Raw genomic sequence first — 56,628 nt, 5'->3', positions numbered from 1 at the left:
GTCCTCGGCGTGGTCCTCCTCCAGCTCGAGGCACGCCCGGAGGCCGACGTGGCGGGGCAGCTCGTCGCTGCGCTGGTCGTCGGGCTCGGGGTGGGTCTCGTCGGTGCCTACGTCCGGTTCAACCAGAGCAGGCAGGCCGAGCTGACGCCCTACCGCGACGCGATCGGCCTGTTGCAGCAGCTGCTCGACCTGACGGACGTGCTCGACGCGGGCCTCGACCCGCAGTCGATCGGCGCCCGTCTGCTGAGCAACCTCCAGGACGACATCCCGGCCGTCCGTGCGTCACTGTGGTTGCGCGACGACCGGGGCCTCACCCCGGTGCCGACCGGGTCGTTGCTCGAGAGCTCGCAGCACGGCTCCCGGGTCGAGGCAGACCTCCCGGAGGCCCTGGTCGCGGCGCTCGCCCAGGGGAGACCGGTCCTCCGCGGCAGCAGCTTCGCCGTGCCGCTCGCCTCCATCGGGGGGCGGACCATCCTGGTCGAGGGGGAGCTGTCGCCGTCGCTCGCTGTCGGACGCCGGGGGCTGGTGCAACGCCTCGAGACCGCGAGCGGGCGCCTGGTCGGCCTGACGACGCAGCTCGACACGGCCCTCGTCTTCGCCGAGGTGAACGCGGCCGCCACCCGCAACGAGCGGCACCGCCTGGCCCGCGAGATGCACGACGGCGTCGCGCAGGACATCGCGTCGATGGGCTACCTCGTCGACGCGATGGCGGGGGGACCGCTGCCCGACGACCTCCGCCCGCAGGTGGAGCTCCTCCGCGGCACCATCTCGCGGGTCGTCGGCGAGGTGCGGGCCTCCGTCACGGCCCTGCGGATGGACGTCGACGCCAACCAGAGCCTCGGCGAGGCCATCTCCGGCCTCGCCCGCCGGCTCAGCGAGTCGTCGGGGCTGTCCATCCGCTGCACGGTGGACGAGCGCACCGCCCGGCTGCGACCGGACGTCGAGGCCGAGCTGCTCCGCGTCGCCCAGGAGGCGATGACCAACGCGGTCAAGCACGCGGGCGCGAGCGAGATCGACGTCGAGTGCCTGGTCGACGCACCCCGGGCCCGGATCGTCGTGCGCGACAACGGCACGGGGCTGGGACCGGGGCGGGAGGACTCGCACGGGATGGCCATCATGCGGGAACGCGCCCAGCTCGTCGGCGCGTCGCTCTCGGTGGACACCTCCGCCCTGGGCACCGTGGTATACGTCGCACTGGGCGCCCGACGTCCGGGGACCCGCCCCCCAACCGACGGAGGACGACGGTGACCGACGGCCCCACCACGATCCTGCTGGTCGACGACCACGAGCTGATCCGCGCCGGCCTGGCGGCTGCCTTCACCCGCGACCCCACGATGCGTGTGCTCGGACAGGCCGAGGACGTCGCCGGGGCCCTCGCCGCCTACGACGACCTGCGGCCCGATGTCGTCGTGACCGACCTGCACCTGCCGGACGGCACCGGGCTCGACATCGTCCGACGCCTGCGCGCGGGGTCCGAGACCGTCGGGTTGGTGGTCCTCACCATGCACTCCGGCGACGACCAGATCTTCGCCGCCATGGAGGCCGGGGCCTCCGGCTTCGTCGGCAAGGACGCGCCCGCCGCGGAGGTCGTGCGCACCGCGGCACACGCCGCCCGTTCGCCTCGCACGTTCATCTGCGCCGGCCTGGCCCAGGCCATGGTGCGGCGCATGTCGGGCGAGTCGACGCGGCTCTCCGAGCGGGAGCACGAGATCCTCCTCCACCTCGCCGACGGCCTCGGGACCCAGCAGATCGCGCAGCGGCTCCACATCAGCGAGTCAACGACGAAGTCCCACATCGCGCGCATCTACCAGAAGCTGGGCGCCACCAACCGGGCGCAGGCCGTCGTCACCGCCATGCGGGTGGGCCTGCTCTCGAGCGTGCAGCGCCGCGCCGAGTGAGCGCACCGGACGGGTGGGGGTTCTTCGGGTCCCCGTCCCGCCGAGCGTCCTAGTCCGAAAGGACTACACGAGTGCGGACGATCACACGATGCGGGCGCGGGTGGCACTGGCGGAGGATCAGGTCATCGCCCGGGGGAACCCGGACGGACCTCCCCGAGGACCCAGCTCGGCGACTCGTTCGACACCCGAAAGGTGACCACCATGATCCAGTTCCTCGCCATCCTGCTCGGCGCGCAGAAGGCCAAGGCCGACCAGCGCGGCGCCTCGGCCGTGGAGTACGGCCTGCTCGTCGCGGCGCTCGCGGCCATCATCATCGCGGCCGTGTGGCTGTTCTACGAGGACCTCGCCAGCATCTTCTCGGACACCAGCGACAAGCTCGGCACCGACGGCAGCTGATGCTCCGAGACCGCCGCTGACCCAGCGCCGCCGGTCGGCCCCGCTCCCCTCCGGAGCGGGGCCGATCTGCATTTCGGCACCGCAGACGACCCGCGAGACGCCCCGCACTGTGCACCTGGGACAGCCCCCACGCCGTCGGACCCACCCCAACCGCACACTTCGCGTACGGCCCACCCCAGGGCGCCCAGACCCAGGGCCGACCGGCACCGCAGACGACCCGCGAGACGCCCCGCACTGTGCACCTGGGACAGCCCCCACGCCGTCGGACCCACCCCAACCGCACATTTCGCGCGTACAGCCCGCCCCAGGGCGCCCAGACCCAGGCCCGCTACTCCCCCGCAACCTGCTCAGCGGTCGCGACACGCTCGAGCATCGTGGGGTGGCTGCCGAACCAGATCTGCCCCCACGCGTTGGGCGTCGGGTCGGCGACGGACCGCACGGCGAGCTGCCGCTGCAGTCCGATGAACGCCTCGGGGTCGTCGGTCGTCCGCAGCGCGACGACGTCGGCGCGGCGCTCGATCTGCCGGCTGATCCCGTTCTCGACCGGCGACGCCAGGAACGAGCCGACCGCGAAGAGCGCCAGCACCAGCGGCACGACGGCCGGATCGGCCAGGCCGCTGACCCCGGACCGCCTCCGCAGCGGTCCCGCACCGACGAGCACGGCAAGCAGCCCGACCCCGACCAGGGCGCCGGCGGCCCCGAGGGCGGTGCCCACCGCGACGTCGTGGTTCTTCGCGTGGCCGAGCTCGTGCGCGACCACCGAGAGCAGCTCGTCCTGGTCCAGCCCGTCGACCGCCGTGTCGTAGAGCACGACCCGGTGCGTGCTCCCGAAGCCCGACACGTAGGCGTTGAGCGCGGTGGTCCGCCGCGACGCGTCGGCGACGAGCACGTCGTCGACCGGCACGCCCTCCGCGTCGGCGACGGCGAGGATCTCCGTGCGCAGCCGACCGTCGGGCAGGGGCGTGAAGGCGTTGAACAGGGGCTCGACGACGACCGGGTAGACGAACGACCCGAGCACGACCAGCGCTGCGGCGATCCCACCCGCGACCGCCGGCCACCAGGTGCGCCACCGGCGGGCGCACCCGATGACCACGAGCAGCGCGATCGCGGTCCCGACGGCGCCGACGACGAGGTTGAGCAGCAGGTCGGCGAACCAGGCGCCCCAGCCCTGGGTCGACAGCCCCTCGGCGACCCGGCGCCGCCACAGGGCGAGCGCGAACGGGAGGGTGACGAACCGGCCGATGGCGAGCACCGCGAACGCCCCGAGCGGCACCTGCACCCACCACGGGCCGGGCACGCGGCGTACGAGAGCAGCGCCCCGCGCGCCGAGGCCCAGCCAGAGCGCGACCGCCAGCGAGACCGCCAGGGAGCTCCAGCTGACCCACCGCGCGTAGGTCCCGAAGGCCTCGCCCCGAGCGATCTCCTGCGCGGTCAGCACCGACGTGGCCGGCGCGGGGTCGGGCACGCCTCCCGGCACCGGGTGCCACGGGACGAGGACGGCCGCGAGCACCACGAAGACGAGGGCCCCGCCGCCCGCGACCAGGAGCCCGACGCGACGAGACCCCCGCTCCGGGTGCGGAGCGGGGGTCTCGGGGTCCTGCGCGTCGTGCGGCACGACCGGCACGCTAGCGGTCGTGGCTGAGAGGAGCCTCAGCCCGGGCGGACGGCGCCCGAGTAGGGCATCGAGCCGACGGAGGCGATGGCGACACCCGAGCGCGGGTTGGCCGCGTGCACGATCTGGCCGTTGCCGATGTAGATGCCGACGTGGCTGATGGGGCTGTAGTAGAACACCAGGTCGCCGGGCTGCAGCTCGCTGCGCGACACCTTGCGGCCCGAGCTGTACTGCGCCTTGGACGAGTGCGGCAGCGAGACGCCGGCCTGCGCCCACGCCATCGAGGTGAGGCCGGAGCAGTCGAACGCGTCGGGACCGGAGGCGCCGTAGACGTAGCTGTCGCCGACCTGGGCCAGCGCGTACTGCACCGCGGCGCCCGCGCGACCCGAGACGGGGACGTCGGCCGCGATCTCGGCGGCCTGCGCGGTGTCGGCGGTGCCCTCCTCGGCGAAGAGCGTCGCAGCCTCCTCGGCCGCCTCCGCCTCGAGCTCCGCGAGGAGCGCCTCGGCCTCGTCGACCTTCTGGTCGATGGTGGCGCTCTCCTCGGCGGCCTGCTCCTCCACCGCGGCGATCTGCGCGACCCGCTCCTCGGTGGCCGAGCGGCGCACCTCGAGGGCCTGCAGCTCGGTCGAGTAGGTGTCGACGAGACGGCCCTGGATGTTGCTGTAGGTCGACGCCGTCGAGAGCTGCGCGAGGAAGTCAGCCGTGTCGTCGGAGAGCGCGGCCTCGGCCACGGGCGAGATGCTGCTGCCCTGCGACTGCGCGACGACGGAGTCCGCCACCTGGGAGCGCACGGAGTCGAAGCCGTCGCTCTGCGCCGCCTCGTCCTGCTGCAGCAGCTCGAGCTCCGACTGCAGGCGCTCGAGCTCCAGCTCGGCGTCGTTGCGGCGCTCGGCCGCCTGCTCCGACTCGTGGTACAGCTGCTCGATCTGAGCCTTCACGTCGTCGATGTCCGGCTCCGCCGCCGCAGGGGCGCTCGGGAGCAGGGACACACCGATCACTGCGGCCGCGGCCAGTCCAGCACCGATCCGCTTTCGTCCGTCCAGCACGAGCCGGCGTTCTCCTCACACGTGTCGTACGCCTACCGGGTGAGCTGACGGGTTCGGGCACGACATTGCCCTACACGCGCTCCTCGCGGACCGATCGGCCCACGCCTCGCGCGCGATTCACCCCAGGGGGATTGGTTCCCCGGCCCCGGACCACCCGCCCCCGCTGCTGCGACGGCGCGCGCTCCGAACTCGGCGCGACCTCCGCGCGAACCGGTCGGTCCACTTCCACGGAGGCCTCGTCGCAGGGTAGTCGCGCGGCTCCGAGGCGGCAAACCTCCGGTCCGAGTGTCGGAGGAGACGGTCGCCACCCCGCGCGGGACCCGTTCCCCGGGCTCAGGCCGTACCGGCCTCCGGCCCGCGGACCGGCTGCACGAGACGCAGCGGTGGCACGAGACCACCGGCCGCGAGCACGTCGAGCGCCCGCTGCTCCTCGTTGTCGAACCCCTGCTCGGGGGGCGGGCCGAGGAGGGCCGTCACCACGCAGTCGTGGCAGTGCAGCCCCCGCACGAGACAGCTGTCACAGTCGATCGTCGTCATGCCGCCGGACGGTGCCAGCCGGCACCGACAGTTCTGGATCGGCGGCGTCGCCGACCGCCCCGGGACCACCGGGCGGGCCCTTCTCCGGACGCCACGAGACCGCCGCCAGCAGCACGTCGGCCACCGTGTGCACGAGGCGGGCGAGGAGCGCGATCGCGGTCGCGACGGGAAGGCCCGTCGCCGGCGAGAGCACCGCCACGAAGGTGGCCTCGCGTGCCCCGAGACCGGCCGGGGCGACGACGACGAGCACCCCCGCGACGTACCCCAGCGCGAACGCGCCGGCGAGCGCGCCGAGCGAGCTGATCGAGCGGTCCTCGACGAGCAGGAGGAGCGCCAGGGCGTAGGCGCCCCAGGCGAGCGCCATGAGCCCGACCACGGCCAGCGGCTCGCGCCACCCCACCACGAGGGCGGTCCCGGCGGCCCGCCGCAGGACCCGGCGCGTCACCGCAGGCACGAACCCGGCGACGCAGACGAGCGCGCCGAGTCCCCAGAGCCACCGCGGGCCCGGCGCCGGCGCCACGCCCGCCGCGACGAGCACGCCCCCGAGCAGCCCCGCCGTCACCAGGTGGATGCCGGTGAACATGAGGGCCGTCGTCACCGTCACGCGCACCGGGACGGCGTGCCGAGCGGCCAGGCGGGCCTGCACGCCGATGGCCCAGACGGCACCGGGCACGTACTTGCCGAGCTGGCTCACGAAGAACACCGAGCGGGCCTCCCGACGCGGCACGTCGTGACCGAAGGCCGCCAACGTCCGTCGCCACACCACCGACGTGGCGAGCAGGCCGGCGCAGGTGAGGAGCACCGCCGCGCCCAGGGCCAGGGGGTGGACGCGCCGCACGGCCCGGACCACCTCGTCCCACCGCCCGTCGAGGCTCCAGGCCATGCAGCCCACCACGACGGCGAGGAAGACCGCCCGCACGAGCCAGGGCCGCGCCCGGCTCACGGGCTCGGCTCGAGCAGCGCGGTGCGCGTCGGGTAGGGCAGCGTGGGCGTGCGGCCCCGGGTCCACGTCACCCGGGCGCGCCCGCCGAGCCGCGCCTCGACGCGGGCGATGGCGTCGCGGTAGCGGGCGCGGTCGACGTTGTCCACCACGACGAGCCCGCCCGGCGCGACCCGCCCGACGGCCCGCTCGAGGCACGCCTCCCGCGCGCGGCCGTCGACGACGACGAGGTCGAACACGCCGGGCACCCGGTCCACCTCGGCCACGTAGTCCGCGAAGTCGAGGTCCGCGAACCCCGGCTTGGCCGACGCGACGACCTCCCGTGTCAGGCGGGTGCGTGCGTCGCCGGGCGGTACGACGCGGAGCTCGGCGTTCGTCGGCAGCACCGGCCGCATGGACGCGGCCCAGTCGACGTCGTGCTCGATGGAGACGACCTCGGCGCAGCGGGCCGCCAGCCAGACCGTCGAGGCGCCCGAGCCCCACTCGAGCGCCCGCGCTCCCGGGCGGGCCCGCAGGAACGCCTCGACCCGGTCGGCCGCGTCGAACGTCCACCACGGCACGTCGTGGCGCACGAGCTCGTCGAGGTCGTAGATCGACAGCCAGGACCGCACCCACAGGCCCGTGCGCGACCGCGCCGCCCACCGGTCCAGCAGCCGCAGCAGACCGGTCGTCCGCAGCACGCCCCGCAGCGCCCGCAGGAGCCGCACGTAGAGAGCCTTCACGTCATCCGTCCCCTTCTCCACCACGTCCGGATCCAGCCAGGTCGGCGAGCTCCAGGGTCAGCAGGCGCGGGGCGACGTCCGTGGTGCGCTCGAGGGCGACCACGACCCGTCCCCCGCCGTACGCCGCCAGCACGTCCGCGGGCACCGCGGCGGTCAGCCGCGTCCCGGCCGCCCCGCTCCCCCGCACCACGACCTCGGTCCCGTTGACGCTCACCCGCACCGCGTCCGGCGCCACGGGGTCGACGAGCCCGATCCGCAGCTCGGCGCCGGCGGGGTGGGGCGCCGTCAGGGTGAACCCGACCTCACCCCGCTCCCCGGTCAGGCGGATGCCCGCGGCCGTGGCGTGCGCGGTCCACCCGCCGAGCTCCAGGTCGCCGGCGTCGCCGCCCGGTCCGAAGGTGAGGACGCCCCGGTCGTGCTCGGGAAGCACCAGCTCGCACCGCGCGAGGCGACTCATGACGTCGCGCTCGGGCAGCCCGAGGAGCGTGCCGACCCCGGGCAGCGGCCCGGGCCGGTCGACACGGGCCACCTCGACGCAGTTGGTGCCCGGGCGCCGCGGACCGGCCGTGATCGCCCAGAACTCCGTGGGCCCGAGCGGCTCGCCGGCGACGGGATCGGTGCCGCGCACGTCGGCCCAGGCCGACAACGGTCCGATCAGGTCGCGGCCGCAGTCCTCGTCGCCGTCGAGGGAGCGGCGCAACGACCGGCGCTGGTCGTCCAGGGCCGGGGAGCAGGTGACCCACCCCGGCGGCACCGACGGCGCCAGCTCCCGGGCGCTCGTGCGCCAGTAGTCGGTGTCCGCGGCCTCCGCGACGGCGTAGGACGGCAGCGTCGCGAACGTGTAGCCGTAGGGGTGCAGCCGCACCTGGTCGAGCGTCGGTGCGAGGAGGCCGAGCGCCACGACACCCAGCAGGAGGGCGGGAGCGACGCGCCCCGCGGCGGCGCGACGCCGCTCCGCCGCCCGGACGACCGCCGCGATCGCGAGCGTCGCGAGGAGCGCGGTCGCGGGCACCATGAAGAGCAGCTGGCGCAGCCCGTTGTAGAGGTTGGACTCACGCACCACCGCCAGGAGCGGGAGCGTCCACGCCTGCACCCCCACGAGGAGCCAGGCGGTCGTCGCCGTGCCGACGGACGGCACCCGCACCTCCGCGACCACGCGACGCAGCGCGAGCACCGACCCGGCGAGCACCAGCGCGAGGAGCACCAGCGGCACCTCGCCGACCAGCAGCGCCGGCACGTAGAACCACTGTCCCGTGCGCTCGTCGAAGCGCGACGACGACAGCGCGGACTCGCGCAGCGTGGTGAGCGGCGTCGCGAACACCGCCGGGTAGACCGCCAGCAGCACGAACCAGGCCGCCACGGGCACGAGCCCGACGAGCGCCCCCACGGCGCGCCCGGCCGCCGTCCCGGCCCGCAGCCGCCGGTGCAGCAGGGCCGCTGCCACCACGTGGCTGGCGACGAGCGTCGGCCAGATGCCCGGTCGCGTGCCCATCGCCAGCACCCAGCCGGCGAGCACGACGAGGCCAGCCCCCGCGACGTACGCCGCGGTGCGCGGCCCGCCCGGACGTCGGGTCAGCAGCACGACGAGGCCGGTGGTCACCAGCGTGCAGCCCGTCGCGACGGGCACGTCCTTGACGTTGAACATGGTGTGGCCGGTCCACATCGGGACCGCGCCCAGCACCGCGGCCGCCACGACGGCCCAGGCCCACGACCGCAGCAGCACCCGCGCGGTGACCGCGACCGCGAGGGTGCCGACGAGCCCGATGGTCACCACGACGAGGTGGCGCACGGCGTAGGCGTCGCCGGTGGCCACGACCTCGTGCGAACCCTCGAGACCGGCCGCCACGACGGCGGCGTGCATGAGCAGGGCGGTCACCGGGGCGTAGACGTAGGCCTGGTCCTCCCACGCGCCCGGCCGGTCGCCGTCGAGGTCGCCCTCGAGGAGGTACCAGCCGTGCTCGAGGAAGCTCCGCATCCGCCCCACGTGGTAGGTCTCGTCCCACGAGACCCCTGTCGTCCAGGCGCCGTGGACCGCCAGTGCCACCGTCGCGACGAGCACGACCGCGGCGACGGCGAGGAGCGGTCGCGGCACCCGGGGGTGCGTGGGGGAACCGCTCACGCGTCGGTACGCCGCAGCTCGGCCACCAGGCGGCCGGCGTCGTAGGTCGGTCGCACGTCCCGGCCTCCTCGTGCCTGCTGCCGCGCGTGGACGACGAGCTCGGCGAGCAGCCCGAAGAGCAGCAGCTGCAGCCCGACGAGCACGAGCAGGACGCCCGCGAGCAGCAGCGGGCGGTCGCCGATGGTGGCGCCCGTCGCGATCTTCAGCGCCGTCAGGTACGCGAGCACCAGGCTGCCGAGGAGGAAGCAGGCGGACCCGATGCCGCCGAAGAGGTGGGAGGGGCGGTTCTCGTAGGACAGCAGGAAGCGCACCGTCACGAGGTCGGCGAAGCCGCGCCAGAAGCGCGCGAGGCCGTACTTGCTCGCCCCCGACATGCGCGGGTGGTGCTCGACGGGCACCTCGGCCACCCGGTGCCCCAGGTCGTGGGCGATCACGGTGAGGTAGCGGTGCATCTCCCCGTAGAGCATCGGGACGACGTCCGCGGCCACCTCGGCGCGCATCATCTTGAAGCCCGAGTTGAAGTCCTGCCCCGGCGCGCCGGAGAGCAGGGCCGTCGTGCGGTTGTAGACCCGCGAGGTCGTGCGCTTCACCAACCGGTCGCGGCGCGTGAGGCGCGCCCCGGTCACGAGGTCGGCCCCGTCGGCCAGAGCCGCCGCCAGGGCCGGCAGCTCCGCGGGGTCGTCCTGACCGTCGGCGTCCATCATCACGACGACGTCGGCGCCGCCCTCGAGCGCGCGCTCGAAGCCGATCCGCAGCGCGGCGGCCTTGCCCCGGTTGTGGCGGAGCATCTCGAGCTCGACGCACGGGCGCGCGGCGGCGAGGGTCCGCATCACCTCCGCCGTGTCGTCGGTCGAGCCGTCGTTGACGAGCAGCACGCGGGCGTCCGGGTGGAGCGCGAGGGCGTGCTCCACGACCCGCGGCACCAGCACGCGGAGGTTGTCGGCCTCGTCGAGGGCGGGGATGACGACCCAGGGCAGCACGGGGACTCCTCGGTGGCGCTCGGTGGTGCTCGGTGACGCTCGGCGGTGCGGCCGGGTCACGCGACGGCCACTCGGACCGTTGTCGCCGGTCGAGGAGAACGCCAGCCGAACCCGGGCCGACTCCTGCGTGCCGGGTGTCCTGCTAGCGGGTGAGCAGCCCCGCCAGGGCCACCGCGTCCATGACGGTGGCTCCCGCCCGCCGTACGTCGCGGGCGAGCGCCTGGTCGCTCGTCACGACCACGACCATCCGGCCCGTGGGCTCGAGGTTGACGAGGTCGCGGATGACGTCGTCGGCGATGACGTGCTCGGGGCTGAACGCCACGCGCACGCCCCGCGGCGCCGTGATGACCGGGCGGGTCGGCGAGGAGGCGGCATCGAACACCACCGTGGTCTCGGCGCCCGAGCGGGCGACGACGGGGGCGATCCCGTTGACGAGACGCATCCGCTGCACCTCGAGCGACGAGCCGCCCCACGTCTGCTTCGTGACGTTGTAGCCGTCGACGATGAGCCGGGCCCGCGGCATGCCGATCAGCTGCTCCAGCAGCGCCGGGCTGCCGGAGCCGAGCGCACCGGCCGCCGAGGTCGTGCGGGTGCCGGTCGCGACGAGCGAGGACTCGTGGCGCTCCCCCGGTGTCGCCGTCTGCGGGGCGGCGGGCAGGCCGAGCTCGCGCTGGAGGCCCTGCGCCGAGGCGACGAGGGTCTCGAGGAGCAGCCGGGTGCGCATGGTGGCGTCGTCGCGCTCGGCCCGGGCGCCCCCGCGCTGGCTGGCCACCTGGGCCTGCAGCTCCTCGACCTGCCGGCGCAGCCGACGCACCTCGCCCTCGGCCGCGGTCGCGGCGGCGGTGGCCCGTTCCTGGGCCTGACGCTGCTCCTCGAGCGCACGCTCGCGGGCCTCGTCGGCTCCCCGGCCCGCCGCGCGGGCCTCCCCCAGCTTGCGGCGCAGCGCGGTGTTCTCGGCGCGCAGCGCGTCGTGCTGCTCCCGCGCCTCGGCCTGCTGCCGGGCCAGCTCCTCCTCGAACGCCGCGACCCGACGCTCCAGGGCGCGCCGCGCCTCCGCGTCCTCCGCCGCGACCGCCGCGTCGCGCACCTCGTCGAGGCGGGCCAGGGCCGCGGCGTACGCCGTCTCCCACCCCGCGGGACGCGCCAGCCACAGCAGGGCCGCGACATCCACGGGGTCGTGCAGCGGGAGGTCGCGGACGTCGCTCGCCTGCCCGTCGCCCCCGGACGCCGGCTCCAGCAGCTCCGTCGCCAGGGCGTGCAGGTCGGTGCGGGCGAGCACCTGCGTGGCCACCCGGCCGCGGAGGTCGTCGTCGCCCAGGGCCGCAGCGATCTGTCCTCCGCCGAGGCGGGCCCGGCGCTGGGGCGCGAAGGTGGCGACCTTGCGCAGCGGGGCAGGGAGCACCCCGACGTCGGGCAGCACCTGGGCGCTCAGCTGCACCACCCGGGCCCGCAGGGGCTCGGGCAGTGCGGCGGCGTCGGCGCTCGTGGTCGTCACAGTCCACCCAGCCTAGGCCGTCGCGACAGGACTGTCGGTGCCGTTGCCTAGCGTCCCGCGCCATGAGGCACCAGCACACCCGTCCCGCCACACCGCGGCCCGCTCCGGGGCCCGGTCCGGGGCCCGGTCCGCGCCCGTCGGGGCGACCCCGCGGCGCGACCTCCCGCTGGGAGGAGCAGCGCGGATTCGACGAGATGGGGCGCCTGCTGCGCGACGTCACGTTCTGCGTGGTGGACCTCGAGACGACGGGCGGCTCGCCGGCCGCGGGCTCGAAGATCACCGAGGTCGGGGCCGTGAAGGTCCGCGGCGGCGAGATCCTCGGCGAGTTCCAGACGCTGGTGAACCCCCACGAGGAGATCCCGGCGTTCATCACCGTGCTGACCGGCATCACCACGGCGATGGTGGTCGGCGCGCCCACGATCGAGACGGTGCTGCCCTCGTTCCTCGAGTTCGCGCAGGGGTGTGTGCTGGTCGCCCACAACGCGCCCTTCGACGTGGGGTTCCTGCAGCACTTCGCGCGGGAGCAGCAGCGGCCGTGGCCGGCGTTCGAGGTGCTCGACACCGCCCGTCTCGCGCGTCGCGTCGTGACGCGCGACGAGACACCGAACTGCAAGCTCGGCTCGCTCGCTCGGCTCTTCGGGGCCACGACGACCCCCGACCACCGGGCGCTGCACGACGCCCGCGCCACCGTGGACGTGCTGCACGGCCTCATCGCCCGGTTGGGGGGCCTCGGGGTCCACACGCTGGAGGAGCTGCAGGCCTTCAGCTCGAAGGTGACGACGGCGCAGCGCCGCAAGCGGCACCTGGCGGAGGGCCTTCCCCACGCCCCGGGCGTCTACCTGTTCGTCGACGCCGGCGACCGCGTGCTCTACGTGGGCACGTCGAAGGACCTGCGCACGCGGGTGCGGTCCTACTTCACGGCCTCCGAGACCCGGTCGCGGATGGGCGAGATGATCCAGATCGCCGAGCGGGTGCGCACCATCGAGTGCGCGACCCCGCTGGAGGCGCGGGTGCGCGAGCTGCGCCTCATCGCGGAGCACAAGCCGCGCTACAACCGGCGTTCCCGGTTCCCCGAGAAGACCCACTTCGTGAAGCTCACCGACGAGCCGTGGCCGCGGCTCTCCCTCGTCACGCGGGTGCTCGACGACGGGGCGACCTACCTGGGCCCGTTCGGCTCGCGCCGCGGCGCGGAGGCCACCGTGGTCGCGCTCCACGAGACCTACCCGCTGCGCCAGTGCTCCGGGCGCATGGCCCGTTCCCCGAACGGCACGGCCTGCGCCCTCGCCGAGATGGGCCGTTGCCTGTCGCCGTGCGACGGGAGCGTCTCCCCGGAGGACTACGACGCGGTCGTCGGTGCCACCCGCGCCGCCCTCGTCGCCGACCCCGTGGAGGTGGTCGAGCGCCTGGGTGCCCGGATGACGTCGTTCGCGGAGCAGGAGCGGTTCGAGGAGGCCGGCCTCCACCGCGACCGGCTCGTCGCCCTGGTGCGCGCAGCGGCGCGCACCCAGCGGCTGGTCGCGCTCACGCGCCTGCCCGAGCTCGTGGCGGTGCACCGTGGCGACGACGGGCGCTGGGCGGTCCACGTCGTCCGCCACGGACGCCTGGCGGCGGCGGGGGTGATCCCGCCGGGCCACGACGCCCAGGCCTACGTCGCGACCCTGCGCGCCGGCGCCGAGACCGTGCGGCCCGCTCCGGGTCCGGTCCCGGCGGCCAGCGCGGAGGAGACCGAGGCCGTCCTGTCCTGGCTCGAGCAGCCGGGAGTGCGGCTCGTCGACGTCGACGGCGCCTGGACCTGCCCCGTCGGCGGCGCCGCCCGCCACCTCTGGATCGGCGAGGCGCAGCACCAGGCCCGCGCAGCGGCCGCTCCCTTCGACGACCGACGCCCCCTCGGCACCCACCACCGCCCCGCCCGCTGACCCGCGCGCCGTGCTGCCGGACGTCATGCGACCCGGCGCCCCGAGCCTGCGCTGCGCATGACGTCCCGGGCCGGGTCCGCTCGCGGGTGGGCTGGTCCGCTCGCGGATGGGTCAGCGTCGATGGAGCCAGCCTCGCCCGGCCTCGGCCGGGCCACCGGAAGTGTGCGCTTGGTACGGCCCGGGGCGGACCGGCGGCGTACCAACGTCCCCGTTCCGACGCCCGCGCGCCCCGGCGACCAGCCTCCTTCCCCGGGTCGTGGTGCCAGACCTACGGAAAGCAGAGGCCTCACACCACGACCGAGTGGGTGCGGGCGGTACGGCGGCGGCTCCAGCCGACCCCGGACGTCATGCGATCCGGTGCCCGGGGCAGCCGCCGCGCACGACGTCCCGCGCCGTACCCCCGGACGTCATGCGATCCGGCGCCCGGGGGCCACGGTTCGCATGACGTCCGCAACGGGCCGCACCCGGCGACCGTCACCCTCCCCGGGTCGTGGTGCCAGGCCTACGGAAAGCAGTGGCCTCACACCACGACCGGGCGGGGGGCACGGCGGCGGCTCCAGCCAACCGCCGACGTCATGCGATCCGGTGCCCGGGGCAGCCGCGGCGCACGACGTCCGCAGCGGGCCGTGCCCGGCGACCGTCGCGGCCCGCCGCACCACGCCCTAGGCTCTCGACCGTGATCACCGCCATCGTGTTCGTCAACGCCGAGGTCGACCGCATCCCGGAGGTCGCCGAGGAGATCGCCGCGCTCGACGGGGTCAGCGAGGTCTACTCGGTCACCGGCCAGATCGACCTCATCGCCCTCGTGCGGGTGCGCCAGCACGACGACATCGCGTCCGTCGTCGCCGACCGGCTCAACAAGGTCGAGGGCGTGCTGGCGACCGAGACCCACATCGCCTTCCGCACCTACTCGCGGCACGACCTGGAGTCCGCGTTCTCCCTCGGCCTCGACTGACGCCACAGCCTCACCCGAAGTGATGCACCTCACGTCACGCTTCGGTTAAGGGAGCCGGCGGTCGATGCCGGGCTTCGTACGATCGCGCACGTGACCTCCATCGCCGGCGCCTGGCCCGTCCTCGTGGGCGCGCTGGCGGTCGTCGCGCTGGTCGTCGCCTGGTGGGCCACCCGCTCGGCCCGTGCCACCGTCGCGTCTCCCCCCGCGTCGGCACCGGTGCGCGACTTCACGGTGCTCGCGGTCGGCTCCGACGATGCGTACCTCAACCACGTGCTGCGCATCCACGACGTCGACATCCACGAGCACCAGCCCGACTTCGCGTGGTATCCCACCCGCACCGACCTGCAGGCCTACCTGGTGCAGGAGGGCGACCAGACCGTCGGTGTCGTGGTGCTCCGAGCGCGCGGCGACGTCGCCCACGTGGAGCTGGACTGGGTCACGCCGGCCTTCCGCGACTGCGCCGCGGGCGAGTACGTCTGGTTGCGCAGCGACATCCTCCGCAACCGCGGGATCCGCCGGGTGATCACCCCGGCCAACATGAAGAACCCCTACTACCCGCGGCTGGGCTTCCGCCGCCTCGGGGAGTCCTACGCGCTCGACCTGCCGCCGACCCTGCCGGCCCCCGTCGTCCCTCCGCCGCCGAGGCCGCTGCCGGAGCCACCGGCCGCCGAGCCCGCCGCCTGACCCGCGCCCCCGACCCGAGCACCGACCCGAGCACCGACCTCAGGCGGCCGAGGCCTCGACCCACTTGGCCAGCGTGGCCTCGGCAGCTCCCGAGTCGATGGCGTCGGCGGCACGGCGTACGCCGCGGGCGAGCTGCTCCTCGACCGGTAGGCCCGCCGCGGCCGGGTCGTCGAGGCCGTGCACGGCGAGCGCCGCGCCGGCGTTGAGCAGCACCGCGTCCCGCACGGGCCCGTGGTCACCGGCGAGGAGGCGGCGCACGACGGCGGCGTTGTAGGAGACGTCCCCGCCCCGGAGGTCCTCCGTGGTCGCGCGGGCGATCCCGAGGTCTGCCGGGTCGATCCGCTGCTCGCTGACCTCTCCGCCGCTGACCACCCAGACCGCGGACGTCGTGGTGGTCGTCAGCTCGTCGAGGCCGTCGTCGCCGCGGAAGACCCATGCGTCGACGCCGCGCCGGGCGAACACGCCGGCCATGACGGGCGCCATCGCCGGGTCGGCGCAGCCGATCGCCTGCGCAGCCGGCCGCGCCGGGTTGGTGAGGGGGCCGAGGAAGTTGAAGGTCGTGCCGATGCCGAGCTCGCGCCGCGCGACGGCGGCGTGCCGCATCGCGGGGTGGAACGCCGCGGCGAAGCAGAAGGTGATGCCCACCTCCTCGGCCAGCTCGCCGACCCGGCGCGCGGGCAGGTCGAGCCGCACCCCGAGGGCCTCGAGCACGTCGGCGCTGCCGGACTTCGACGACGCGGAGCGGTTGCCGTGCTTGACCACCCGGGCACCGGCCCCGGCGGCGACGATCGCGGACATGGAGGAGATGTTGACCGACATCGAGCGGTCACCCCCCGTGCCGACGACGTCGAGGAGACGGCCGGGGACGGTCAGCGGCGTGCCGGCCGCGATCATCGCCTCCGCCAGGCCGGTGACCTCGTCGATGGACTCGCCCTTGGACCGCAGGGCCACGGCGAACCCGGCGACCTGGACCGGCGTCGCCTCCCCGGCGAGGATCTCGCTCATCGCCCACCCCGCCTGCTCGGGCGCCAGGTCACGGCGCGCGACGAGGGCGGAGAGCACCTCGGGCCACGACGACGCCACCGGCGCGTTCACCGCGCCGACACCACGGAGTCCGCACGCAGCAGCGAGACGACGGTCTCGGCCAGCAGCACGGGGTCGACGGGATGCGGGACCGCGGCCTCGGCCCGGGACCACGTCGCGAGCCACGCGTCCTGCGGCCGGCCGGTGAGGACCAGGACCGGCGGGCAGCCGTACACCTCGTCCTTGAGCTGCTTCGCGATGCCCATCCCGCCGGCGGGCACGGCCTCGCCGTCGAGGATCGCCAGGGCCACTCCCCCGGCGGCCACCTGCTCCCGCACGACCGGCTCGGTCGCCACCTCGACGTACCGCACCTCGGGGAGGTCGGGGTGGGGGCGGCGGCCGAGCGCCAGCACGACCTGTTCGCGCGTGCGCACGTCGTCGCTGTAGACGAGGATCGTCAGCGGCTCCTCGGACGTCGTCGCGGCAGCGGGCCGGTGCTCAGGGATCGCGCTCACCCGCGCGATGCTACCCGTCCCCGAGGGGAGCCTGATTTCTCCGTAAATTCCGCGCCGCTACGCGGTCTACGACACTGCGTCGGACTTTGTGGGGGGCCAGTGGTCACAACCCACCCCTCCTCGGGCCATAATGGCGCTCGTGGCGACAGCAACTGCAGCGATCCCGGCCTCCCGTCTGCGCGGGCAGCACGGCCGCCCCGACATGGTCAGCGTGGGCACGATCATCTGGCTCTCCAGTGAGCTGATGTTCTTCGCGGCGCTGTTCGCGGCCTACTTCACGATCCGTGCGGCGGAGGTGGACCTCTGGGCCACCGACACGCAGCACCTCAACGTCCCGTTCGCGCTCGGGAACACGACGATCCTCGTGCTCTCCTCCGTGACCTGCCAGATGGGCGTCTTCGCCATCGAGCGATCTGCGGCGAAGGGCGGCCCCCGGGTCGCCCGCGTCGGCAAGATCCACCAGGTGGGCCTGTGGGGCATGCGCGAGTGGTTCATCCTCACCTACGTCATGGGCGCCATCTTCATGGCCGGCCAGGCGCTGGAGTACACGGAGCTCGTGCACGCCGGCCTGACGATGCAGAGCTCGGCGTACGGCTCGATGTTCTACCTGACGACGGGCTTCCACGGCCTCCACGTGACGGGTGGTCTGATCGCGTTCCTGCTCGTGCTGGGGCGCACCTACATCGCGAAGCGGTTCACGCACGAGCAGGCGGTCTCCGCCATCGTCGTGTCCTACTACTGGCACTTCGTGGACGTCGTGTGGATCGGTCTGTTCGCGACCATCTACCTCATCATGTGACCCCCGGGTCGCCCCTCTTGCCCCCGACCTACCGCACGAGCAGTTTCGTCCGGACCTGAACAAGGGACATCACGTTGCGTTTCCTCAACCGATCCGCGGGCCGGCTCTCCCGCCACCGCCGCGGCCGCTTCGCCGGCCTCGCGGTCCTCCTGGTCGCCCTGCTGGTGACGGGTGGCGCGTACGCCGCCCTCGCGCCCGCCGGTCAGGCGGAGCAGTCGCAAGACAACGCCGAGCTCGTCGAGCAGGGCCGCGAGCTCTTCCTCGTCGGCTGCTCGACGTGCCACGGCCAGAACGGCGAGGGCGTCCTCGACGTCAACGGCAACCAGCTCGGCCCCTCGCTGCAGGGCGTCGGCGGCGCGGCCGTGGACTTCCAGGTCGGCACCGGCCGCATGCCGATGGTGCAGCCCGGTCAGCAGAACCCGCGCAAGAGCGTCGCCTACAGCGACGACGAGACCGCGGCCCTCGCCGCGTTCGTCCAGTCGCTGGCGCCGGGACCGGACGTGCCGGACGAGTCGGACTACGACCCCAGCTCGATCTACGAGCTGCCCGAGGACGAGCGCGACGCCGCCATCAACCGCGGCCAGCAGATCTTCCTCACCAACTGCACCGCCTGCCACAACTTCAACGGCCGCGGTGGCGCCATGCCGCGCGGCGGCTACGCGCCCACGCTGCGCGGTGTCAGCGACAAGCACATCTACGAGGCCATGCTGACCGGCCCGTCGCAGATGGACGTCTTCTCCGACGGCAACATCCCGCCGGAGAACAAGCGCGAGGTCATCGCGTTCCTCGAGACGCTGCAGGAGCAGCCCCAGCAGGGCGGCTTCAGCCTCGGTGGCCTCGGCCCCGTGGGCGAGGGCCTCTACGTCTGGGTCGTCGGCATCGGCGGCCTCGTCGGATTCGCCGTGTGGATCGCGGCGCACACGACCCGCACCAAGAAGGGCAAGGAAACGGCGTGAGCGACCAGAGCAACCTCCCCGCCTCCGGCGACGGAGCGGGCCACTCGCGGGTCCCGGAGCCCCTCGAGGACCAGGACGTCGCCCCCGGCCTCCCGGCCCACGTGTGGCGTCCGACGGACGTCGACCCCAAGGCCGAGAAGCGCGCCGAGCGCCAGGTCGCCGCGCTCTTCATCTTCTCGATGGTCTGCGCCGTCCTCTTCGTGGTGGCGTACTTCAGCTTCGAGATCGGTCGCGAGATCGACACGTTCCTCGGCTTCGGTGCGTCGAACCTGTTCCTCGGCCTCACGCTCGGCCTCGGCATGCTGGCCATCGGCGTCGGCGTCATCCAGTGGGCCCGCAAGCTCATGAGCGACGTCGAGATCGCCGAGCTCCGCCACCCGGCCGCCTCGAGCGAGGAGGACCGGGAGACGACCCTCAAGGCGCTCACCGCCGGCCTCGACGAGTCCGGCATCGGCCGTCGTCCGCTCATCCGGAACACGCTCCTGGGCGCGCTCGCCTTCGCCGGCGTCCCGCTCGTCGTCGCGCTGCGCGACCTCGGTCCGCGCAACATGAGCGCGAGCCGCCTCGAGAAGACCTTCTGGATGGAGGGCATGTACATCGTCCGCGATGTGCTGGGCACGCGGATCAACCGTGCCGACCTCGAGATCGGCGACCTGCTCAACGGCGAGCCCGAGGGCCTGGTCCCCAACTCCGAGGGTCACCTGCCGGCTCCGATCGGCCCGAACGGCCAGGAGCTCCGTCCCGCCCTCGACCACGAGCAGCTGCTCATCGAGAAGGTCAAGTCCGCCGTCATCGTCCTCCGGATGTCGCCCGGCGACATCGTCCGCAACCCGGACCGCGAGAACTGGGACGTCGACGGGATCGTCTGCTACTCCAAGATCTGCACGCACGTCGGTTGCCCCATCGCGCTGAACGAGCAGCAGACCCACCACCTGCTGTGCCCCTGCCACCAGTCCACCTTCGACCTCGCCGACTCCGGCAAGGTCGTCTTCGGACCGGCCGGGCACTCCCTCCCGCAGATGCACCTCGCTGCTGACGACGAGGGTTACCTCTACGCGATGGGCGACTTCGACGAGCCCGTCGGTCCGAGCTACTGGGAGCGTGGCTGACCATGAGCACGACGTCCAAGGTTGCCGACACCAACGGCGGCACCGCTGCACGCAGCGGCAAGCCGTCCAAGGTGGGCGCGGCCGCCAACTGGGCCGACGAGCGTCTCGGCCTGGCCGGTCTGGCCAAGAAGAACCTGCGCAAGGTCTTCCCCGACCACTGGTCCTTCATGCTGGGTGAGATCGCCCTGTGGAGCTTCGTGGTCCTGCTCGTCACGGGTGTCTTCCTGACGTTCTGGTTCAACCCGAGCATGACCGAGATCGAGTACCAGGGCTCCTACGCCCCGCTGCGCGGCTCGTACATCTCCGAGGCCTTCAACTCCTCGCTGCACATCTCGTTCGACGTGCGCGGTGGTCTGCTGCTCCGCCAGATGCACCACTGGGCGGCGCACCTGTTCATCGGCTCGATGCTCATCCACATGATGCGCGTCTTCCTGACGGGCGCCTACCGCAAGCCCCGCGAGATCAACTGGGTGATCGGCGTCCTGCTGCTGACGCTCGGCACGCTCGAGGGCTTCACGGGCTACTCGCTCCCGGACGACCTGCTGTCCGGCACCGGCGTCCGCGCGGCCGACGGCTTCGTGAAGTCGATCCCCGTGATCGGCACGTACGGCTCGTTCCTGCTCTTCGGCGACGAGTTCCCGGGGCACTCGATCATCCCGCGGCTCTACATCATCCACGTGCTGCTGATCCCGGGCCTGATCCTCGGCCTGATCGCCGCCCACATGCTGCTGCTCGTCTACCACAAGCACACGCAGTGGCCCGGCCCCGGCCGCACGGAGCAGAACGTCGTCGGCTTCCCGATGCTGCCGGTGTACGCCGCGAAGGCGGGGGGCTTCTTCTTCATCGTCTTCGGCGCCACGGCGCTGATGGGCGGTCTGATGACCATCAACCCGATCTGGATGTACGGGCCCTACGACCCGACGAAGGTGACGGCCGGATCCCAGCCCGACTGGTACATGGGCTGGCCCGACGGACTCCTCCGCATCATCCCGGGCTGGACCGAGGTCAGCTTCTGGGGCGTCACGCTGGCGCTGCCGGTGTTCCTCACGGTCATCCTGATGCCGACGCTGATCATCACGTTCCTGATCCTGTACCCGTTCATCGACAACTGGATCTCGGGCGACAAGCGGGAGCACCACCTGCTCCAGCGTCCGCGCGACACCCCTGCCCGCACCGGCCTCATGGCGGCGCTCGTGACGTTCTACGTCCTCGCGCTCTTCGCGGGCGGCAACGACATCATCGCGATCAGGTTGGACCTCTCGATCAACCAGATCACCTACTTCCTGCGTGCCGCGATCTTCCTGGGCCCGATCCTGGCCTTCTGGATCACGAAGCGCTGGTGCATCTCGCTCCAGCGTCACGCGAAGGAGCAGGCGCTGCACGGCTACGAGACGGGCATCATCGAGCGGTCGCCGGACGGCGCCTACTCGGAGCGGCACCTGCCGCTGCCCGACGCCAAGCAGGCGCTGATCGTCGGGCGCGAGCGCGACCAGCTGCTCGAGCTCGAGCCCGCGGTCGACAAGAACGGCGTGGAGCGTCCCCACAACCGCAAGGAGCGGCTGCGCCTGGCCCTCAACCGGTTCTGGTTCGCCGACAACCTGCAGCCCCCCACGGCTGCGGAGATCGAGGCGGCGCACCACCACCACGACGGGCACGACGGCCACGAGCTCGAGGCCGGCGCGCACGACGACGACCGCGACGCCCTGGTCAAGGGCCACTGAGGACGGCCGGCCCCGCTGCCGGCTGCCCCACCCATGGTGACGTCCACCTCCGCACGGGCGCCCGGATCCGACGAGGATCCGGGCGCCCGTCGGCGTTCCCCGGCGGCCTGGCCCGCCGGTCTGCCCTGGTGGGTGCCGCCGCTCGTCCTGGTGCTCCTCACCCGCCTCGCCGACGCCTGGATGCTCCTCAGGATCGGCGCCGACCAGGTCGCCCTCGACGTGGGCCAGGGCTTCTACCTGGTGGAGCCCGTCCCGGCCGCCCCCGGCTACACCGACCTGGTCACCAACTGGGACGGGCAGTGGTACCGCACCATCGCCGAGCAGGGCTACCCCACGGAGCTGCCGCGCTACGACGGCGAGGTGCAGCAGAACCCCTGGGCGTTCTTCCCCGCGCTGCCCGCGCTCGCCCGGCTGCTCATGACCCTCACCGGCGCCTCCTTCGGCCTCGCGGCGTCCACCGTGAGCCTCGTGGCGTCCACCGTGGCCCTCGTGCTCCTGTACCGCCTCCTGGCGCGCCACGGAGGCCGCTACGTGGCGCTGGTGACGACGACGGCGATCAGCGCCGCTCCCGCGGGCGCGATCCTGCAGACCTCGTACACCGAGGGCCTCAGCCTCCTGCTGGTCGTGCTGGTCCTCGACGCGCTCTCCCGGCGGCGGTACGGCGCGGTGGCGGTCTGGGTGCTGCTCCTCGCCCTCACGCGGCCGGTGGTCCTCGCCCTCGTGCCCGTCCTGCTCGTCCACGTCTGGTGGCGGTGGCGCGCCGAGGGTCCCCTCCCCCACCGCGAGCTGCTCCGCCTCGGGGGCCTCGTCGTCCTCACGGGGCTGTCGTTCGGGCTCTGGCCGCTCGTCGCCGCGGTGGTGACGGGAGAGCCGAACGCGTACCTCCTCACGCAGGGAGCGTGGGTGCTGACCGAGGAGCGCAGCTGGCAGACCTGGCTGGGGCAGCTGCTCGGCGTGAACGGGGCGACCCTCGCCGCCGACGTCGCCGTCGTCGTCCTGCTGGTGCTCGCCATCGTGCTCCAGCCCGCAGCGCGCGCGTGGACGCCCGAGCTGCGCGCCTGGGCCGTCTCCTACGGCGCGTTCCTCCTGGTGACGGCGCGCCCCACCCCCAGCATCACCCGCTACGGGCTGCTCCTGCTCGTCGTCTGGTGGCCCTTCCCGACCCTGGGCGCGCGGTGGCACCGGGCCGGCCAGGCCGCCGTGCTCGGCGGTGTGCTGGTCGTCGGGCTGCTCCTCCAGCACGCGTGGCTGGAGTCCTCGTTCCTGCTGACGATGCGCCGTACGGCCTATCCCTGATCGGGTGGCGGGGGCCGGGCCGGCCTAGAGCGCCGAGCCCTCGGCGTACGCCTCCGGGGTGGCGTTCCAGTCGCCCCACCCGTTCTCGAGCGTCATCTGGCGATCCGTGCCGGTGACCTCGACGACGTCACCGCGCCGCGAGTTCTCGAAGACCCAGCGGGCGTCGTCCGTCGCCATGCCCACGCAGCCGTGGCTGACGTTGGCCACGCCCTGGGAGCCCGACGACCACGGCGCGGCGTGGAGGAACTCGCCCGAGGTGGTGACGCGCAGCGCGTACTGGACGTCCGCGATGTTGTAGTAATCCGGGTCTCCGGGCTCGATGCCGGTGGTCGCGGCGTCCATCGTCTTCTCGCGGAACTTCTCCATGATGACCTTGATGCCGGAGCGCGTCTCGAAGCCGGGCTTGCCCGCGCTGATCGGCATCGTGCGCGCGGTCGCGCCGTCGATCTCCGAGGTCATCGTGTGCGTGGTGGCGTCCACGCGGTGGATGACGGAGCGGCCGACGGTGAACGCGACCCTCCGACTCTCCTGGCCGTAGATCCCGCCGCCGGCGGGGAGGCTCTTCACGTCGACGTCCACCGTCACGCTGGTGCCCGGCTGCCAGTACTCCCGGGGGCGCCAGCGCACCTCGTGGTCGTCGAACCAGTGCCAGGAGCCCTCCTGGGCCGGCTCGCTGGTGACGCGCATGTGCTGCTCGTACGTCGCGTGGTCCGTGACCGCCACGTCGAAGCGCACCACGACGGGCATGCCGACCCCCACCTCCTCGTCCGCCAGCGGGGCGATCGAGGGGTAGGTCAGCTCGTCGAGGCCCAGGTCCACGGTCGCGAAGGTCATCTCGGCGGAGGTGTCGCCGCCGTCGCCGGTCGCCTGCACCGTCAGCGTGTACGTCGCACCCGGGTCGAGCAGGCTGCCGGCGGCCCAGCTCACCCCGCCCTCCCGCAGGTCGCCCGCCACCTCCGCACCGTCGGCCGTCACGAGCGAGACCGTCGTGAGCGTGCCGTTCTGCGCCTCGACCTGCACCTGGGTGTCGACCGCCACCGGATCGTCGCCGTCCGGCAGGTTCGTCACGATCGCGACCGGCTCGGCGCCACCGCCGTTCGCGCCACCGCCGCCGGACCCCGTGCCGCCCGCCCCGCCGGTGCCGCCCTCGTCACCGCTGCAGGCCGCGACGGCACCCCCGAGCGCGGCAGCCACGCCGCCCGCACCGACGATGCGCACCAGTCCTCGGCGGGTGAACCGCCAGCGGGCCGGGCCGGTCATCAGGTCATTGGAGGCCATGCGCTGCGTCCTTCCGGGTGCCTCGGTGTGTCTCGCCCGTCCCCCCAGGACGGCGAAAGCGCCCGCCGGACCGAGTCCGACGAGCGCTTCCAGCGTAACCCCGCCACCTGTGCGGGACCTGATCAGTGGGCGTGCACCCCGCGGTAGTACTCGAACACCCAGCCCGAGAGCGTCAGGATGCCGAAGGCGCAACCGATCATGAACAGCCACCAGCCGAAGATGACGCCCAGCACGAGCACGCCGAACACCAGCGAGTTCCACAGCGGCCACCACGAGTACGGCGGGAAGAAGCCGAGCTCGCCCGCACCGTCGACGATCTCACCGTCCTTGCGGTCCTCGGGACGCTCGTCGAGCTTGCGGGCCTGGAAGCCCAGGTACCACGTCACCATCGCGGCGAGCAGCGTGGTCATGACGAGCGCCGAGGTGCCCGTCCAGTCGCCGCCCTCGTCGCTGGCGTCCGTGACGAACCAGTACGCCGGCGTGACCAGCACGAGGAAGACGGTCGTGATCAGGAAGATCCAGACCTCGGAGCGGAGCGCCTTCACTTGTCCTCACCCTTCGTGTCGTCGACGTGGTCGACGTCGGCGCCGCGCGAGCGCAGGTGCTCCTCGCGGCCCTCCATGTCGGGAGCGTCGGCCACCCGGCCGTGGCGCTCGGCCGAGTTCTGTGCCAGCTCCAGGGCGGCGATCTCCGGGTGGTGGAGGTCGAACGCCGGCGACTCCGAGCGGATGCGCGGGATCGAGTGGAAGTTGTGGCGCGGCGGCGGCGAGGACGTGGCCCACTCCAGCGAGCGGCCCCAGCCCCACGGGTCGTCGACCTCGACCTTCGGGCCCTTGGCCGAGACGTACACGTTGTAGAAGAACGGCAGCATCGAGGCCGACAGGATGAAGGCACCCACCGTCGAGATCTGGTTGAGCAGCGTGAAGCCGTCACCCTCGAGGTAGTCCGCATAGCGACGCGGCATGCCCTCGACACCCAGCCAGTGCTGCACGAGGAACGTGGTGTGGAAGCCCACGAAGAGCAGCCAGAAGTGCACCTTGCCGAGACGCTCGTCGAGCATCCGGCCGGTCATCTTCGGCCACCAGAAGTAGAAGCCGGCGAACATCGCGAACACCACGGTGCCGAACACCACGTAGTGGAAGTGCGCCACCACGAAGTAGGAGTCCGAGACGTGGAAGTCGAGCGGCGGGCTGGCCAGCAGGACACCCGTCAGACCACCGAAGAGGAAGGTCGTGAGGAAGCCGATCGACCACAGCATCGGGTTGTCGAACGAGATGGACCCGCCCCACATGGTGCCGATCCAGTTGAAGAACTTCACACCCGTCGGCACCGCGATCAAGAACGTCATGCCGGAGAAGAAGGGCAGGTTCACCGCGCCCGTCACGAACATGTGGTGGGCCCACACGGCGACCGAGAGGATCGCGATGCCCAGCGTGGCGCCGACGAGGCCGACGTAGCCGAAGATCGGCTTGCGGCTGAAGACCGGGAGGATCTCCGTCACGATGCCGAAGAACGGCAGCGCGATGATGTAGACCTCCGGGTGGCCGAAGAACCAGAACAGGTGCTGCCACAGGATCGGGCCGCCGTGGGAGGCGTCGAACACGTGGGTGCCGATCGACCTGTCGGCCTCCAGCATCAGCAGCGCGCCGGCGAGGATCGGGAACGCGATGAGCACGAGCAGGCTCGTGATGAGCGTGTTCCAGACGAACAGCGGCATCCGGAACATCGTCATGCCGGGCGCGCGCATGCAGATGATCGTGGTGATGAAGTTGACCGCACCGAGGATCGTGCCGAGACCGGCCATGTAGAGACCCATGATCCACAGGTCGCCACCGACGCCGGGGCTGCGCACCTCGTTGGAGAGCGGGGTGTAGGCGAACCAGCCGAAGCTCGCCGCGCCCTCACGGGTGAAGAAGCCGCTCGCCGCGATGAGGCCGCCGAACAGGAACAGCCAGTAGCTGAACATGTTGAGCCGCGGGAACGCCACGTCGGGCGCACCGATCTGCAGCGGCATGATCACGTTCGAGAAGCCGAAGAACAGGGGCGTCGCGAACAGCAGCAGCATGATCGTGCCGTGCATCGTGAACATCTGGTTGTAGACCTCGTCGTTCACGACCTGCTGGCCGGGGAACGCGAGCTCGGACCGGATGACGAGCGCCATGATGCCGCCGATGCAGAACCAGGCGAACGACGTGACGAGGTACATCTTGCCGATGAGCTTGTGGTCGGTCGTCGTCAGGAGCTTGACGACCATCTCGCCGAGCGGCTTGCGTCCGGGGACGAGCGTCTCGGACGGCTCCGACGGCTGGCTCGCCGCCGGGGCAGGAACAGTGGCGGTCACTCGGAGCCTCCGTTGTCGTCGTTGTGCAGGCCGCGCGTGGTGCGGGCGTCCTCGCCGCCGACCAGCGGGCCGTTCGCGGAGACGTCACCGTTCTCGGCCAGCCCCTCGACGTACGCGTCGTACTCCTCCGGGGAGACGACCTCGACGTTGAACAGCATGCGGGAGTGGTAGACGCCGCAGAGCTCGGTGCACTTGCCGGCGAACGTGCCCTCCTCGGTGGGCGTCACCTGGAAGTGGTTGAGGCGACCGGGGACGACGTCCATCTTCATGAGGAAGCCGGGGATCCAGAAGCCGTGGATCACGTCGGGCGAGTGCAGGTTGAACCGCACGGTCTCACCGCGCGGGAGCACGAGGGTCGGGATCTGGGAGGCGGTGCCCACGAGGTAGGCGTACTCCGAGCTCTCGACCTCCTCACGGTCACCGCCGCCGACGCCGTCGGTCGGGTAGTTGAAGGTCCACGACCACTGCTGGCCGACGATCTCCAGCGTGAGGTCGGGCTCGGAGTCGTCCAGCACGGTGTTCTGCACCTGCACCGTGTGGAAGAAGAAGACGATCACCATCATGACCGGGGCGATCGTGTAGAAGATCTCCAGCGGCAGGTTGTAGCGCGTCTGCACCGGGACCTCGTCCGCGCTGCGGCGGCGGTAGCGCACGACGACCCAGAAGATCAGGCCCCACACGAGGATGCCGGTGGCCAGGGCGGCGACCCACGACCAGATCCAGAGGTCGGCGATGTAGGGCGCCTCCTCGGTGGCCTGACCGGGCAGGCCGAAGTGCTTGAGCTGGTACTGCGTCTCCTCCGAGCAACCGCTCAGGACGAGGAGGGCAGCGCCCAGGGACGCGGCCAGCGCGACGCGTCGGGGCGCGCTCGCGGCGCTACGCCGAACGGCACCGGCGCCGGACCGGGAGAGTTGCAGACCCACGAACGAGCCTCTCTTTCGAGATGATCACACGACGGACGTGACTTTATCTGAATCCTGCCCTCAGGTCGCGCACAGGGTCGCCTCATCTACTACGCGATGTCGTCGATCCCGCGCCCCGCCTGGGGATACGGTCCTCGAGTGATCCCAGGACCCTCCGCCGCGCCCTCCTCATCGCCGTGGATCGACCTCGACAGCGCGTCGGCGCGCCCCCTCCACCCGGCGGCCCGCGAGGCGCTGCTCCTCGCCCACGAGCACGGGTACGCCGACCCCCGACGACTCCACCACGCGGGCCGCCGCGCACGGCAGCTCCTCGACAACGCGCGGGAGGTCGTCGCCTCCTGCCTCGGGGCGCGACCCGACGAGGTCACCTTCACGGGATCCGGCACGGAGGCGGTGCACCGGGGCCTGCTCGGGCTCGCCCGGGGCCGGCGCCGCGCGGGTGGCGTCGTCGCCCACACAGCCGTCGAGCACTCCGCCGTGCTCCACGCCGCCGACTTCTCGGCGGCCGAGCACGGCACGACGACCCGCGTCGTCGACGTCGACCCGGGCGGCCGCGTGGACCTCGACGCCCTGGCCGCGGCCCTGGAGCCCCGCGACGTGGCCCTGCTCGCCGTGCAGGGCGCCAACCACGAGGTCGGCACCCGACAGCCGCTCGCCGACGTGGCGCGGCTGGCCGCGGCGTACGGCGACGTCCCCCTGCTCGTCGACGCCTGCGCCTCCGTCGGCTGGGAGCCGCTGCCTGCGGAGTGGTCGGTGGCGGCGGCCTCGGCCCACAAGTGGGGCGGCCCGCCCGGCGTGGGCGTGCTGGCCGTCCGGAAGGGTGCGCGCTGGCGCGACCCCTCCCCCGCGGACGACCGCGGCGACCGGCGTGCCCTCGGCTTCGAGGACGTGCCCGGGGCCTTCGCCTCCGCCGCGGCGCTCCAGGCCGTGCTGGCGGAGTCCGAGGAGTCCGGACGCCGGGTGGCCGCCCTCGTCGACCGGCTCCGCACCGAGGTGCCGCGCCTCGTGCCGGACGTCGACGTCGTCGGCGACCCCGTGCACCGGCTCCCGCACCTGCTGACGTTCTCCTGCCTGTACGTCGAGGGCGAGGCCCTCGTGACCGCGCTGGACGGCGCCGGGTTCGGGATCGGCAGCGGCTCGGCCTGCACGGCGAGCACGCACGAGCCGTCCCACGTCCTCGCGGCGATGGGCGCGCTGACCCACGGCAACGTGCGCCTCTCCCTGCACCCGGGGACGCGCGAGGAGGACGTGGACCGCTTCCTCGCCGTGCTGCCCGGGATCGTGGCCCGGCTGCGGGCGGACGTGGGCCTGTGAGCGCCGCACCGTTCGCGGGCTCGCCCGGCGTCGCGGTGGACGAGGAGCTCGACTGCCGGGGACTCCCCTGCCCCGCGCCGGTGCTCGCCCTCGCGAAGGCCGCCCGCGGCCGGGGCGACGGGGCGGCCGGCGCGGTGCTCGCGGTGGTCGCCGAGGACCCGGCGGCGCGGGTCGACGTGCCGGCGTGGTGCCGCATGCGTGGGCACGCCTACCTGGGGGCCGACGCCGCCGACGACGGCGTCGCGCGCCACGTGGTGCGGCTCGGCGGAGCCGTCTGAGGAACCCCGCGGTGCGGGGTCGCCGTCAGTCGCGGAAGGTCTGCAGGTGCGCCGCGACGTCGGCGACGGCGTCCGCGCCGTACGCCGCCTCGAGGCGCTCGAGGAAGGCCGCGCGGCCGAGGACGTACTCCTGGGTGCCGACCTGCTCCACGACGTACACGGCGAGGAGGCAGCCGAGCTGGGCGGCCCGCTCGTGGTCGAGGCCCCAGCTGAGCGCCGCGAGGAAGCCCGCCCGGAAGGCGTCACCGACACCGGTGGGCTCGACCTTGGCGATCTCGGGCACGGCGCGCACGACGACCGGCTCGGCGCCCTTCGTCTCGAGCCGGACACCGTCGGGACCGAGCGTGACCACCCAGGTGCCGACGCGGTCGAGGACCTCCTCGTGGCTCCAGCCGGTCTTCGACTCGATGAGGGCGGCCTCGTACTCGTTGGAGAAGAGGATCGACGCCCCGTCGATGAGGGGGCGGATCAGGTCGCCGTCGCCGAAGGCCAGCTGCTGGGAGGGGTCCGCGACGAACGCGTAGCCGCGCTGGCGGCACTCCTCGGTGTGGCGGACCATCGCGTCCGGGTCGTTCGGGCCGACCAGCACGAAGTCGACGGGGCCGACGCGGTCGACGATGGGCTTCAGCTCGATCTCCCGCGCCTCGCTCATCGCCCCGGCGTAGAAGGTCGCGAACTGGGCCATCGCCGCGTCGTTGGTGCAGACGAAGCGCGCGGTGTGACGCGTCTCGGAGACGTGGACCGAGTCGCAGTCGACCCCGTGGCGCTCGAGCCAGGCGCGGTAGTCGACGAAGTCCTCCCCGACGGCGCCGACGAGGACCGGACGCAGGCCGAGGTTGCCCAGGCCGAACGAGATGTTGGCCGCGCACCCGCCCCGCCGGACCTCGAGGTCGTCGACGAGGAACGAGACCGACAGCTTGTCCAGCTGGTCCACCACGAGCGAGTCCGAGAACTTGCCCGAGAAGGTCATCAGGTGGTCGGTGGCGATGGAGCCGGTGACGAGGAGGGACACGTCGGCCGACCCTACGCGACGTGCGCGAACACTACCGATCGGTACCCCTCGGCCTACCCGGCGGTAGTGCCTACCGTCGACGTCATGAGCACTGCCATCCCCACCGACCGGCTCGCGTACGACGACCTCGCGGCCCCCGCCGACCTGCAGCGCGACTGCCGCGAGACGCGCGACGCGCTCCGCCCCACCGACGCGATCGCGGCCGCCGCCCGCCGGCCCGCGCCCTCGCTCGACTACGCCGACCAGCGCCGCGACCTCAAGCCGCAGATCGAGGTCAGCGAGGCCGCCGCCCGGCTCGCCGCGGCCATCTACCAGGACTGACCACCGCACGAGCCTGGCCCGGGCAGACGAACGGCCCCCGTCCTCCGCGAGGAGGACGGGGGCCGTTCGGCGTCAGCGGCGCGCGGCCGGACGACTCAGTGGAACGAGTCGCCGCAGGCGCAGGAGCCCGTCGCGTTGGGGTTGTCGATCGTGAAGCCCTGCTTCTCGATGGTGTCGACGAAGTCGATCTCGGCGCCGTTCAGGTACGGCACGCTCATCCGGTCCACGACGACCGAGACGCCGTCGAAGTCGGTGACGATGTCGCCGTCGAGCGTGCGCTCGTCGAAGAACAGCTGGTAGCGCAGGCCCGAGCAGCCACCCGGCTGCACGGAGATGCGGAGCGCGAGGTCGTCGCGACCCTCCTGCTCCAGCAGGCTCTTGACCTTGCTCGCGGCCGTCGCGCTCAGGTTGATCTGGTCGGTGCGACGCTCCGTCGCCTGGGTGTCGACCTGCTCGGTCATGTGCGTTCTCCCTACGGGATCTCGACGATCGGTGGTGCTGCGGCGCGGTGGTCTGCGTCGTGCAACGTCCTCAATGGTTGCACACGGGTCCCCTATTCCCGAGGCCCCGGGGGCACTTTATCCGGACCGTGGTCCGCTCGTTCCCGGTCACCGCGACCAGGTGCGCGCGACCCGCTCGGTGGTGCGGACGAGCGCGTCGTACGCCGCGTCCACGGCCGCGGCGCGGCCCACCTCGTCGACGAGGGAGTACGCCGCCTCCACCCCCAGCGCCCGCATCTCGCGGGTGCCGACCAGCACCTCGCCGGCGACCACCACGCACGGGCGCACGGCCGCCGCCGCGACCAGGGCGACGCCGTGCGGCACCGTGCCGGCACGGCTCGCGAAGTCGAAGCGTCCCTCCCCCGTGACCACGAGGTCCGCCCGACGACACCGCTCCGCCAGCCCCACCGCCTCCAGCACCAGGTCGGCACCGGGACGGTGCTCGGCCCCCAGGAGCATCGGGCCGAACCCCAGCCCGCCGGCCGCACCGGTCCCCTCGCGCAGGGAGAGCCGACGATCCGTCGCGTGCGCCCACTGCTCGAGCGCGTGGTCCACCGCCAGCACGCCGTCGTCGTCCAGCCCGAGGTCGGGCCCGAAGGTCTTCGCCGCCCCGAACAAGCCCGTCAGGGTGCAGGCGACGTCGACGGCCAGCGTCACCGCCACGCCCTCCAGCAGGCGCCGCGGACCGGTCAGGTCGACGCTCCGGACGCCGTCGAGCGCGAGCGGACCGGCCTCCAGCGGCACGTCCGCGGTCGCGCCGAGAGCCCCGAGCAACCCGGCAGCGCCGTCGACCACCGCCGCGCCGCCCAGACCGACGACGATCCGCCGCGCGCCGGTGGCGACGGCGTGGCCGATGAGGTCGCCGACGCCGGCGGACGAGGCGGACCGGACGCGCGCGGGATCGCCCACCGCGTGACCGCAGGCCTGGGCCGCCTCGACGTACGCCGCGGGTCCGCCCTCCTCCTCCACCACCAGCACGGCACCGGGCACCGGGGCGCCGAACGGGTCACGGGCCGTCACGCCGAGCAGCGACCCGCCGAGAGCCTGGTGGAGGACGTCGAGGAAGCCGGGGCCGCCGTCGGCGACGGGCGCGAGGTCGATCTCGTCGCCCGGGGAGCGGCGAGCCCAGCCCTCCGCCATCGCGCGGGCCGCCTCCGCCGCGGTCAGGGTGCCGTCGAAGCGGTCGGGGGCCAGGAGCACGCGCACGGGTCCATCCTCGCCCACGCCCGGAGCCACCCCTCTAGGATGGCGGTCGTGACCACCGTCGATCTCCCCCTGCTCCCCCTGGGCCGCGGCTCCGACCTGGCCACCGAGCCGGGCGTCGAGTGCCCCGGCGACCTGCCGCCGGCCTCCGACCCGCACCTGGTCGAGCGCGCCCGTGCGGCCAAGGAGGCCCTGGGCGACCGGGTCTTCGTGCTGGGCCACCACTACCAGCGCGACGAGGTCATCCAGTTCGCGGACGTCACCGGGGACTCGTTCAAGCTGGCGAAGGACGCCGCCGCGCGTCCGGACGCGCCGTACATCGTCTTCTGCGGCGTGCACTTCATGGCCGAGTCGGCGGACATCCTCACGAGCGATGCGCAGCAGGTGATCCTGCCGGACCTCGCGGCCGGTTGCTCGATGGCCGACATGGCGCTGCTCCCCCAGGTCGAGGACGCGTGGGACGCGCTCGTCGACGCGGGGGTGGCCGACGACGTCGTGCCGATCACCTACATGAACTCGTCCGCCGACATCAAGGCCTTCTGCGGCCGCAACGGCGGCGCGGTGTGCACCTCCTCCAACGCGGACGTCGCCCTCGAGTGGGCCTTCGACCAGCGACCCGAGGGCACCGGCAAGGTCCTCTTCCTGCCCGACCAGCACCTCGGTCGCAACACCGCCGTGCTGGAGATGGGGATCGCGCTGGAGGAGTGCGTGGTCTGGAACCCGCACCGGCCCAACGGCGGTCTCACCGTCGAGGAGCTCCGCGACGCCAAGATGATCCTGTGGAAGGGGCACTGCTCCGTCCACGGCCGGTTCTCCGCGGAGTCGGTCGACCAGATCCGGGCCACCGTGCCCGGGGTCAACATCCTCGTGCACCCCGAGTGCCGCCACGAGGTCGTGACCCGCGCCGACCTCGTGGGCTCCACCGAGTTCATCATCCGCACCATCGAGGCGGCCGAGCCCGGCTCCTCCTGGGCGATCGGCACCGAGCTCAACCTCGTGAAGCGGCTGGCCGACGCCCACCCCGACAAGAACATCTCGTTCCTCGACCGCACGGTCTGCTACTGCTCGACGATGAACCGCATCGACCTGCCCCACCTCGTGTGGGCGCTGGAGTCGCTCGTCGCCGGCCAGGTGCCGAACGTCATCGCGGTCGACGCCGAGACGCAGGAGTGGGCGCGGGTCGCGCTGCAGCGGATGCTCGACCTGCCGGGCCGCACGGCCCGCTGACGCTCAGGCGTCGGGCAGCCAGACCCACGCGACGGTCCCGCCGCCCTCGCGCGGCTCGATCCCGATCCGGCCGCCGTGGGCCTGCACGACCCGGCGGCAGGTCGCGAGCCCGATGCCCGAGCCGTCGGCGCCCTCGTCGAGCCGCACCAGTGGCTCGAACACGCGCTCCGCGTCCTCGGCCCCGATCCCGATGCCGCGGTCGGCGACCTCGATGCGCCACCCCTCCCCCGAGCGACGTCCGCTGATCTCGATCTCGGCAGCCTGACCGGGCCGCGTGAACTTGGCCGCGTTGGCGACGAGGTTCTGCAGGACGGCGCGCAGCTGCGTCGCGTCGCCGCACACCGTGGGCAGGTCGCGCAGCGTCACGTCGGCGCCCCCGAGCGCTCCGGCCAGGTCGGCGAGCAGCATCGGGACCTCGGCCGCCAGGTGCACGTCCTCCCGGCGCAGGGTGCCACCCACGCGGGCGAAGGCGAGCAGGTCCTCGATGAGCGTCTGCATGCGGCGCGTGCCCCGCAGGGCGCGCTCGACCGTGCGGACGCCGGTCGGCTCGTCGTCGTCCTCGAGCTCCTCCTGCAGCAGGTACAAGGACATCGCGACCGTCGACAGGGGGTTGCGCAGGTCGTGGCTGACCTGCCCGGCGAACGCGGCCAGGTGCTCGTTGGAGCGGACCAGCTCGTCGCGCATCTCCTCCATCCGCACGAGCGAGTCGTTGAGCGCCCGCGTGCGACGGGAGAGCTCGAGGATGTCGACGATCCGGTCCGCCATCGTGAGGAGCGCGGTCTTCTGGTCGTCGTCCAGCTCACGCGGCTCGGTGTCGAAGATGCAGAGGGTGCCGATCGCGAAGCCGTCCGGGGTCAGCAGCGGCTGGGCGGCGTAGAAGCGGACGTCGCCCAACGGTCCGCGCACGAAGGGGTTGGCGCTGTAGCGCGCGTCCTTGCTGGCGTCGGGCACGACGATCTGCCCGCCGATCGCCAGGGAGATCGCGCACATCGAGTCCTCCCGGCGGCAGACGGCCGCCTCGAACCCGACGGCGGCCACCTGGTGCTGCTCGTGGGAGGTGATGACGTTGACGGTCGCCATCGGGACGCGGGCGACGTACGCCGCCATCTCCACGACCGCCTGGAGCTCCTTCGGCGGAGGGTCGGAGATGATCGCGTAGCTCGCGATCGCGTCGTCCACCCGACGCAGCTGCTCCTCGGTCATGCCCGTTCCTTCCTGCGGCCCCAGCCGCGTCCCGCCGACGGGGCCGGCGTGCTCTACAGACCCGGTGCTCCCCAGAGCGCCAGCCAGCGCTGGAGGCTCTCCTCGACGGGGAGCTCGCCGGCCAGCTGGTCGCGCACGTTGATCTCGAGCAGGTTGTCACGCTGCTGGGGCCCCGCGGGCGCGAACGGGTAGAAGGTGCCCTGCTTGTAGAGGTACACCAGGCCCACGGTGCGCCCGTCGGCGCCGGCGAAGCCGACGACCGAGCACAGGAGGGCGGGACCGAACCCCTGCTCCTCGAGCAGCACGTTGACGGCGTGCAGGTCGGTGCAGAGACCCGCGACGTCCGCGGGGTCCCGTCGGACCACCAGCCAGGTGAACCCGAAGTCATCGACGGTGCGCTCGACCGGCGGCGTGCGGGGGTCGGCCTCGAGCAGGGACTCGATGTCCTGCTGCGTCGCGGCGAAGGCAGCGCCCTCGGCGGCCCGGAAGCAGACCGAGCCGACGCCCGTCGCCCGGATGCCGAGCCCCGTCTCCAGGGTGATTGCTGCGCTCGGCACGCCGAACAGCGCGTCGAGGTTGGCCTGGCGCGGCGCGCGGCGGCCCCGGATGGCGTCCCAGAATCCCATCGTCGACCCGCTCAGGCGCCCGGACCGGGCCGGCTGAGGTCGGCCTGGATGCGCGCCAGCTGCTCGAGACGCTGCTCGAGGGACGGGTGGGTGGAGGTGAGCGTGGACAGCGAGGCGCCGCTGATCGCCGGGGCGATGAAGAACGCGTTCATGGCGCTGGTGGTGCGGAGGTCGCGCTGCGGGATGGAGGCCATCTCCCCCGTGATCTTCTGCAGGGCCGAGGCGAGCTTGGCGGGCTTCATGGTCAGGTAGGCGCCCGCGCGGTCCGCGCACAGCTCCCGGTAGCGCGACAACAGGCGCGTGAGGAAGAAGCTGATCGCGTAGACCACCAGCGAGACGACGAGGGCCACCAGCAACAGGGCTCCGCTGTTCTTGTCGTTGCGACCGCGGCCGCCCCCGGACAGCGCGCCGAACTGCGCACCCCGCGTCACCATGCCGGCGACGATGCCGGCCGACGAGGCGATCGTCATGACCATGACGTCCCGGTGGGCCACGTGGGACAGCTCGTGGGCGAGCACCGCCTCGAGCTCCTCCGCATCGAGGCGGCGCAGGATGCCGGTCGTCACGCAGACGACGGCCCGATCGGGCGAGCGGCCCGTCGCGAACGCGTTGGGGATGTCCATGTCGGCGACGCCGACGCGGGGCTTCGGCATGTCCGCCAGCGCGCAGAGACGGTCGATCATGCCGTGCAGCTCGGGCGCCTCCTGGGGGCTGACCTCACGGGCACGCATGGCCCGCATGGCCATCGTGTCGGAGGTCCACCACTGGAAGAACGCGACGCCCAGGCCCGCGATCCCGACGATCATCGCCAGGCCCGGGCTGCGGACGGCCACCATGAGGGCCACGACGAGGGCGACGAAGAGACCGCCGAGCAGGAACATGACGAGCGTCATCCGGGCGGTCAGCCCGGAGTCGGGGAGGAAGCGCGTGCGCGCCATCGGCGACCCGGCGTCAGCCGGGGATCAGGCCCTCGTCACCCAGCATCTCCCGCACCTCGTCGATCGAGGCGTCCTCCGGGGGCAGGATGAGGTCGGACTCGTCGAGCGACTCCGGGTCGTGCGGCACGCCCTCGGCACGCACGCCCGCCAGCAGGGCGGCGAGCGCGGGACGGAAGGCCGCCTCGTCGCCGGCCTCCACCGCCTTCTCGACGGCGTCGTCGAGCACGTTGAGGGACTCGAAGCACGCGTCGGTGATGTCGAACTGACCCTCACCGAGGATGCGGACGATCATGCCTGCCCGCCCTCCTTCTGCTTCTGCGCCTCGCCCTGGAGGATGTCGCCGCTGCCGGCTCCCCCCTCGATCGCCTGGGGCGAGGACGGGGCCGAGAGACCCTTGAGCGCGGCGAGCTCCGCCTCGACGTCGGCGGTCGAGCTGAGGGCGTCGAGCTCGCGCGCGATGTCGTCGCCACGGTTGAGGGACGAGGCGTCGTCGAGCGCACCCGAGGCGAGCAGCTCGTCGATCGCGCCGGCACGCGCCTGCATCTGCGCCGTCTTGTCCTCGGCGCGCTGGATCGCCATGCCGACGTCGCCCATCTCCTCGCCGATGCCGGACATCGCCTCGTTGATGCGGGTCTGCGCCTCGGCGGCCGTGTAGGTCGCCTTGATGGTCTCCTTGCGCGTGCGGAAGGACTCGACCTTGGCCTGCAGGCGCTGCTGTGCGAGGACGAGCTTCTCCTCCTCGCCCTGGAGCTGCGTGTGCTGCGTCTGGAGGTCGGCGATCTGCTGCCCCAGGCCCGACTTGCGGGTCAGCGCCTCGCGCGCCAGGTCCTCGCGGCCGACCTGGATGGCCTTCTGCGCCTGGTCCTGCAGCTTGTCGGCCTGCTGCTGCAGCTGGTTGATCTGCAGCTCGACCCGCTTGCGGCTCGTGGCGACGTCGGCGACACCGCGACGTACCTTGCTCAGGAGCTCGATCTGGCGCTGGTAGCTGTAGTCGAGCGTCTCGCGAGGATCCTCGGCCCGGTCGAGGGCCTTGTTCGCCTTCGACCTGAAGATCAGGCTCATGCGCTTCATCAGACTCATCGGGGTGCCTCTCCTCGGCGGCTCGCGACCTTCGCGGACAGCAGACCGCGACGACGCGACCGGCCGTCGCAGCGGCTTCCCGCTCCACACTAGGGGCAAACCTCAAGCGGGGGCGACACCGGTGCCGGGGTCCGCAGGGCAGGTCGACCGCTAGGATGCGCACGTGTGGCGCGCCTGCGGGCGGGCCCGTCCCGCCCGATCCACCGGTCCGCCGCGCGGGCCGCTCGTCCCGTGAGGCCCCGTTGTTCCGTCGCAGCTCCACCGCCAGCGAGAAGTCCGCCCCCTCCCCCGCGGAGGAGGTCGCCGCGGGCGACGCACCGCGCCCCGGGGGCAAGGGCCGTCCCACCCCGTCGCGTCGCGAGGCCGAGGCCGCCGCCCGTGCGCGGGCCAAGCCGGCGCGGTCCCGCAAGGAGATGAACGCCCGGGCGCGCGAGGACCGGATGGCCCGGCAGACCAAGGTGCGCGAGGCGATGCGCACCGGTGACGACCGGTTCATGCCGCAGCGTGACCGCGGTCCCCGCAAGCGCTTCGTGCGGGACCTCGTCGACACCCGCTTCGGCTTCACCGAGCTCGTGCTGCCGCTCATGCTGCTCTCGCTCGTGCTCCAGTGGTCGGGCAACCCCAGCCTGGTCAGCACGGGCTACCTGATCTTCACGGCCATGATGCTGCTCATCGTGCTCGACCTGACGTGGCTGCGGATCCGTCTCCGGCGCGAGGCCCGCAAGCGCCTCGAGGACCCCTCCGCCAAGGGCCTGATGTTCTACGCCGTGACGCGCTCGATGCAGATCAAGCCGCTGCGCCTGCCCAAGCCGCAGCGCAAGATCGGCGAGCCGATGGCGGACACCTACCGGTGACCGACCACGGCGTGCGGGTCGCCTGGGCCCGCGACGCCGACGCGCTGGCGGAGCTGCAGCTCACCGCCTGGGCGGAGCGCCTGACGGCCCCCCACGCCCTCCCTGCGGCCACCGACGTCGCCGCGGCGTGGCGCCGCTCCCTGAGCGCCCCGGGCGACGCGCGGCTCCGTGTCCTGGTGGCCCTCGAGGGCCAGCAGCTCGTGGGGTACGCCGTGGTGGGTCCCGATCCCGATCCGGACGCCTCGCCGGCCTCCGACGCCCAGCTGGCGGAGATCGCCGTGGCTCCCGGAGCACGGCGCCGGGGCCACGGCTCCCGCCTGCTCCACGCCTGCGTCGACACGTGGCGCGCCGACGGGTTCGAGCACGCCACCGCCTGGCTGGAGTCCGGCGACGACCCGCGCCGGGCGCTCCTGGCCGCGGCCGGCTGGGCGCCCGACGGAGCCCACCGCGCGCTCGCCGACGAGGACGGCACCGAGGTGACCCAGGTCCGCCTCCACACCGGGCTGGACTGAGCACCCCCGAGGGCTCACCCGGGCGGAGGTGGGGCGCCGGCCGAGCATGGGGCAGAATGTGACCCCCATCACTGGCCACGTCCACCCGAGGAGGATCAGCGTGCTCGGCCCCCTCCCGCGACGGCACCGCACCGTCATCGTCCTCGTCTGCCTGGTCGTCTGCGTGGCCGCCGGTCTCGTCGCGGGCGCCGCGAGCGTCGTACCGGTGCTGCTGCCGACCGGCCTGGCCGCCGGCACCGCGCTCGGGATGCTCGCCGCCGTGGTGCTCGTGCGGGACTCGCGGCACCGCTGACCCGCCCGGCGGGCCGGCTGCTCGGATGGCCTAGCCTCCCGGGGTGCAGGACACCACCGACGACCGTCGCGCCCTCGTGCGCCAGGGGCTGGCGATCGGTGTCGCCACCGGGCTCTACGGCACCTCGTTCGGAGCCGTGGGCGTCGCCTCCGGCCTCACGGTCCTCCAGACGTGCGCCCTCTCCTCCCTGGTCTTCACCGGCGCCTCGCAGTTCGCCTTCGTGGGCGTGCTGGCTGCGGGCGGGTCGCCGTGGTCGGGCGCCGCGACCGGGCTCATGCTCGGGGCCCGCAACACGCTCTACGGCCTCGGTCTCGCCGGCCGGCTGCGGTGGCGCGGCGTCCGCCGCGCGAGCGCAGCCCAGCTCGTCATCGACGAGTCGAGCGCCGTCGCGACCGCCCAGGACGACCCACCGCTGGCCCGCCTGGGATTCCTCGTCACGGGCGGCTCCGTGTTCGTGCTGTGGAACCTCATGACCTTCGTCGGGGCCCTCGCCGGCACCGCGCTGGGGGACCCGCGGACCTACGGCCTGGACGCCGCCGTGGCGGCCGCGTTCCTGGCCCTGCTCTGGCCCCGACTGGCGGACGGCTCCACCGTGGCGGTCGCGGTCGCCGCCGCCGCGCTGGCGCTGGCCCTGGTGCCGTTCACGCCCGCCGGCGTGCCGGTGCTCGCCGCGGCCTCCGTCGCCGTGGTCGCCGCCCTGCTGCCGGCGCGCACCCGCGAGACGACCGGGGCGGCGTCGTGAGCACGACGTGGGCCGCGATCCTCGTGCTCGCGGGGGGCTGCTACGCGCTGAAGCTCGCGGGCCTGTCCCTGCCGTCCGGCGTGCTGGAGCGACCGCTCGTCCGCCGCATCGCCCTGACCCTGCCCGTGGCGCTGCTCGCCGCTCTCGTGGCCGTCCAGGCGGTCGCCGACGGCACGCGTCTCGTGGTCGACGCCCGCCTCGCGGCCCTGGCCGTCGCCGCCGTCGCCCTCGCGCTGCGCGCGGGGTTCCTCGTGGTGGTGGTGCTCGCGGCGGCGACGGCCGCCGGGCTCCGCGCCGCCGGGCTCGCCTGAGGGGTCAGTCCAGCTCGAGCAGGTGCTCCAGGCCGACGGTCAGGCCCGGGTGGTCGGCGATCGCGCGCACGCCGAGCAGCACCCCGGGGGCGAACGACGCACGGTCCATCGAGTCGTGGCGGATGGTCAGGGTCTCCCCCGGTCCCCCCAGCACGACCTCCTGGTGGGCGATCATCCCCCGGATCCGCAGGGCGTGGACGCGTACGCCGTCGACGTCAGCCCCGCGCGCACCCTCCAGCCCCGTGGAGGTCGCGTCCGGCATGGGCGGGCTGCCCGCCGCGCGGCGGGCGGCCGCGACGAGCTCGGCCGTGCGCCGCGCCGTGCCGGAGGGGGCGTCGGCCTTGGTCGGGTGGTGCAGCTCGACGATCTCGACGGAGTCGTAGAAGCGAGCGGCCTCGGCCGCGAAGCGCATCATCAGCACCGCACCGATCGAGAAGTTGGGCGCGATGAGCACGCCGGTGGACGGCGCGTCGGCCAGCCAGCCACCGAGGGTCGCGAGCCGGTCGTCGTCGAAGCCCGTCGTGCCCACCACGGCGTGGATGCCCTGGGCGACGCAGAACTCGAGGTTCCCCATCACCACGTCGGGGTGCGTGAAGTCGACGACGACCTGGGCCCCGCTGGTGCGCAGCACGTCGACGTCGTCACCGGCGTCGACCTCCGCCACGAGGGTCAGGTCGTCCGCCGCGTCCACCGCGGCGCAGATCTCGCGGCCCACCTTGCCCCGTGCGCCGAGCACCCCGACACGGAGGGGGCTGGACGTCGTCGTACCGGCTGCGTTGTCGCTCACGGGGCCCCAACCTAGGGCACGGAGCGGGCCACAGGGCGAGGCGGTCGGTGCAACCCCTCACACGAGGTGGCAGGCTGTACCGCATGAGGCAGCAGACCATCCCTGCACGCATCCGCTGGGGCGTGGACGTCATGGACGTCCAGCCCGGCGACCAGCTGCTGGAGATCGGCTGCGGTCCCGGCGCGGCCGCCGAGCTCGTCTGCTCCCGGCTCGAGTCGGGCAAGCTGTTCGCGATCGACCGGTCGGAGTCCGGTGTCGACCGCACGAAGCGGCGCTGTGCGCAGTACGTCGAGGCGGGGCGCCTCACGGTCCGCCAGATCGACCTCGCGACGCTCCGCGTGCCGGTGAAGCGGCTGCACAAGGCCTTCGCCTTCAACGTGAACCTGTTCTGGGTGCGCCAGGCGACCGACGAGATCGCCCTGCTCCACGAGAAGCTCCTGCCGGGCGGCCGGGCCTACCTGTTCTACGAGGCCACCATGCCCGAGGGCAAGGCGCGCGTCATCGAGGCGGCGACGACCGCGCTGGCCGACGGCGGGTTCCGCGTGTCGGTGCTGCAGAGCCAGCAGCCCGCCGCGTTCGCCGTCATCGGCCAGCGCGTCACGGCCCAGGACTGAGCCCGGGCCCCACCCGTCAGCCCGGCCGGACGATCGCCAGCACCTCGGGACCACGCAGCACCTCCGCCGCCAGGGCGGCGACGTCCTCGGGCGTGACCGCGTCGATGCGGGCGATGACGGCGTCGACGTCGAGCAGGCGGTCGCCGACGATCTCCGCCTTGCCGAGACGGTGCATCCGCGACGCGGTGTCCTCCAGCCCCATGACGAGACCCGCGCGGAGCTGGCCCGCGCCGCGGCGCACCTCGTCGGTGTCGAGGCCCCGCTCCGCGACGACCTCGAGCTCGCGGCGCACGACCTCGAGCGTGGCGTCGACCTTGGAGGGCAGCACGCCGACCCCGACCCCCACGAGGCCCGCGCCGACGTGCTGGGTCGTGAAGGCGTAGACCGAGTAGGCCAGGCCACGCCGCTCCCGCACCTCCTGGAAGAGGCGCGACGACGTGCCGCCGCCGAGACCCGTCGTCAGGATGCCCATCGCGAAGCGGCGCTCGTCGCCGCGGGCCAGGCCGCGGCGGCCGAGCACCACGTTGACCTGCTCGAAGCCACGCTCGGCGACGATCGTGCCCGGGTGCACCTCCTGCACCGCGGGGCGCGCGGGCGCGCCCCACAGGGGCGCCGGCACCGGGTCGGCCACACCGTCGAGGAAGCCCCGACGGTCGAAGGCGGCCGCCACGAGACGCACCACCTCGTCATGGTCGACGTTGCCGGCCGCGGACACGACGATGCCCGGCGCCCGGTAGTGCGCGCGCCAGAACTCCCGCACCTGCTCCGCGGAGAGCGCCGCGATGGAGTCCTCGGTGCCGGCGATGGGACGGCCGTACGGCGTGTCCCCCCACGCCTGCTCGGCGAACAGGTTGTGGACCACGTCGTCGGGGTCGTCGTCGTGCATCGCGATCTCGTCGAGGATCACCTCGCGCTCCGCCTCGACGTCCTCGTCGGTGATCGACGACGACGTGAGCATGTCGCCGAGCACGTCGATCGCCAGCGGCACGTCCGTGTCGAGCACGCGGGCGTGGAAGCAGGTGTACTCCTTCGCCGTGAAGGCGTTCACCTCCGCGCCCACCTCGTCGAGCTGCACCGAGATGTCGAGCGCCGACCGGGTGTCGGTGCCCTTGAAGAGCACGTGCTCGAGGAAGTGCGAGCCGCCGTGGAGCTCCGGCGTCTCGTGGGCCGAGCCCACCCCCATCCAGACGCCGATCGCGGCGGACCGCACGCCGGCGACGTGCTCCGTGACGATCCTCAGCCCGCTGGGGAGCACCGTGCGTCGCACACCCGCGGGCAGCGGCTGCAACGCGACCGGCCGGCCAGCAGAGGACTGCTGACCGGCCGGTACGTGCTCGTGGCGCGAGGTCACTCGGCGGAGTCGCCACCCTCGGCGTCCGCGGCCGGAGCGTCCGCGTCCTCGACGACCGGCACCAGCGACAGCTTGCCGCGGTCGTCGATCTCGCCGATCTCGACCTGGATCTTCTGGCCGACGGAGACGACGTCGTCGACGGACTCGACGCGCTTGCCGTCGTTGAGGGCCCGCAGCTTCGTGATGTGCAGCAGGCCGTCCTTGCCCGGCATCAGGGCGACGAACGCACCGAAGTTCGTCGTCTTCACGACGGTGCCCAGGTAGCGCTCGCCGACCTCGGGCATCGTCGGGTTGGCGATCGCGTTGATCGCGGAACGGGCGGCCTCGGCGGCCGACCCCTCGTTGGCACCGATGTAGATCGTGCCGTCGTCCTCGATCGAGATCTGGGCGCCCGTGTCGTCCTGGATCTGGTTGATGACCTTGCCCTTGGGGCCGATGACCTCGCCGATCTTGTCGACGGGGATCTTCACCGTGATGATCCGCGGCGCGGTCGAGGACATCTCCGCCGGCGCCTCGATGGCACCGGCCATGACGTCGAGGATCGCGATGCGGGCGTCGCGGGCCTGGGTCAGGGCGCCGGCCAGGACCTGCGCCGGGATGCCGTCGAGCTTGGTGTCGAGCTGCAGGGCCGTCACGAACTCGCGCGTGCCGGCGACCTTGAAGTCCATGTCGCCCATGGCGTCCTCGGCACCGAGGATGTCGGTCAGCGCGACGTACTGCGTCTGGCCGTCGACCTCACCGGAGATGAGGCCCATCGCGATGCCCGCGACCGGCGCCTTCAGCGGCACACCGGCGTGGAGCAGGCCGAGCGTCGAGGCGCAGACCGAGCCCATCGAGGTGGAGCCGTTGGAGCCCATGGCCTCGGAGAGCTGGCGGATCGCGTAGGGGAACTCCTCGCGCGACGGCAGCACCGGCAGGAGCGCGCGGCGGGCGAGCGCACCGTGGCCGACCTCGCGGCGCTTGGGCGAGCCGACGCGGCCGGTCTCACCGGTGGAGAACGGCGGGAAGACGTACTTGTGCATGTAGCGGCGGTGCTTCTCCGGCGACAGCGTGTCGAGCTGCTGCTCCATCTTGAGCATGCCGAGGGTGGTGACGCCCAGGATCTGCGTCTCGCCGCGCTCGAAGAGCGAGGAGCCGTGGACGCGCGGGATCACGCCGACCTCGGCGTGCAGCGGGCGGATGTCGGCGAGGCCGCGGCCGTCCATGCGCACCTTGTCGCGCAGCACGCGCTCGCGCATCAGCTGCTTGGTCAGCGAGCGGAAGGCCGCGCCGACCTCCTTCTCGCGACCCTCGAAGTCCGCACCGATCTTCTCGACCAGCTCGGCCTTGACGGCGTCGAGGCGCTCGTCGCGCTCCTGCTTGCCGGCGATGGTCAGCGCGGCGGCGGTCTGCTCGGAGACGGCGCCCTCGACCGCGGCGTACACGTCGTCCTCGTAGTCGAGGAAGATCGGGAAGTCGACAACCGGCTTCGCCGCGGCCTTGGCGAGCTCCGCCTGGGCCTCGACGAGCTGCTTGATGAAGGGCTTGGCCGCGTCGAGACCGCCGGCGACGACCTCCTCGGTCGGCGCCTGCGTGCCGCTGCGCACCAGGTTCCAGCTGCCCTCGGTGGCCTCCGCCTCGACCATCATGATCGCGACGTCGCCGGTGTCGGTGACGCGGCCCGCGACGACCATGTCGAACACGGCGTCCTCGAGCTGGGTGTGCGTCGGGAACGCGACCCACTGACCCTCGATGAGGGCGACGCGCACGCCGCCGACGGGACCCGAGAAGGGCAGGCCCGAGAGCTGCGTCGACATCGACGCGGCGTTGATCGCGAGCACGTCGTAGGGCGCGTCGGGGTTGAGCGCCATGACGGTGATGACGACCTGGACCTCGTTGCGCAGGCCCTTCTTGAAGGTCGGGCGCAGCGGGCGGTCGATGAGCCGGCAGGCGAGGATCGCGTCCTCGCCCGGGCGCCCCTCGGAGCGGAAGAACGAGCCGGGGATCTGGCCCGCGGCGTACATCCGCTCCTCGACGTCGATCGTCAGGGGGAAGAAGTCGAAGTGGTCCTTCGGGTGCTTGCCCGCGGTGGTGGCGGACAGCAGCATCGTGTCGTCGTCGAGGTAGGCCGTCACGGAGCCGGCGGCCTGGCGGGCCAGCAGGCCCGTCTCGAACTTGATGGTGCGCTTGCCGAAGCGGCCGTTGTCGAGGACGGTCTCGACCGCCGAGATGACGGGGCCGGCAGGAGTGGTCTCGGTCAAGGAGATCCCTGTTCTGTGTGCGGAGCGAACCGCGGTGCCCACCCGGCACTCGCCAGGTGGTGGCCGTCCGCGCACGGCGGGGCCGGTAGTTGTGGTTCCCGCGGTACTGCGTGCCGGTCTTCGATCGAGGCCCGCGGAGCATCCGGGCGGCCTCCGCAGGAGGGCGCCGGGGATCCGAGGGCCACTACCGAGGACCGGGCCGGACGGTGCGGGCCGCTCCTGGTGGATGGAACGTCAGTGAATCGGGTTGTTCAGTTGTGGACCGGCTCCGACGATAGCGGGTCGTCCCGCCGTGGCGGAGCAGGCCGGATGCAGCAGGAGCGGCCGCCCGGCTGGGCGACCGCTCCTGGCGCGATCAACGACGGAGGCCGAGGCGCTCGATGATCGAGCGGTAACGGTTGATGTCCGTCTTGCTGAGGTAGTTGAGCAGGCGACGGCGCTGGCCGACGAGCAGCAGCAGACCACGACGGCTGTGGTGGTCGTGCTTGTGCTGCTTCAGGTGCTCCGTCAGGTGCGAGATCCGGTGGCTGAGCAGTGCGACCTGCACCTCGGGCGAGCCCGTGTCACCGGGCGTCGTCGCGTACTCCGCCATGATCTTCTTCTTGGTCTCCGCATCGGTTCCGATCGACATGCGGGCTCCTCTCGCTCGTTGCGCGGCGCGCCGGGGCCTATCCACCCGGGCACTACGATCCGCGGCCGTTCTGACGGCAACCGCAGAAAGGTAGCAGCCCCCGACGAGGCCCCCCAAAACGCCGGGGCAGGCGGGATCAGCCGACGAGGACCGCGCGGGCCGCTGCCCGGGCCGCCGTCGGGTCGACCGCACCGAGCACGGCGTCGGCCGCCTCGCGGCACTGCTCGGCCGTCACCCGCGACAGCTGCGCGCCGACCGCCCGTACGGCGCTGGGCGCCATCGACAGCGACGTGATGCCCATGCCGACGAGGGCGCAGGCGAGCAGCGGGTCCGCCGCCGCCTCGCCGCAGACGCCGACGGGCTTGCCCGCCTGCTGCCCGGCCGCCGCCGTGATGGCGACGAGGTGCAGCACGGCCGGCTGCCACGGGTCGGTGAGGTGGGCGAGGTCGCTGGCGAGCCGGTCCGCGGCCATCGTGTACTGCGTCAGGTCGTTGGTGCCGATCGACAGGAAGTCCACGACCTCGAGCACCCGGTGGGCGAGCACGGCGACGGCCGGGACCTCGACCATCGCGCCGGCCTTGAGGCCGCGGGCGTGGACCTGCTCCGCGAACGCCTCCGCCTCGTCGCGCGTCGCGACCATCGGGGCCATCACCCACGCCTCGACGCCGGTCGAGGCGGCCGCCTCGGCGACGGCGTCCAGCTGGTGCGTCAGGAGGCCCGGGTTGTCGGCCGCGAGACGGAGACCGCGGACCCCGAGCGCCGGGTTCTCCTCCCCCTCGTGCGTTGCGAACGCGATCGGCTTGTCCGAGCCCGCGTCGAGCGTGCGCACGACGACGTGGTGGCCGGCCTCCGCGTACGGCGCGAAGACCGCCGCGTAGAGCTCCGCCTGCTCGGCGGTGGTGGGCTCGGTCGGGCGGTCGAGGAAGGAGAGCTCGGTGCGGAAGAGCCCGACGCCCTCGACGGGCTCGTCGGTCGCCGCGCGGGCGGACGCCGGGTCCGCGATGTTCGCGAGGAGCTTGACGCGCACGCCGTCGCTGGTGGCGGCCGGTCCGGTCCAGGCCGCCGTCTCGGCGCGCAGCTCGGCGTCGTCGCGCACCCGACGCTCGGCGGCGGCAGGGTCGGGCCGCACCTCGAGCACGCCCGCGGTGCCGTCGACGAGCACGTCGACACCGGCGGCGACGTCGAGCACGCCGGCGACGCCGACCACGCAGGGGATCCCCAGCTGGCGGGCGATGATCGCGGTGTGGCTGGTGGCGCCACCGCGCTCCGTCACGAGGCCGACGACGACCGTCGGATCGAGCCCGGCCGTGTCGGAGGGAGCGAGGTCCGCGGCGACGAGCACCACGGGGCTGCCGGGCATGGCCACGCCCGGCTCCGGGACGCCGGCGAGCCGGGCCACGAGGCGGCGCTCGATGTCGCGCAGGTCGGTGACCCGCTCGGCCATGAGCCCGCCCTGCTGCTCGAAGAGGGCGACGAACGTGTCCACGGCGGCCTCGACCGCACCGAGCAGGTCCGCCCCCGCCCGCAGCTGCTTGCGCACCGCGGAGCGCAGACCACGGTCACGGGCGAGGCCTGCACTGGCGGTCAGCACCTGCGCCGCGGCGCCCTCCACGCGCGCCGCCCGTTCGGAGAACCCGTCGGCGACAGCGGCCGCTGCCGCGTCGTACGCCGCGAGAGCGGCCTCCTCCTCGGCCGGTGCGGCGGCCCGGAAACGGGCCACGGCGGCGGGGTCCACCTCGGTCGCGACGCGCAGCACGGGCGCGTGGGCGACGCCCGGGACGACGGGCGTGCCGCGGAGGACGGGGGCGTCGATGGAGTCAGCAGCGGTGAGCACGCTCACAAATTACCCCCCTACCCCCCTTGACAGTCAACACATTCGGGCATAGAACAACACAAACACAGGTTTCGCCCACATGAACCAAGATCGCCAGGAGGTGAACATGTACGCCGAGGAACGTCAGAACGCGATGGCCCAGCGCATCGCGACGGAGGGTCGGCTCTCCGTCGCCGCCCTGGCGAAGGAGTTCGACGTGACCACCGAGACCGTGCGACGCGACCTCACCTCCCTCGAGCGCCAGGACCTCATCCGCCGCGTCCACGGGGGCGCGGTGCCGTCCAGCGCGCTGCACGTGATCGAGGCCGGCGTCCAGGACCGTGCCCGCACCCGGCCCACCGAGAAGGACGCGATCGCGCAGCGCGCGCTGCAGTACCTCCCGGCACCCGGCAGCACCATCCTGCTCGACGCGGGCACCACCACGGCGGCCCTCGCCGCCGTCCTGCCCCCGGCGCACCGGCTGACGGTCGTGACCCACTCGGTCCCCATCGCCGCCCGCCTCGCCGGCCTGGCGCAGGTGGAGCTGCACGTGCTGCCCGGGCGGGTCCGCCCCACCACGCTCGCCGCCGTCGGCACCGAGACCGTGCACGCCCTCGCCCAGCTGCGGGTCGACGTCGCCTTCGTCGGCACCAACGGCGTGTCGACCGACCACGGTCTCTCGACGCCCGACGCCGACGAGGCACACGTCAAGACCGCCATCGTCGGCGCGACCCGTTCGGTCGTCGTGCTCGCCGACGGCAGCAAGATCGGCGAGGAGCACACCCGCCGCTTCGCCGCGATCGAGGACGTCGACACGCTGGTCACCACCGGCGACGCCGACGACGACGAGCTGGAGGCCCTGCGCGCCAGCGGACTGGAGATCGACCTCGCATGATCCTCACCCTCACCCCCAACCCGAGCGTCGACGAGACGATCGCCCTCTCCGAGCACCTCGAGCGCGGCGCCGTCCACCGGGTCGCGACCACGACGTCGCAGTCCGGCGGCAAGGGCGTCAACATCTCCCGCGCCTCGGTGGCGGCCGGCGAGCCGTCGGTCGCCGTGCTCCCCGCCGACGCCGACGACCCGTTCGTGCTCGAGCTCGCCGCGAGCGGCATCGAGCTGCGTGCCGTGCCGACCGGCGGCGCCGTCCGCGTGAACGTCACGATCGCGGAGCCCGACGGCACGACGACCAAGCTCAACAGCCCCGGCACCGAGATCTCCCCCGCCGTGCTCGACCGGCTCGTGCTCGAGATGGAGGAGCTGGCGGCCGCCGCCGACTGGACCGTGCTCGCCGGCTCGCTCCCGCCGGGCGCTCCCGTCGACTGGTACGCCGTGCTCGCGGCCCGGCTCCGGGCCCGCGGCACCCGTGTCGCGGTCGACACGAGCGACGCCCCGCTGAAGGCGTTGGTCGCGGCCCTCCCCGGCTCCGCCCCCCACCTCATGAAGCCCAACGCGGACGAGCTCGCCTCGTTCACCGGGCTCGACGCCGCGACGCTCGAGGCGGAGCCGGAGGCAGCGGCCGGAGCCGCGCGCCACCTGCTCGACCGCGGCGTCGACACCGTGCTCGCCACCCTCGGCGGCAACGGCGCGGTGCTCCTCGAACGGGACGTCGACGGCACCGTCGGCGCCTGGCACGCGTCCCCACCGCCGACCACCGTGGTCAGCACCGTGGGCGCGGGCGACTCCAGCCTCTTCGGCTACCTGCTCGGCCACCGACGTTCCCTGCCCCCGCAGGAGCGCCTGGCTCTCGCCGTCGCGTACGGCAGCGCCGCCGCCGGTCTCCCCGGCACGACCATTCCCCACCCCGACCAGGTCCGCCCGGACCTCGTCATCACCCGCACCGTCCAGTTCACCCGAGGTGACGCATGACCCACGACACCAGCCCCGCGCTGATCACGCCCGACCTGGTCCGGCTCGACGCCGACCTCGGGACGGACAAGGACGGCGCCATCCGTGCGCTCGTCACGGTCCTGGCCGACGCAGGTCGCGCCCGGGACGCCGCCGTCGTGCTCGACGACGTCATGGCCCGCGAGGCCAAGTCGAGCACCGGCCTGCCCGGGGGGATCGCGATCCCCCACTGCCGCACGGCGGGTGTCGAGCACCCGACCCTCACCTTCGCGCGGCTCGCGCCGCCCGTCGACTTCGGAGCGAAGGACGGGGCCGCCGACCTGGCGTTCCTCATCACCGCGCCCGAGGGCGGCGGCTCGCTGCACATGAAGATCCTGCAGCAGCTCGCCCGCGCGCTCGCCAAGCCGGCGTTCACCGACGCGCTGCGCGCCGCCACCACGCCGGAGGAGGTCGTCGCCGCGGTCGAGTCCGCCGTGTCGCTGCCGTCCGAGGCACCGGCCGCGCCGGCCGCCGCGCCGGTGGCTCCCGCTGCTGCCGCCACGTCGTCGGAGCCGCCGTCGATCGTGGCGGTCACGGCCTGCCCGACCGGCATCGCGCACACCTACATGGCGGCCGAGGCCCTCGAGGCCGCCGCCGCCCGCGCCGGCGTGACGATCCACGTCGAGACCCAGGGCTCCGCGGGCTCCACGCCGCTCGCCCCGTCGGTCATCGCCGCCGCGGACGCCGCGATCTTCGCGGTCGACGTCGGGGTGCGCGACCAGGGCCGCTTCGCCGGCAAGCCCCTCGTGCGCTCGTCGGTCAAGCGCCCCATCGACGACGCCGACGCGATGATCGCCGAGGCGCTCCGCGCCGCGAGCGACCCGTCCGCGCGGCGGGTCGAGGGCGGCTCCGGCAGCTCCGCCGACGACGACCAGGCCACGGAGACGTGGGGCGGCCGCACGCGCCGCGTCCTCATGACGGGCGTGTCCTACATGATCCCGTTCGTCGCGGCGGGCGGCCTGCTCATCGCGCTCGGCTTCCTGCTCGGCGGCTACGACATCACGAACGCGTACGGCGCGATCGCCGTCGACCACACCCTCACCAACCTGCCGAACCCGGCCGACTACGGGCTCGAGCACGTGCTGTTCGACTCCGGTCTCATGGCCTACCTGGGCGCCCTGCTCTTCATCATCGGCAAGACCGCCTTCATGTTCTTCATCCCGGCGCTCGCCGGCTACATCGCCTACGCGATCGCCGACCGCCCGGGCATCGCCCCCGGCTTCGTCGTCGGCGGTCTCGCGATGAACATCTTCAACGTGACCGACGGGGCCGAGCAGGCCACGGCGCTCCCCGCGACCGGCTTCCTCGGCGCCATCGTCGGCGGTGTGCTCGCCGGCGTCGTCGCCCACTGGCTCGCCGTGCGCAAGGTGCCCAGCTGGCTCCGCGGCCTCATGCCGGTGCTGGTCATCCCGCTCGTCGCCTCGGTCGTCGCCGGCCTGCTGATGATCCTGGTGCTCGGCAAGCCCATCAACTGGCTCATGACGAACCTGACCGACGGCCTCAACTCGCTCTCCGGCTCCAACGCGATCCTGCTCGGCGTCATCCTCGGCCTCATGATGGCGTTCGACATGGGCGGCCCGCTCAACAAGGTGGCCTACAGCTTCGCGGCCGTCGGTGTCGGCTCCGCCAGCCTCGCCAGCGACGCCCCCGAGCTCAAGATCATGGCGTCCGTCATGCTCGCCGGCATGGTGCCGCCCATCGCCATGGCGCTCGCCACGGTCCTGCGGCCCCGCCTCTTCACCCCGGCGGAGCGCGAGAACGGCAAGGCCGGCTGGCTGCTCGGCGCGTCCTTCATCTCCGAGGGCGCCATCCCGTTCGCCGCGGCCGACCCGCTGCGCGTGATCCCCTCGATCATGCTCGGCAGCGCCGTGACCGGCGGCCTCTCGCAGGCCCTGGACGTCACGGTCCGCGCTCCCCACGGCGGCATCTTCGTGCTCTTCGCCGTCGGCAACGTGCTCGGCTTCCTGATCTCGCTGGCCGCCGGCACCATCGTGGGGGCGCTCGCCGTCCTCGTGGCGAAGACGTTCTTCGGCCCCAGCGCGGCCCCCGCCGTGGAGGACGCCGACACCGACCCCGCCATCCCGCTCACGAGCCCCGAGACCGCCCGGTCCCGCCGGGCCACCGCCTCCGCCTGACCCGACCGAGCCCCACTCCCAACGAAGGGAACGACATGCCCACCCTGACCGCCGTCGTCGGCTCCGCCGACGGACTGCACGCCCGCCCCGCCGGCCTCATCGCCGACGCTGCCGACGAGCTCGACGCCGATGTGACGATCGGCCTCCCGGGCGACGAGCCCGTCGACGCCGCCTCCGCCCTGCTGATCATGACGCTGGGCGCGGGCAAGGGCGACACCGTCGAGGTCACCGGCGACGACGAGGCGGCCGTCGCCGCGATCGCCGCGCTGGTCGAGAAGGACCTCGACGCCTGACCCAGGCCTGACGCGAACGGCCCGCACCCCCCGGGGTGCTGGCCGTTCGTCGTCGCGCGGGGCGGGGGGCTCGACTGTCACTTTCCCCGGTCGACCGGGGAAGGTGTCACTTTGACCATCAAATTTGATGGTCAAAGCGGCGTGTTCCCCGGTCGACCGGGGAAAGTGTCGGCCCGCCTCAGCCCAGCAGGGCGCGGGCGCGCTCGACGTCGTCGGCCATCTGCTCGACGAGGGCGTCGACGCCGTCGAACCGCACCATCCCGCGGAGGTGGGCGACGAACGAGACCTCGACCTCGACGCCGTACAGCTCCAGGTCGTCGCGGTCGAGCACGTACGACTCGACGCGCCGCTCGCGCTCGCCCTCGAAGGTCGGGTTGGTCCCGACCGAGATGGCCGCGGGCAGCTCCTCGCCGGTGTCGACGCGACGCAGGCGCCCGGCGTACACCCCGTCCGCCGGCGCCGCGACCAGGGCCGAGGTGGGGACGTTCGCCGTCGGGTACCCGAGCTCGCGCCCGCGCTGGTCGCCCTGCACGACCGTGCCCCGGATGGAGAACGGACGGCCGAGCGCCTCGGCGGCGCCCTCGACGTCGCCGGCGGCGAGACAGGTGCGGATGTAGGTGGACGACCAGACCTGCGGCCCGCCGTCCAGCGCGATGCCCTCGACGACGAAGCCGTCCTGCTCGCCCTGGGCGCGCAGGCTCGTCACGTCACCCGCGGCGCGGGCCCCGAAGCGGAAGTTGGCGCCGACGACGACGCCCCGCACGTGGAGCGCGTCGACGAGCACCCGCTGCACGAACTCCTCGGGCGACCAGGCGGCCACGGAGCGGTCGAAGGGCACGACGAGGGCGTGGTCCACCCCGGCGGCGAAGAGCAGCGAGAGCCGCTCGTCGACCGTCGTCAGGGCGAGCGGTGCGTGCTCGGGGCGCAGCACCGCCATCGGGTGCGGGTCGAAGGTCACGACCACGACGTCCTCGACGCCCAGCTCGGCCGCGAGCTCGCGTGCGCGACGCACCACCTGCTGGTGCCCGAGGTGGACCCCGTCGAAGTTGCCGATCACCGCCACGGTCGGCCCGACGTCCGCCGGGACCTCGCTCCACGATCGCCACGTCGTCACGGCGCCGATCCTAGACCGCGCCGCCTCGTCGCCCGCGACCGCGCTCAACAGAACACCGCGACGGCCCGCGCGGCGCCGTCGCGCGGCTCGTAGAGCGCCAGGAAATCGCCGTCGGGCGCGAACAGCGCCGTCAACCCGTCCAGCGGTACGTCGAGGGCGCGGCCCACACGGACCGCTCCCGCCTCGCGGGGGTCGAGGTCGCGGGCCGGGAAGGCGGCCCGGGCGGCGTCGGCGAGGGGCAGCACGGCGTAGGACTCGCCCAGCTGCTCGAGGGTCCGGGCCTCCGGCAGCCCGTAGGGCCCCACGGCGGTGCGCCGCAGGGCCGTCAGGTGGCCGCCGAGCCTCAGGGCCGCTCCCGCGTCGCGGGCGATCGCGCGCACGTAGGTGCCGCTCGAGCAGCGCAGGGTGACGTCGACGTCGATGACGTCGACCCCGTCCGCGGTCGCGCGCCGCACGTCCCCGACGACCAGCTCGTGCACGGTCACCCGGCGCGCGGAGAGCGCGACCTCCTCCCCGTCGCGCACCCGCTGGTACGCCCGCTTGCCGTCGACCTTGATGGCCGACACGGCGGTCGGGACCTGGTCGATCTCCCCCACGAAGCCGGCCAGGACGGACCGCACCGCGGCCTCGTCCACCGCCGCGACCGCCCCAGGGTCCGCGGTGGTGGTGACCTCGCCCTCCGCGTCGTCGGTGGTGGTGGCGACGCCGAGCCGGATCGTCGCGGCGTACCCCTTCTCCGTCAGCATGAGGTGCCCGAGGAGCCGGGTGGCCCGGCCGATGCCGAGGACGAGCACCCCGGTCGCCATCGGGTCCAGGGTGCCGGCGTGCCCCACCTTGCGGGTGCCGGCCAGCCGCCGCACCCGGGCGACGACGCCGTGGGACGTGAGGCCCGCCGGCTTGTCGACGACGACGAGGCCGGCAGCGGGCTCGGTCATCGCGCGGCGTCGTCCTCGTCGCGGTCGTCCTCGAGGTCGTCGTCCTCGTCGTCCTCGAGGTCGTCGTCCTCGTCCCGCGGCTTCTTGTACGGGTCCTCCTCGCCGGCGTACGCCGTGCCCCGCGCCGCCGCGACGGCCTCGTCCTGCGCCTTCGCGCGGGCAAGGACCTCGTCGAGCTGGCGCGCCGACTCCGGCAGCGCGTCGGCGATGAACTCGAGCGTCGGGACGTGGCGCATCCCGAGCTGCTTGCCGAGCTCGGACCGGATCATGCCCTTCGCCGACTCCAGCGCCGCCGCCGTGCCCGCGAGGTCGTCCTGCTCGCCGAGCACCGTGTAGAACACGCTCGCGTGCTGGTTGTCGCCCGTCACCCGGACGTCGGTGATGGTCACGAAGCCGAGGCGCGGGTCCTTGAGCCGACGCTCCAGCATCTGCGCCACCACGACCTGCACCCGGTCAGCGATCCGCCGCGATCGGGGGTTGCTCATCTCGTTCTCTCCTGTGTCGTGGAAACCGACCGCGGGCCGGGGCCGAGGGCATCGCCCCGGGCTCCGGCCCGCGTCCGTGTCGTGCCTGTACGCCGCTGGTGTCAGCCGCGCGGGATCTCGCGGAGCTCGAACGCCTCCACGATGTCGCCTTCCTTGATGTCCTGGAAGTTGCGCAGCACCAGACCGCACTCGAAGCCCTCGCGGACCTCGGACGCGTCGTCCTTCTCGCGCTTGAGCGACGCCAGGTCGAGGTTGTCGGCCACGACCTTGCTGTCGCGCAGCACGCGCACCTTGGCATTGCGACGGATCGACCCGCTGGTGACCATGCAGCCCGCGATGTTGCCGATGCGGGAGCTGCGGAAGATCGCACGGATCTCCGCCTGGCCGAGGGTGTGCTCCTCGTACTCCGGCTTGAGCATGCCCTTGAGGGCCGCCTCGATCTCCTCGATGGCCTGGTAGATCACCGAGTAGTACCGGATCTCCACGCCCTCCTTGTCGGCCATCTCGGTCGCCTTGCCCTGCGGGCGGACGTTGAAGCCGATGATGATCGCGTCGGAGGCGGCCGCCAGGTCGACGTTGGTCTCGGTGATCGCACCGACACCGCGGTCGATGACCCGCAGGTTGACCTCGTCGCCCACGTCGATCTTGGCGAGGGCGTCCTCGAGGGCCTCGACCGAGCCGGACACGTCGCCCTTGAGGATGAGGTTGAGCTCCTGGCTCTCGCCCTTCTCCATGGAGGCCATGAAGTCCTCGAGGGTGCGACGGACGCGACGCTTCGCCTGCAGCGCCGCCCGCTCGCGGGCCTCGCGCTTCTCGGCGATCTGACGCGCCATCCGGTCGTCCTCGACCACGATGAAGTTCTGGCCCGCACCCGGCACCGCCGAGAGGCCCAGGACCATCGCCGGACGAGCCGGGTCGACCTCGGTGAGCTCGTTGCCGTGCTCGTCGAGCATCGCCCGGACGCGGCCGTAGGCCGGACCGGCGACGATCGAGTCGCCGACGCGGAGCGTTCCGCGCTGCACGAGGACCGTGGCGACCGGACCGCGACCGCGGTCGAGGTGCGCCTCGACCACGAGGCCCTGCGCGTCCTGCGTCGGGTTCGCCCGCAGGTCGAGCGAGGCGTCGGCCGTGAGGACGACGGCCTCGAGGAGACCCTCGAGGTTGAGCCCCGCCTTGGCCGAGACGTCGACGAACATCGTGTCGCCGCCGTACTCCTCGGGAACGAGGCCGTACTCCGTCAGCTGACCGCGGACCTTCGTCGGGTCGGCGTCCGGCTTGTCGATCTTGTTCACCGCGACCACGATCGGCACGCCGGCGGCCTTGGCGTGGTTGAACGCCTCCACCGTCTGCGGCATCACGCCGTCGTCCGCCGCGACCACCAGGATCGCGATGTCGGTCGCCTGGGCACCACGGGCACGCATGGCGGTGAACGCCTCGTGACCCGGGGTGTCGATGAGCGTGATGCGACGGTCGACGCCGTCCACCGTCGTGGCGACCTGGTAGGCACCGATGTGCTGCGTGATGCCACCGGCCTCCTTGTCCACCACGTTGGCGTTGCGGAGCGCGTCGAGCAGCTTGGTCTTTCCGTGGTCGACGTGACCCATGACGGTGACGACCGGCGGGCGGACGACCAGGTCGTCCTCGTCGCCCTCGTCGCTGCCGAACTCCAGGTCGAACGACTCGAGCAGCTCGCGGTCCTCGTCCTCGGGGGACACGACCTGCACCTCGTAGTTGAGCTCGTCGCCGAGGAGCTGCAGCACGTCGTCGTTGACCGACTCCGTGGCCGTGACCATCTCGCCCAGGTGGAAGAGCATCTGGACCAGCTGGGCCGCGTCGACGCCGATCTTGTCGGCGAAGTCGGTCAGCGAGGCGCCACGGGAGAGACGGATCGTCTCGCCGTTGCCCTTGCGCACGCCCTTGACGCCGAGCGTCGGGGCCTGCATGGCCTCGAACTCCTGACGCCGAGCGCGCTTGCTCTTGCGACCGCGACGCGACGGACCACCGGGGCGACCGAACGCACCCTGGGTGCCACCACGCTGGCCGGGACGACCACCGCCGGGACGACCGGCACCGGGGCCGCCGCCGTACCCACCGGGACCGCGGCCCGGGGCGCCGCCGCCACCGGGAGCACCACCCGGACGACCGGGACCGCCGGGGCGACCCGGACCACCGGGACGACCGCCGGGGCCTCCACGACCGGGAGCCGGACGGGCACCGGGGCCCGAGCCGAACGCGGCCGGGGACTTCGGCATCATCGCCGGGTTGGGACGGGGCATGCCCGGACGACCCGGAGCGCCACCCTCACGGGCGGCCGGGGGCCGCGGCGGCCGCTGGTCGTTGCCCGCACCGGCGGGCGCACCGCCACCGGCAGCCGGGGCGGCGGGACGACGGCCCATGCCCTGGTTGGAGGCGAACGGGTTGTTGCCGGGACGCGGCGAGCCGGGACGACCGACAGGACGCGGGCCGGGGCCCTTGGGGCCCGGGCGCGAGCCGCCACCGGCGGGGCCGGGACGCGGCGCGCCGGAGGGGGCACCGCCGGACGGACCGGGACGGCCCGGCGTGGGGGCACCCGCGCCACCGGAACGCGCGGCCGGCGCCGACGGCTGGGCCGGGGCGGCGGGACGCGCCGCCGGACGGGCAGCGGGCTGGGACGGCTGGGCAGGCTG

Annotated in this window: 56 protein-coding genes and 1 riboswitch (1 of these 57 only partly in view); of the genes, 25 read left to right on the top strand and 31 right to left on the bottom strand. The window is 73.2% G+C overall.

The window, feature by feature from the left end; translation table 11 throughout:
- The 3 genes from G3T38_RS22300 to G3T38_RS15435 form a co-directional block, all read left to right on the top strand.
- Positions 1 to 1,248, top strand: the 3' portion of a protein-coding gene (locus G3T38_RS22300; RefSeq protein ID WP_163773216.1) for a histidine kinase. The gene continues 333 nt to the left of window position 1, outside the view; only the last 1,248 of its 1,581 coding nucleotides appear in the window; the start codon falls outside the window, past its left edge; it ends in the stop codon at positions 1,246 to 1,248.
- Positions 1,245 to 1,898, top strand: coding sequence for a response regulator (locus G3T38_RS15440; protein ID WP_338037690.1), 654 nt, complete (start codon positions 1,245 to 1,247; stop codon positions 1,896 to 1,898). The genes G3T38_RS22300 and G3T38_RS15440 overlap by 4 nt, the downstream gene beginning before the upstream one ends.
- 201 nt (positions 1,899 to 2,099) lie before the next feature.
- Entirely contained in the window at positions 2,100 to 2,294 is a 195-nt protein-coding gene (locus tag G3T38_RS15435) for a Flp family type IVb pilin (protein ID WP_163773215.1), read from the top strand.
- A gap of 328 nt (positions 2,295 to 2,622) precedes the next feature.
- Here the strand turns inward: G3T38_RS15435 and G3T38_RS15430 are convergent, their stop codons facing one another.
- From G3T38_RS15430 to G3T38_RS22770, 8 genes are all read right to left on the bottom strand, one after another.
- On the bottom strand, positions 2,623 to 3,909 hold the full coding sequence (locus tag G3T38_RS15430) for a M48 family metalloprotease (RefSeq protein WP_163773214.1): 1,287 nt from the start codon (positions 3,907 to 3,909) through the stop codon (positions 2,623 to 2,625).
- 35 nt (positions 3,910 to 3,944) lie between these two features.
- Positions 3,945 to 4,955 carry an NlpC/P60 family protein gene (locus G3T38_RS15425; RefSeq protein ID WP_163773213.1) on the bottom strand — a complete coding sequence of 337 codons (1,011 nt, stop codon included), beginning with the start codon at positions 4,953 to 4,955 and terminating at the stop codon, positions 3,945 to 3,947.
- Positions 4,956 to 4,989: 34 nt separating this feature from the next.
- Positions 4,990 to 5,099, bottom strand: a riboswitch (cyclic di-AMP (ydaO/yuaA leader).
- A 189-nt stretch (positions 5,100 to 5,288) separates the two neighbouring features.
- Positions 5,289 to 5,492 (bottom strand): hypothetical protein, encoded by a 204-nt coding sequence (locus G3T38_RS15420; protein ID WP_163773212.1) that lies wholly within the window; start codon positions 5,490 to 5,492, stop codon positions 5,289 to 5,291.
- Positions 5,473 to 6,435 (bottom strand): lysylphosphatidylglycerol synthase domain-containing protein, encoded by a 963-nt coding sequence (locus tag G3T38_RS15415; protein WP_163773211.1) that lies wholly within the window; start codon positions 6,433 to 6,435, stop codon positions 5,473 to 5,475. Before G3T38_RS15415 ends, G3T38_RS15420 begins: the two co-directional genes overlap by 20 nt.
- Positions 6,432 to 7,154, bottom strand: a complete 723-nt coding sequence (locus tag G3T38_RS21820; RefSeq protein WP_163773210.1) for an O-methyltransferase — start codon at positions 7,152 to 7,154, stop codon at positions 6,432 to 6,434. Before G3T38_RS21820 ends, G3T38_RS15415 begins: the two co-directional genes overlap by 4 nt.
- A gap of 1 nt (position 7,155) precedes the next feature.
- Positions 7,156 to 9,246: a hypothetical protein gene (locus G3T38_RS15405; RefSeq protein WP_163773209.1), complete on the bottom strand. Its 2,091-nt coding sequence runs from the start codon at positions 9,244 to 9,246 to the stop codon at positions 7,156 to 7,158.
- A gap of 23 nt (positions 9,247 to 9,269) precedes the next feature.
- Positions 9,270 to 10,253: a glycosyltransferase gene (locus tag G3T38_RS15400; protein WP_163773208.1), complete on the bottom strand. Its 984-nt coding sequence runs from the start codon at positions 10,251 to 10,253 to the stop codon at positions 9,270 to 9,272.
- 142 nt (positions 10,254 to 10,395) lie between these two features.
- Positions 10,396 to 11,748 (bottom strand): NYN domain-containing protein, encoded by a 1,353-nt coding sequence (locus tag G3T38_RS22770; protein WP_163773207.1) that lies wholly within the window; start codon positions 11,746 to 11,748, stop codon positions 10,396 to 10,398.
- A 62-nt stretch (positions 11,749 to 11,810) separates the two neighbouring features.
- Between G3T38_RS22770 and G3T38_RS15390 the strand changes: the two genes are divergently transcribed.
- The 3 genes from G3T38_RS15390 (at position 11,811) to G3T38_RS15380 (ending at position 15,303) form a co-directional block, all read left to right on the top strand.
- A complete protein-coding gene (locus tag G3T38_RS15390) occupies positions 11,811 to 13,664 on the top strand; it encodes a DEDD exonuclease domain-containing protein (RefSeq protein WP_163773206.1) in 1,854 nt (617 codons plus the stop codon).
- A gap of 676 nt (positions 13,665 to 14,340) precedes the next feature.
- On the top strand, positions 14,341 to 14,619 hold the full coding sequence (locus G3T38_RS15385; RefSeq protein ID WP_163773205.1) for an Lrp/AsnC ligand binding domain-containing protein: 279 nt from the start codon (positions 14,341 to 14,343) through the stop codon (positions 14,617 to 14,619).
- A 90-nt stretch (positions 14,620 to 14,709) separates the two neighbouring features.
- Positions 14,710 to 15,303 (top strand): hypothetical protein, encoded by a 594-nt coding sequence (locus G3T38_RS15380; RefSeq protein WP_163773204.1) that lies wholly within the window; start codon positions 14,710 to 14,712, stop codon positions 15,301 to 15,303.
- A gap of 39 nt (positions 15,304 to 15,342) precedes the next feature.
- Here G3T38_RS15380 and trpD read toward each other — a convergent pair whose 3' ends face one another.
- Positions 15,343 to 16,398: an anthranilate phosphoribosyltransferase gene (trpD, locus tag G3T38_RS15375; protein ID WP_163773203.1), complete on the bottom strand. Its 1,056-nt coding sequence runs from the start codon at positions 16,396 to 16,398 to the stop codon at positions 15,343 to 15,345.
- Positions 16,395 to 16,841 carry an Rv3143 family two-component system response regulator gene (locus G3T38_RS15370; protein WP_338037689.1) on the bottom strand — a complete coding sequence of 149 codons (447 nt, stop codon included), beginning with the start codon at positions 16,839 to 16,841 and terminating at the stop codon, positions 16,395 to 16,397. Before G3T38_RS15370 ends, trpD begins: the two co-directional genes overlap by 4 nt.
- Before the next feature lie 130 nt (positions 16,842 to 16,971).
- On the opposite strand from G3T38_RS15370, the gene ctaE reads away from it, so the two are divergent.
- The 5 genes from ctaE to G3T38_RS15345 all read left to right on the top strand — a co-directional run bounded on the left by ctaE (position 16,972) and on the right by G3T38_RS15345 (position 22,722).
- Positions 16,972 to 17,640 carry an aa3-type cytochrome oxidase subunit III gene (gene ctaE, locus G3T38_RS15365; RefSeq protein WP_163773202.1) on the top strand — a complete coding sequence of 223 codons (669 nt, stop codon included), beginning with the start codon at positions 16,972 to 16,974 and terminating at the stop codon, positions 17,638 to 17,640.
- Positions 17,641 to 17,714: 74 nt separating this feature from the next.
- Complete coding sequence (gene qcrC / locus G3T38_RS15360; protein WP_163773201.1) at positions 17,715 to 18,596, top strand: cytochrome bc1 complex diheme cytochrome c subunit; 882 nt, start codon at positions 17,715 to 17,717, stop codon at positions 18,594 to 18,596.
- Entirely contained in the window at positions 18,593 to 19,705 is a 1,113-nt protein-coding gene (gene qcrA, locus G3T38_RS15355) for a cytochrome bc1 complex Rieske iron-sulfur subunit (RefSeq protein WP_163773200.1), read from the top strand. Before qcrC ends, qcrA begins: the two co-directional genes overlap by 4 nt.
- A gap of 2 nt (positions 19,706 to 19,707) precedes the next feature.
- The gene (gene qcrB / locus G3T38_RS15350; protein WP_163773199.1) at positions 19,708 to 21,426 is read left to right on the top strand and encodes a cytochrome bc1 complex cytochrome b subunit; all 1,719 of its coding nucleotides are present in this window, start codon (positions 19,708 to 19,710) and stop codon (positions 21,424 to 21,426) included.
- A 33-nt stretch (positions 21,427 to 21,459) separates the two neighbouring features.
- Positions 21,460 to 22,722, top strand: coding sequence for a hypothetical protein (locus G3T38_RS15345; RefSeq protein WP_163773198.1), 1,263 nt, complete (start codon positions 21,460 to 21,462; stop codon positions 22,720 to 22,722).
- A 24-nt stretch (positions 22,723 to 22,746) separates the two neighbouring features.
- Here G3T38_RS15345 and G3T38_RS15340 read toward each other — a convergent pair whose 3' ends face one another.
- From G3T38_RS15340 to ctaC, 4 genes are all read right to left on the bottom strand, one after another.
- Complete coding sequence (locus G3T38_RS15340; RefSeq protein WP_241728943.1) at positions 22,747 to 24,000, bottom strand: L,D-transpeptidase; 1,254 nt, start codon at positions 23,998 to 24,000, stop codon at positions 22,747 to 22,749.
- 122 nt (positions 24,001 to 24,122) lie between these two features.
- A complete protein-coding gene (locus G3T38_RS15335) occupies positions 24,123 to 24,545 on the bottom strand; it encodes an aa3-type cytochrome oxidase subunit IV (RefSeq protein ID WP_163773197.1) in 423 nt (140 codons plus the stop codon).
- The gene (gene ctaD, locus G3T38_RS15330; protein ID WP_163773312.1) at positions 24,542 to 26,254 is read right to left on the bottom strand and encodes an aa3-type cytochrome oxidase subunit I; all 1,713 of its coding nucleotides are present in this window, start codon (positions 26,252 to 26,254) and stop codon (positions 24,542 to 24,544) included. Before ctaD ends, G3T38_RS15335 begins: the two co-directional genes overlap by 4 nt.
- Before the next feature lie 83 nt (positions 26,255 to 26,337).
- Positions 26,338 to 27,264, bottom strand: coding sequence for an aa3-type cytochrome oxidase subunit II (ctaC, locus tag G3T38_RS15325; RefSeq protein WP_163773196.1), 927 nt, complete (start codon positions 27,262 to 27,264; stop codon positions 26,338 to 26,340).
- Between the two features lie 138 nt (positions 27,265 to 27,402).
- Between ctaC and G3T38_RS15320 the strand changes: the two genes are divergently transcribed.
- Together G3T38_RS15320 and G3T38_RS22765 are read left to right on the top strand one after the other, a co-directional pair.
- On the top strand, positions 27,403 to 28,578 hold the full coding sequence (locus tag G3T38_RS15320; protein ID WP_338037687.1) for a cysteine desulfurase family protein: 1,176 nt from the start codon (positions 27,403 to 27,405) through the stop codon (positions 28,576 to 28,578).
- Complete coding sequence (locus G3T38_RS22765; protein WP_338037686.1) at positions 28,575 to 28,856, top strand: sulfurtransferase TusA family protein; 282 nt, start codon at positions 28,575 to 28,577, stop codon at positions 28,854 to 28,856. The genes G3T38_RS15320 and G3T38_RS22765 overlap by 4 nt, the downstream gene beginning before the upstream one ends.
- Positions 28,857 to 28,881: 25 nt before the next feature.
- Here G3T38_RS22765 and G3T38_RS15310 read toward each other — a convergent pair whose 3' ends face one another.
- Entirely contained in the window at positions 28,882 to 29,868 is a 987-nt protein-coding gene (locus tag G3T38_RS15310) for a PfkB family carbohydrate kinase (protein WP_163773194.1), read from the bottom strand.
- 84 nt (positions 29,869 to 29,952) lie between these two features.
- Here G3T38_RS15310 and G3T38_RS15305 point away from each other — a divergent pair, with 84 nt between their 5' ends.
- Entirely contained in the window at positions 29,953 to 30,189 is a 237-nt protein-coding gene (locus G3T38_RS15305; protein ID WP_163773193.1) for a hypothetical protein, read from the top strand.
- 95 nt (positions 30,190 to 30,284) lie between these two features.
- Here G3T38_RS15305 and erpA read toward each other — a convergent pair whose 3' ends face one another.
- Both erpA and G3T38_RS15295 read right to left on the bottom strand, forming a co-directional pair.
- Positions 30,285 to 30,650, bottom strand: coding sequence for an iron-sulfur cluster insertion protein ErpA (gene erpA / locus G3T38_RS15300; RefSeq protein WP_163773192.1), 366 nt, complete (start codon positions 30,648 to 30,650; stop codon positions 30,285 to 30,287).
- A gap of 147 nt (positions 30,651 to 30,797) precedes the next feature.
- On the bottom strand, positions 30,798 to 31,895 hold the full coding sequence (locus G3T38_RS15295; protein WP_163773191.1) for a glycerate kinase: 1,098 nt from the start codon (positions 31,893 to 31,895) through the stop codon (positions 30,798 to 30,800).
- A 48-nt stretch (positions 31,896 to 31,943) separates the two neighbouring features.
- On the opposite strand from G3T38_RS15295, the gene nadA reads away from it, so the two are divergent.
- On the top strand, positions 31,944 to 33,119 hold the full coding sequence (gene nadA, locus G3T38_RS15290) for a quinolinate synthase NadA (RefSeq protein ID WP_420846818.1): 1,176 nt from the start codon (positions 31,944 to 31,946) through the stop codon (positions 33,117 to 33,119).
- 3 nt (positions 33,120 to 33,122) lie between these two features.
- On the opposite strand, the gene G3T38_RS15285 is transcribed toward nadA, so the two are convergent.
- Genes G3T38_RS15285 through G3T38_RS15265 form a run of 5 tightly spaced genes read right to left on the bottom strand, consistent with a single transcriptional unit; the run spans position 33,123 to position 36,966 of the window.
- A complete protein-coding gene (locus G3T38_RS15285; RefSeq protein ID WP_163773189.1) occupies positions 33,123 to 34,322 on the bottom strand; it encodes a GAF domain-containing sensor histidine kinase in 1,200 nt (399 codons plus the stop codon).
- 53 nt (positions 34,323 to 34,375) lie between these two features.
- Positions 34,376 to 34,948: a PspA-associated protein PspAB gene (gene pspAB / locus G3T38_RS15280; RefSeq protein WP_163773188.1), complete on the bottom strand. Its 573-nt coding sequence runs from the start codon at positions 34,946 to 34,948 to the stop codon at positions 34,376 to 34,378.
- Positions 34,949 to 34,959: 11 nt separating this feature from the next.
- Positions 34,960 to 35,886, bottom strand: a complete 927-nt coding sequence (htpX, locus tag G3T38_RS15275) for a zinc metalloprotease HtpX (protein ID WP_163773187.1) — start codon at positions 35,884 to 35,886, stop codon at positions 34,960 to 34,962.
- Between the two features lie 13 nt (positions 35,887 to 35,899).
- Positions 35,900 to 36,178, bottom strand: coding sequence for a PspA-associated protein PspAA (gene pspAA, locus G3T38_RS15270; RefSeq protein ID WP_163773186.1), 279 nt, complete (start codon positions 36,176 to 36,178; stop codon positions 35,900 to 35,902).
- Entirely contained in the window at positions 36,175 to 36,966 is a 792-nt protein-coding gene (locus G3T38_RS15265; RefSeq protein WP_206675897.1) for a PspA/IM30 family protein, read from the bottom strand. The genes pspAA and G3T38_RS15265 overlap by 4 nt, the downstream gene beginning before the upstream one ends.
- A gap of 242 nt (positions 36,967 to 37,208) precedes the next feature.
- On the opposite strand from G3T38_RS15265, the gene G3T38_RS15260 reads away from it, so the two are divergent.
- The 5 genes from G3T38_RS15260 to G3T38_RS15240 all read left to right on the top strand — a co-directional run bounded on the left by G3T38_RS15260 (position 37,209) and on the right by G3T38_RS15240 (position 39,677).
- The gene (locus G3T38_RS15260) at positions 37,209 to 37,820 is read left to right on the top strand and encodes a DUF3043 domain-containing protein (RefSeq protein WP_163773185.1); all 612 of its coding nucleotides are present in this window, start codon (positions 37,209 to 37,211) and stop codon (positions 37,818 to 37,820) included.
- Entirely contained in the window at positions 37,817 to 38,332 is a 516-nt protein-coding gene (locus G3T38_RS15255) for a GNAT family N-acetyltransferase (protein ID WP_163773184.1), read from the top strand. The genes G3T38_RS15260 and G3T38_RS15255 overlap by 4 nt, the downstream gene beginning before the upstream one ends.
- A 100-nt stretch (positions 38,333 to 38,432) precedes the next feature.
- The gene (locus G3T38_RS15250; RefSeq protein WP_163773183.1) at positions 38,433 to 38,624 is read left to right on the top strand and encodes a hypothetical protein; all 192 of its coding nucleotides are present in this window, start codon (positions 38,433 to 38,435) and stop codon (positions 38,622 to 38,624) included.
- Positions 38,625 to 38,667: 43 nt separating this feature from the next.
- A complete protein-coding gene (locus G3T38_RS15245; protein ID WP_163773182.1) occupies positions 38,668 to 39,366 on the top strand; it encodes an AzlC family ABC transporter permease in 699 nt (232 codons plus the stop codon).
- Positions 39,363 to 39,677 (top strand): AzlD domain-containing protein, encoded by a 315-nt coding sequence (locus G3T38_RS15240; RefSeq protein ID WP_163773181.1) that lies wholly within the window; start codon positions 39,363 to 39,365, stop codon positions 39,675 to 39,677. The genes G3T38_RS15245 and G3T38_RS15240 overlap by 4 nt, the downstream gene beginning before the upstream one ends.
- 4 nt (positions 39,678 to 39,681) lie before the next feature.
- Here G3T38_RS15240 and dapB read toward each other — a convergent pair whose 3' ends face one another.
- Positions 39,682 to 40,464 (bottom strand): 4-hydroxy-tetrahydrodipicolinate reductase, encoded by a 783-nt coding sequence (gene dapB, locus G3T38_RS15235; RefSeq protein ID WP_163773180.1) that lies wholly within the window; start codon positions 40,462 to 40,464, stop codon positions 39,682 to 39,684.
- 83 nt (positions 40,465 to 40,547) lie between these two features.
- Between dapB and G3T38_RS15230 the strand changes: the two genes are divergently transcribed.
- Complete coding sequence (locus tag G3T38_RS15230; RefSeq protein WP_163773179.1) at positions 40,548 to 41,078, top strand: class I SAM-dependent methyltransferase; 531 nt, start codon at positions 40,548 to 40,550, stop codon at positions 41,076 to 41,078.
- 16 nt (positions 41,079 to 41,094) lie between these two features.
- Here G3T38_RS15230 and G3T38_RS15225 read toward each other — a convergent pair whose 3' ends face one another.
- The 4 genes from G3T38_RS15225 to ptsP form a co-directional block, all read right to left on the bottom strand.
- Complete coding sequence (locus tag G3T38_RS15225) at positions 41,095 to 42,429, bottom strand: M16 family metallopeptidase (protein WP_338037685.1); 1,335 nt, start codon at positions 42,427 to 42,429, stop codon at positions 41,095 to 41,097.
- Positions 42,426 to 44,669 carry a polyribonucleotide nucleotidyltransferase gene (locus G3T38_RS15220; RefSeq protein WP_163773178.1) on the bottom strand — a complete coding sequence of 748 codons (2,244 nt, stop codon included), beginning with the start codon at positions 44,667 to 44,669 and terminating at the stop codon, positions 42,426 to 42,428. The genes G3T38_RS15225 and G3T38_RS15220 overlap by 4 nt, the downstream gene beginning before the upstream one ends.
- Positions 44,670 to 45,024: 355 nt before the next feature.
- Positions 45,025 to 45,300 carry a 30S ribosomal protein S15 gene (gene rpsO / locus G3T38_RS15215; protein ID WP_163773177.1) on the bottom strand — a complete coding sequence of 92 codons (276 nt, stop codon included), beginning with the start codon at positions 45,298 to 45,300 and terminating at the stop codon, positions 45,025 to 45,027.
- 136 nt (positions 45,301 to 45,436) lie between these two features.
- Positions 45,437 to 47,140 (bottom strand): phosphoenolpyruvate--protein phosphotransferase, encoded by a 1,704-nt coding sequence (ptsP, locus tag G3T38_RS15210; protein WP_338037684.1) that lies wholly within the window; start codon positions 47,138 to 47,140, stop codon positions 45,437 to 45,439.
- Between the two features lie 73 nt (positions 47,141 to 47,213).
- On the opposite strand from ptsP, the gene G3T38_RS15205 reads away from it, so the two are divergent.
- From G3T38_RS15205 to G3T38_RS15190, 4 genes are read left to right on the top strand one after another with little or no spacing between them, the layout of a single operon-like run.
- Positions 47,214 to 48,008 (top strand): DeoR/GlpR family DNA-binding transcription regulator, encoded by a 795-nt coding sequence (locus tag G3T38_RS15205; protein WP_241728942.1) that lies wholly within the window; start codon positions 47,214 to 47,216, stop codon positions 48,006 to 48,008.
- Positions 48,005 to 48,982 carry a 1-phosphofructokinase family hexose kinase gene (locus G3T38_RS15200; RefSeq protein WP_163773176.1) on the top strand — a complete coding sequence of 326 codons (978 nt, stop codon included), beginning with the start codon at positions 48,005 to 48,007 and terminating at the stop codon, positions 48,980 to 48,982. The genes G3T38_RS15205 and G3T38_RS15200 overlap by 4 nt, the downstream gene beginning before the upstream one ends.
- The gene (locus G3T38_RS15195; protein ID WP_163773175.1) at positions 48,979 to 51,135 is read left to right on the top strand and encodes a PTS fructose transporter subunit IIABC; all 2,157 of its coding nucleotides are present in this window, start codon (positions 48,979 to 48,981) and stop codon (positions 51,133 to 51,135) included. Before G3T38_RS15200 ends, G3T38_RS15195 begins: the two co-directional genes overlap by 4 nt.
- Positions 51,136 to 51,170: 35 nt before the next feature.
- A complete protein-coding gene (locus tag G3T38_RS15190) occupies positions 51,171 to 51,428 on the top strand; it encodes an HPr family phosphocarrier protein (RefSeq protein ID WP_163773174.1) in 258 nt (85 codons plus the stop codon).
- Positions 51,429 to 51,606: 178 nt separating this feature from the next.
- On the opposite strand, the gene G3T38_RS15185 is transcribed toward G3T38_RS15190, so the two are convergent.
- The 4 genes from G3T38_RS15185 to infB form a co-directional block, all read right to left on the bottom strand.
- Positions 51,607 to 52,542: a bifunctional riboflavin kinase/FAD synthetase gene (locus tag G3T38_RS15185; RefSeq protein ID WP_163773173.1), complete on the bottom strand. Its 936-nt coding sequence runs from the start codon at positions 52,540 to 52,542 to the stop codon at positions 51,607 to 51,609.
- A 44-nt stretch (positions 52,543 to 52,586) separates the two neighbouring features.
- Positions 52,587 to 53,477, bottom strand: a complete 891-nt coding sequence (truB, locus tag G3T38_RS15180) for a tRNA pseudouridine(55) synthase TruB (RefSeq protein ID WP_163773172.1) — start codon at positions 53,475 to 53,477, stop codon at positions 52,587 to 52,589.
- Positions 53,474 to 53,962 (bottom strand): 30S ribosome-binding factor RbfA, encoded by a 489-nt coding sequence (gene rbfA, locus G3T38_RS15175; protein ID WP_163773171.1) that lies wholly within the window; start codon positions 53,960 to 53,962, stop codon positions 53,474 to 53,476. The genes truB and rbfA overlap by 4 nt, the downstream gene beginning before the upstream one ends.
- 101 nt (positions 53,963 to 54,063) lie before the next feature.
- The coding region (gene infB / locus G3T38_RS15170) for a translation initiation factor IF-2 (protein WP_163773170.1) at positions 54,064 to 56,628 on the bottom strand (2,565 nt) is incomplete at its 5' end.

It is taken from the genome of Nocardioides zeae (assembly GCF_010686755.1).
GTDB lineage: Bacteria > Actinomycetota > Actinomycetes > Propionibacteriales > Nocardioidaceae > Nocardioides > Nocardioides zeae.
The sequence above is the reverse complement of the archived record's forward strand: the minus strand, read 5'-3'. Positions and strand labels throughout refer to the sequence as shown.

Excerpts from the sequence above, each read along its gene's own strand:
- rpsO (WP_163773177.1), bottom strand. The coding sequence starts at position 45,300 with ATGTCGATCGGAACCGATGCGGAGACCAAGAAGAAGATCATGGCGGAG.
- G3T38_RS15205 (WP_241728942.1), top strand. The coding sequence starts at position 47,214 with ATGAACCAAGATCGCCAGGAGGTGAACATGTACGCCGAGGAACGTCAG.
- G3T38_RS15190 (WP_163773174.1), top strand. The coding sequence starts at position 51,171 with ATGCCCACCCTGACCGCCGTCGTCGGCTCCGCCGACGGACTGCACGCC.
- truB (WP_163773172.1), bottom strand. The coding sequence starts at position 53,477 with ATGACCGAGCCCGCTGCCGGCCTCGTCGTCGTCGACAAGCCGGCGGGC.
- G3T38_RS15390 (WP_163773206.1), top strand. The coding sequence starts at position 11,811 with ATGAGGCACCAGCACACCCGTCCCGCCACACCGCGGCCCGCTCCGGGG.
- G3T38_RS15340 (WP_241728943.1), bottom strand. The coding sequence starts at position 24,000 with ATGGCCTCCAATGACCTGATGACCGGCCCGGCCCGCTGGCGGTTCACC.
- pspAB (WP_163773188.1), bottom strand. The coding sequence starts at position 34,948 with ATGGGATTCTGGGACGCCATCCGGGGCCGCCGCGCGCCGCGCCAGGCC.
- G3T38_RS15345 (WP_163773198.1), top strand. The coding sequence starts at position 21,460 with ATGGTGACGTCCACCTCCGCACGGGCGCCCGGATCCGACGAGGATCCG.
- G3T38_RS15230 (WP_163773179.1), top strand. The coding sequence starts at position 40,548 with ATGAGGCAGCAGACCATCCCTGCACGCATCCGCTGGGGCGTGGACGTC.
- rbfA (WP_163773171.1), bottom strand. The coding sequence starts at position 53,962 with ATGAGCAACCCCCGATCGCGGCGGATCGCTGACCGGGTGCAGGTCGTG.
- G3T38_RS15420 (WP_163773212.1), bottom strand. The coding sequence starts at position 5,492 with ATGACGACGATCGACTGTGACAGCTGTCTCGTGCGGGGGCTGCACTGC.
- G3T38_RS15435 (WP_163773215.1), top strand. The coding sequence starts at position 2,100 with ATGATCCAGTTCCTCGCCATCCTGCTCGGCGCGCAGAAGGCCAAGGCC.
- G3T38_RS15195 (WP_163773175.1), top strand. The coding sequence starts at position 48,979 with ATGACCCACGACACCAGCCCCGCGCTGATCACGCCCGACCTGGTCCGG.
- ctaD (WP_163773312.1), bottom strand. The coding sequence starts at position 26,254 with ATGGTCGTCAAGCTCCTGACGACGACCGACCACAAGCTCATCGGCAAG.
- G3T38_RS15305 (WP_163773193.1), top strand. The coding sequence starts at position 29,953 with ATGAGCACTGCCATCCCCACCGACCGGCTCGCGTACGACGACCTCGCG.
- erpA (WP_163773192.1), bottom strand. The coding sequence starts at position 30,650 with ATGACCGAGCAGGTCGACACCCAGGCGACGGAGCGTCGCACCGACCAG.
- htpX (WP_163773187.1), bottom strand. The coding sequence starts at position 35,886 with ATGGCGCGCACGCGCTTCCTCCCCGACTCCGGGCTGACCGCCCGGATG.
- G3T38_RS15265 (WP_206675897.1), bottom strand. The coding sequence starts at position 36,966 with ATGAGTCTGATGAAGCGCATGAGCCTGATCTTCAGGTCGAAGGCGAAC.
- G3T38_RS15285 (WP_163773189.1), bottom strand. The coding sequence starts at position 34,322 with ATGACCGAGGAGCAGCTGCGTCGGGTGGACGACGCGATCGCGAGCTAC.
- G3T38_RS15200 (WP_163773176.1), top strand. The coding sequence starts at position 48,005 with ATGATCCTCACCCTCACCCCCAACCCGAGCGTCGACGAGACGATCGCC.
- qcrB (WP_163773199.1), top strand. The coding sequence starts at position 19,708 with ATGAGCACGACGTCCAAGGTTGCCGACACCAACGGCGGCACCGCTGCA.
- pspAA (WP_163773186.1), bottom strand. The coding sequence starts at position 36,178 with ATGATCGTCCGCATCCTCGGTGAGGGTCAGTTCGACATCACCGACGCG.
- ctaE (WP_163773202.1), top strand. The coding sequence starts at position 16,972 with ATGGCGCTCGTGGCGACAGCAACTGCAGCGATCCCGGCCTCCCGTCTG.